A 57671-nucleotide genomic window follows, 5' to 3' on the forward strand; every position below is an offset into this window, starting at 1 on the left:
TTATAATTTATAAGGTTTGTATACGCAGGAAAAAGTTGCTCATGTAATTCCATTTCATAGGATTCATCATGATAACCCCTACCTATAGCAGGAAGATCATTTGGTGCTAGCTGTTTTGATTCAATATATCGAATGTTATGAGTGGGAATAGCTAAATTATCTACTCTGATTTTGGCTAACCCACTTCCAGTTTGAGTTAAAGCCTGCAGAATTTGAGTTTTCCCAACTCCATTCACACCAGTTAAAATAACAAAATCAGGTAGATCTTTTTCAAAAGGTTCTAGTGATTTAAATTCAGATTCTAGTTTGTATTTCATAATTTTATTGATATAAAAAAGCCTCTAAAATAATCAATTATTTTAGAGGCTTATGCAAGTTAATTAAATCTTACATATTCGGATAGTTCGGACCACCACCGCCTTCCGGCGTTACCCAAGTGATGTTCTGGGACGGATCCTTGATGTCACAGGTCTTGCAGTGCACACAGTTGGCTGCATTGATCTGAAAACGCTTGGAACCGTCATTATTTTCCATGATTTCATAGACCCCGGCCGGGCAGTAGCGCTGCGCAGGCTCATCCCATTTCGGCAGGTTCACATTCACCGGAATCGAGGCATCGGTCAGCTTCAAATGTGCCGGCTGGTTTTCTTCATGCACGGTGTTAGACACAAACACCGAAGACAGACGGTCAAAGGTCAGCTTGCCATCCGGTTTTGGATAGGTCGGCTTAAAGCTTTCCGCTGCCTGGGTTTTTAGTACCGCATAGTCCAAAACCAGATCATGCAAAGTGAATGGAACTTTAAACACGTTCTGATCGATAAAGTTAAACGCACCGCCCATCCACTGACCAAACTTGTGCATCGCCGGGCCAAAGTTGCGCGAGTTATACAGCTCTTCTTTCAACCAGCTGTGGTTGAACTTATCGGTATAAGCAGTGAGTTCTTTCACGAAGAAATCTTCGCCTTCCACCACACGCGCAACCGCCAGATCACCGCCTTTTTCCACACCAGCTGCAATCGCTTCAAACACCGCTTCACCGCAGAGCATGCCGGATTTCATCGCGGTATGTGAGCCTTTGATCTTGGCAAAGTTCAGGAAACCGGCATCATCACCAATCAAAGAGCCGCCAGGGAAAGTGAATTTCGGTAGCGAGTTAAAACCGCCTTTGGTCACGGCACGCGCGCCATAAGAAATACGTTTACCGCCTTCCAGATACTGCTTGATTAAAGGATGGGTTTTCCAGCGCTGCATTTCCATAAATGGATACATGTGCGGGTTGGTGTAGGACAGATCGACGATCATGCCCAAGGTCACCTGGTTGTTTTCAGCATGGTACAGCCACCAGCCGCCTGAAGAACTGGTCTCGGCAAGAGGCCAGCCTGCACCGTGCATCACCAGACCCGGTTTGTGTTTTGCCGGATCAATTTCCCAAAGCTCTTTAATCCCGATGCCATAATGCTGTGGATCAGCATCTTTATCCAGATTGTATTGTGCAATCAGGCGTTTACCTAAATGACCCCGGCAGCCTTCAGCAAAAATGGTGTATTTGGCATGCAGTTCATAACCCGGGGTAAAGTTGTGCGTCGGTTCGCCATCCTTGCCAATGCCCATGTCACCAGTCTGGATACCTTTTACCGTACCATCTGCATGATAAAGGATTTCTGAAGCAGCAAAGCCCGGGAAAATGGAAACTTCCAGTTCTTCGGCTTTTGTGCCTAACCAGCGCACCACGTTGCCAAGCGAGATGACATAGTTGCCATCATTGTGCATGGTTTTTGGCACCATCCAGTGCGGTGCTTCCTGTGATTTTTCATCTGAAAGCAGGAAGAATGTTTTGTCTTCTGTTACCGGCACATTAAGCGGCGCGCCTTGTTCTTTCCAGTCCGGGAACAACTCATTCATGGCACGCGGTTCAAGTACTGCACCCGACAGAATATGTGCACCGACTTCAGAGCCCTTTTCCACGACACAAACGGACAGATCGTTTAGATTGTTTTCAATTGCAAGTTGGCGGATTTTGATCGCTGCAGAAAGACCCGCAGGGCCTGCGCCTACGATAACGACGTCAAACTCCATCGATTCACGTTCGATGTGTTCCATGTAGGACTCCTCATATGATTTGAAGGTGGCAACCGTAATGATTTCACTCGGTGCTGCCATGAGTGTTCTTGATGCCCAGACACAATTTCATTATCGTGTCTTTTATATTGTGGGCTAGTATAGTTTTAAACCGTGATCTAGCCAATTGGCTGAATCATATTATTTTTCCGTCAGCAGAGGTATTCCGTATGGTTAATCAAAATAACTCACCAAATCAGACGAAAAATGTCACTATTCCTGATAATAAAAATTTAACGGATATTACACAATACTTAAAAGATGCACAGACCGGTCAAAAAAGGTCAATCCCCCCTTTGGATCAATTTAATCCAAAGCATTGTGGTGCAATGGATTTAAAGGTAAAAGCCAATGGAGAATGGTGGCATGAAGGTCACTTGATCAAGCGTCAAGCCATGATTGACTTGTTCTCAACCGTACTTTGGAAAGAAGACGGCAAGTTCTATCTAAGAACCCCGGTAGAGCAAATTGAAATAGAAGTGGAAGATGAGCCTTTATTCGTCAATCAGGTAGATCAGGTTAAAATTGGGGATAAAACCTATATTCAATTGACGACTACCACACAGAATATTGTGATTGTAGATCAGGAACACCCCGTTTTTATGCGTGAATATTCAGGGGAATTACGTCCTTATGTGCATTTTCGCTTTGGCATCAATGCCTTAATTCAACGTTCTGCTTTTTTTCATTTAATTGAAATGGGGCAGCTACTTGAAAATGCTCAAGGTGATACCATTTTAAGCCTACAAAGTGGCGATTTTTACTTGCAATTAGGCACCTGAGGTTTAAGCTTTGGTCTCTCCAATTTTGAACTGCTGAAAGTGAAGCTATGACAGCCATTCATCCTATTTATCCTTTAACAAATCCAATGCCCAAGGCGCAACCTGATGCTCCTATTGGGATTTTTGACTCTGGAATAGGTGGCTTGTCTATAGCACAGGACATTGCAAATTATTTGCCCAAAGAACGCATTCTCTATTATGCAGATACTGCAAACGTGCCTTATGGACCGCGTGATGATCAAAATATTCGCGATCTGACCGCAAATGCAATTGAATGGTTATATCGTCAAGGCTGTAAAGTGGCAGTGGTAGCATGTAATACCGCATCTGCCTTTAGTCTGGATTATTTACGCGATCATTATGGTGAAGACTTTCCGATTATCGGATTAGTGCCGGCATTAAAACCTGCTGTATTACAAACCAAGTCAAAAACAATTGCGGTTCTTGCAACGCCAGCGACTTTTCGGGGCAAACTGATTCAAGATGTGATGCAACGTTTTGCTTTGCCTGCCCATGTGAATGTCATTCCGGTTACCTGTCTGGAATTAGTGCCCTTTGTCGAAAGTGGGGCGCAGATGAGCACGGAATGTTTAGCCACTTTAAAAGAAATATTACAACCGGTGGTCGACCAGGGAGCAGATTATCTGGTTTTGGGATGCACCCATTATCCCTTCTTGAAACCTGCGATTGAATCGATTTTTGGTCAGAAACTGACATTAATTGACTCTGGTGTACCAGTTGCGCGACAAACAGCCCGAATTTTGATTAAAAATGAGTTATTATTTGAACATGATCAAAAAGACAGCGTAAGAATCGAATGTCATGTCAGTGGCAATAATGCAGAAAATTTAAAAACTGTGTTGCAGTACCTGATTCAAGAGAATTTAACTTGGGATATTCGCAATATTAAGGTTGAATAAGCAAAGAAACGCAGCTAGTCTTTTGAAATATAGTAAAAAATTAAATTTTTAAATTGGGGTTTTCGATTACAGCGCAACTGCTAAGCATAGCTACAGTTGAAGGATGTAATATGCAATTGGAAGAGGATAACCAATGCTCGATAAGCGTTATCAGGTTTTTATTTCTACGTCTGGCAGTGAAATGCAGCCAGAGCGTATCGTTTTATCTCAAACTTTAGTGGGAATGGGGTTCTTTTCCTGGGGATTAGAACAACGGACGCCTCTTAGTACGGCATTTGCACGTCGTCAAATTGATGACTGCGACTATGTGGTGATTCTTTTGGGCAGTCAATATGGCGAGCAATCTGTATCAGGTGTGGGATATATGCACCTCGAATATATTTATGCAGTCACCAAACAAAAACCGATTATGGTCTTTATGCATGAAGATCCTGCTTCTCGGGATTTATCTTTGCATGATCAAAAACCGGAACTTCGCGAAAAATTTCTTGAATTTCGTAAATTATTACAACAAGAAGCTGATCAAATTTTTATTTACCGCAGCCTTCGTGATTTGGAAATGGCGGTACGTTTTAATATGCCGCAAATGATTGAACGCTACCCTGTTTCAGGTTGGGTTCGACCGCAGAACACGCAATCCTTGCATGATGAAATTGATCAACTCAAAGCTAAAATTGAGCAACTTGAAACAGAAGTGGGCAAACGAGAAGTCGATCCCTTCCTGTCTTTACCCAAAGTTTCCATGCATGAATTATTTTCTTTTGAATATCGAATGCATGCCTATCAAGATGGCAATTTCAAAGAACTGAAAATTCAGAAGAAACTGACCTGGGCACAGTTGCTGAATATTTTAGGTACCATGTTTGTCAATCCGACACCCGAAGAATACTTTTCTAAATGTATGAATGAGTATTTAAATGATACTGGCTTAGAAGATGCACGTGTGGAAATGCCACGTACACATGCAGTGGCACGTGCACAAATTAATATTCGTGCCTTGCACAGTATTAAAATGCAAATGCGTCAAAATGACTGGATTGTGCAATCTGGACGTGACGACCGTCAGCGTATGTTGTGGCAAATAACGTCGAAAGGGCAAAAGCTGTTAGAAAGCAATTTGCTGGATAATAATCGTGTTTTTCAATTTAAATCACCATATTAATCCATATAGAGAAAGTGCAGAAAACTGTTAAAGTAAAGCAGATTCTATATGTTGGAAAAAGGTTTGATGTTTTCTGCACCTAAAGCGAAAGTTACTATTATTTTAGCCAATTTGGGTACGCCAGACGAACCTACTGTTCCGGCAGTGCGTCGTTTTCTGAAGCAGTTTTTATCTGATCAGCGGGTCATTGAAATTCCAAAGCCGGTTTGGCAAATCATTTTAAGACTGTTTATTTTACCATTTCGTCCTAAACAGGTGACCCAGGCTTATGCAATGGTATGGGGACAAGATTCACCGATGCGTGAAATTGTCTTTCAACAGGTTAATGCGGTTCAACAACAATTAATTGAGCACTATCCGCAGTTTGAATTAAATATTGTCCCTGCCATGAGTTATGGTAATCCGGGTATTCAAGAATTGCTGCAAAAATTAAGCTTAAATCCACAAGATCACATTATTTTACTTCCGCTATTTCCTCAATATTCGGCAACCTCGACTGCTCCCCTCTATGACGCAGTGGCAAAGTGGATACTCACCCAGCGCAATCTACCTGGCTTGTCGATTATTCGTGATTATTATCAGCATCCTTTATATATTCAGGCTTTGGCACAGAGTGTACGCGACTATCAGGCTGAGCATGGTGTTGCAGAAAAACTGTTGATGTCATTCCACGGTATTCCACAGCCCTATGCCGATAAGGGTGATCCCTATGCAGACCGCTGTCGTATGACCGGTCAACTTGTGGCACAGGCTTTGGATTTGCAGGAGGGGCAATGGGGAGTAAGTTTCCAGTCACGTTTTGGCAAACAGGAATGGATAAAACCGTATACCGATCAGCTGTTGCAAGAGTGGGCAGAGCAAGGGATAAAATCAGTACAGATTATGAGTCCGGCATTTTCTGCAGATTGTCTCGAAACTTTAGAGGAACTGGCGGTAGAAAATGCTGAAACCTTTAAGTCAGCAGGGGGTGAACACTATGCCTATATTCCTGCACTCAATGCCCGTGCAGATCATATCGCATTGCTCGCCACCTTGCTTCAAGCTAATCTTGACGCATTAACGCAAACATTCGCCCACTAATTTTATTGAGGTTTCGCCATCATGTTGCAAGTCAAAATTGTTCCTGTCACGGCATTTCAGCAAAACTGTTCAATTGTTTGGGATTCAGAAAGTAAAGAAGCAGTTTTGATTGATGCGGGTGGCGAACCTGAAAAATTAACCACTGAAATTGAAGCACTGGGTTTGACTGTAAAAGCTTTATGGTTGACCCATGGTCATCTGGATCATGCCGGTGCAGTCGGTGCCTTAACCAAACTATGGAATGTACCGGTGATTGGCCCGCATAAGGAGGATGCTTTCTGGCTGGATATGATTCAGGAAGTATCAGCGCGTTACGGTTTTCCAATTCCAGAAAAGGTCGATGTTAGCCAATGGCTTGAAGGCGGGGAAGTGTTAAAGCTGGGTGATGAAGAATTTGAAGTGCGTTTCGCTCCAGGTCATACCCCGGGGCACGTGATGTTCTATAACAAGAATTATGGTCTGTTGTGGACCGGTGACGTGCTGTTTAAAGGCTCTATCGGGCGTACCGATTTTCCACGCGGAAACCATCAACAGTTGCTAGATTCAATTCAGCGTGAATGTTTTAGTTTGCCCGATGAAACTCAATTTATATCGGGTCATGGTCCAATCAGTAGCATTGGTTTTGAAAAACAGCATAACCCTTTTGTGGCGAGTAAAGCAGGTTAATACCTTTGTGTAAGAGATTGATGAATAAATTTCATCAGTCTCTGCGAAAAGGACCACTATGTAACTGCTTCAATTCTAAAGCAAGAATAATAGCTGAAAAAATAAACAGAATGCCGATCCAAATAATAATGACATCATGGGTATAAATTCCAAAACTTAAACTTACAATACCCAGTAAGAGAAATAAAAAAACAGAATTTTTAAACACCATAGTCCCATGAGAGGAACTCCTTTTTTATAGTTATTAATTTTTATAGTTATTAGGTTTCATTACTAAAAAATATCAATTTTAAGTGTTTATTTATTAGAAAATTTTTTACTGGTATTTTCATAATGTTATTATAATTTAAAAAATACTAACTGGTTATCATTTTTGCTAATTCATAAGAGTAATTTAACAATGGTAAAACATATTGGTCAGTTTCTAATTTTTTTTAATTGTATATTGAAAAAATATAAAGCAATTTGAGACAAAATAATAAAAAAGAGCTTTCAGTCATATTATTTTAAATTTACTTTAAATTGATAGAGAAAGTTCATGAAACTAGGGTTTGCTAAGGCAGCATTATTTATTTTTAGCTTAATGGCATTTTTATGCCTAAGTTTAGGTTTTTCCCGTCATGATCTGAGCATTATGGCGCTTGGTATACTTCTTGTTTTTTGCATTATTGTCTCAGGCTTAGAATACAAAAAGCTGAATTCTAACCCCTTTGCTTAAAATTGCTGAGCCTGATTTACTAGCCTGTAAACTGTTTATAATTCTAAAAAATACGTTTAAAACTCATCTTCTCCACGGCCGCCATCTGCTTGCGGTGCATCTTGAGTAGGCAATTTATAGTCATCATTTGCCCAAGCGCCAAGATCAATCATTTTACAGCGTTCTGAACAAAAAGGACGGAACTCATTGCCTTCCCAAGTTGAAGGTTTGCCACAACGTGGGCAAGGAAAAGTGCGAGGCATTTTATTCTCCGGATAAAAATGATGATTCAGTTAGTCAAACTCAGCCGCTCTTGCTAGACTTGAGCCGATTTTTGTTAGTTTGATCTGATTATGCCAATTCGTCAATTTCAAGCACAGCGTATGCATGCGCCTCGTGATTTTCAAATGATTAGCCTAGAGCCAATTTGTGTGGAAATTGGTGCCGGTAAAGGTAAGCATGCCTTGCTTTTTTCGAGTCAGCATCCTGAGCATAAATTGATTGCAATTGAACGCACCCGTGAAAAATATGTGGCCATGCAAAAACAGCATGCCTTAGAAGGTCAAACTAATTTACAGGCCATTCATGCCGATGCAATGCCATGGATCGTGCATGCTTTACTGCCGGCACAAGTACAGCAATTTTTTATTTTATATCCCAATCCTGAACCGCATAACCCAGCACAGCGCTGGTTGAATATGCCGTTTTTTGAATTTTTACTGTCACGTTTACAGGTCGGTGGAACGGTGACTTTGGCCAGTAATATTGCTGAATATATCGCAGAAGCACAGCAGCAGTTGATAGAGACCTGGAAATTACCGTTTGTTAAAGAAGTGATTCCGGTGAGCTCTGCACGTACCCATTTTGAAATTAAATATTTGCAGCGTGGTGAATTGTGTCAGCAACTGATCATTACCAAGCCGGAAAGCTACAGCACCCGTTTTGATGATTTTATGCCGCTGCAAGGTCAAAATGCGGTGATCGAAACTGCATCAGACACTGCTCCAAAAGATGCTGAATAGGTTTGCTATGAAAAAGCGGGTCGCAATTATTGGCGCAGGTCCTGCGGGATTAATGGCTGCAGAGGTGTTAACTCAGTACGATTATGACGTACATGTTTATGAGCAGAAACCCTCAGCTGCACGTAAATTTTTAATGGCTGGAAAAACTGGTTTAAATATTTCCCATGCCGAGCCTGTGGCACAGTTTATTCAGCGTTATGACCAAGCCGAATGGCTAGCGCCCTGGGTAAAACAGTGGGATGCCCAATGGATTCAGCAATGGATGAAGGGCTTAGGCATTGAATCCTATATTGGTTCATCTGGTCGGGTATTTCCGGTTGAGATGAAAGCGGCGCCTTTACTTCGTGCCTGGCTAAAACACCTAGTTGAACGTGGCGTAATTTTTCATTATCGGCATCAGTGTCTGGATTTAGATGGTTCCACATTACAGTTTAAAAACCTGATTACGGAACAGGTTGCAAGCCAGCAGTTTGATGCCATTGTGCTGGCCTGTGGTGCGGTGTCATGGTCACGGCTTGGCAGTGATGGTGCGTGGCAACAATGGTTATCTCAGGATGAAATCGAAGCCTTTCAAGCCAGTAATGCCGGCGTAGAGCGAGCGTGGTCCAAGTTTATGCAACCGGTATTTGGTCAGCCTTTAAAACGGGTTGAAGCATGGGTGGAGGGTCAAGCCAAAACCATGGGCGATATCGTGATTAGCCATTATGGTTTGGAAAGTGGTTTGATCTATAAACAGGGTCGTGCACTACGTCAGCAGCTTAAAGATGGTCGGGCCATGCAACTGTCTTTGGATTTAATTCCAGATCAGACGGTTGAGCAACTCGCGCAAAAATTGCAACCGAGTAAAAAGCAGTCTTTAAGTAATGTCTGGCGTAAAGCAGGTCTAGACAATGCCAAAGCCAGTCTGGTGCGTGAACTGGTGGCTAAAGATCTATGGAATGATTCATTAGCTTTAGCACAACAGATTAAGCATTTGCTTATTCCTTTAAAAGGCTTTCGTCCGATCGAAGAAGCGATTAGCTGTGCCGGTGGTATTAAACGCGAAGTGTTGTCTGAACAACTCCAGTTAAAGTCAAATCCGCATGTGTTTTGTTGTGGCGAGATGCTGGATTGGGATGCACCGACAGGCGGTTATTTATTGACTGCATGTTTTGCCACAGGTCGTGCTGCAGCTGAGGGAGTACATGGCTATCTTGCTCCTGCCTTGCTGCAAAAATACAGTAAGTAAGATTTGGAATTGTGATTTGAAGCATGCTAGGGTAAAAGTTCAATCATGATAAAAAATGCAGCTATTATGTCTGAACAAAACCTATATCGCGGAAGCTGTTTGTGTGGCGGTTTACGCTATGAAATTCAGGGTGAAATTGGCGACATTGTGCAATGTCATTGTCAAAAATGTCGTAAAGCCAATGGCACAGCTTTTGCCACCAATGCTCCGATTAAAAAAGCAGATTTTAAAATTGTGCAAGGTGAGCATTTGCTGAAAAAGTTCCAATCCAGAGCAACGACTCAGCGTTGTTTTTGTGCGGATTGCGGCTCACCGATTATCAGTATTAAAACTGAAACACCGGATCTGTACCGTTTAAGGATTGGTACACTGGATACACCACTGCAGCAAAAGCCAACGCAACATATCTTTGCTGCCTTCAAGGCAGAATGGGATACGATTTGCGATGGCTTAGTGCAGTATAACCAGCGACCATAAGTTAAATAATAAAGCTGGAGGGATCAAATGATCCCTGTTTTATGCAGCCAAATTTAGTAGTTAGATTGAGGGGTTTCGGATTTAGCTGCTTCCTGTTTTGTTGTTTCAGCTTTGCTCATTTCCGGATATTGCGATTGCCAATGTTCAAGCTGTTCCTGAGCATGTAAAAACTCGCCTAAACCTTTGACCCGATCGCCTGATTTTTGCATTGCATCTGCTTTGGTATCTTTATCTTCATTATACAGTTTGGCTTGGTTTTGCCAGTATTCTGCCATTAAGCCTTGAATATAGCGGCCTTGCTGGGTCTTTAAATCCAGTTCTTTCAACATGTTCAATGCCGACTGAACATTGTCACGTTTACGGTCAAGTGCAAATTCATCGGTGAGTGAACCCTTTTCCTGCATTTTCGTCAGCTCGTCTTCCATGTCATCACTCATTTGAGTAAAGCGCCTGTCAAAGTCGATGAGTAAGGCAATATCATGTTGATCATCCGGAGTTTTTTCAAACACTTTCACTGGTTCGGTAATCAGTTCATGCATGACCTTATCTTCAGGTTGAATTTTATCATTTTGAGAAGCATTATTTTTACTGTTGTCACAGGCAGCAAGGAATACACCTGAACACAATAACATCAGCAGACTCAATTGTTTTAGTTGAAATTTTTTCATGATGATTCCTTTATTGCTAATCAGTTTTTTTTAAAAGCATAAGCATGGGTTATATAAGGAAAACTAATCTCATCGTGTGGATATTTACCAGTGTAGCTGAAGACAATCTGTTCAAATAGGACTTTTAGTCGCTGTTGTTCTTGCTCTGGCAGTGCAGCAATAAAACTGGTGGAAAGCAGGCGTTTAGACACTACGTTTTCTACTGTACCGACATGCTGCAGCTTAAAAGTCTGGACATTTTCCAGCTGAAATAACGCTTGCGGCTTAAACACATCTTTCCACTTTTCACTATGATAACGAGGTGTGTTACCCTCCAAAGGTTCAATCAGATTTGCCAGTGCCTTGACCCAGTCTACGCTGATATTGCGTTGATTCCAGATCAGGGCCAAATGTCCTGATGGTTTCAAGGCTTGATGAATTTGCTGTAAAGTCTCCATATTTGCAAACCAGTGGAAGGATTGCGCACAGATCACCGCATCAATGCTATTTGCAGTGACAGGCAAATGCTCACTGGAGGCTTGCAGGGTTTGAATCTCTGGATATACATTTTGCAGTTGTGCCAGCATTTCCTGAACCGGTTCAATCGCGATAATATGCGAAGTAATCTGCTGCAAGTAGGGCAAGAATTTGCCCGTGCCAGAGCCGAGGTCAATGACCTGTGAATTTGCGCAAAGTTGCAGCTGATCTTGCAGCCAGCTGACGATATCTTGTGGATAATCGGGACGCACCTGTTGATACAGCTCTGCAGCAGAACTGAAACCTTTTTGAGCAGCTGGATGGAGTGATTGTGTCATATTTTGCGCTTTTTAATATTCTTGGCATCTATAAAATAACATAGTCGCTTTTCGTGAATAGGCAAGCTGTCTATTTGTTCTATTGACTGTACAAAACAAGGGCCGATTTGCTTCGGTGTGGAAATGGAAAAACACATTATTTTTGAAGACGAACAAATTCGTGCCATATTTTTAAAAGGTTCATCGGAGGAGCTGATTTTCTCTTTTGGCGATTTAATTACCCGTGCCAAAGGCTTGTCGATTAATGCTGAAAAATCCTTGCATAAACATGGCTTTAATGTCATTGGGGTTATGCCGAAGCAAAAATCGTGGTTTCCGGAAAGCTCAATGCGGCAGATGTTTGCCGAAATTCAGGAACTGATTGCGCCGTTTGAAAAACGCATTGGCTATGGCGGTTCAATGGGCGGTTATGCTGCAATCAAGTATTCAAATTTGCTTGACTTAAAACGCGTGATTGCATTGGTACCCCAGTATTCAATCAATCCTGAAGATGTTGAAGACTCACGCTATAACATGTTTTTCCATGAGGAACTAAATGCCAATATGCAGGTGCAGCCTGAGGATGTTTCAGCAGAGCGTGAATACATTGTGGTTTATGATCCGTACTATCCCGAAGATCGCGCGCACTATTTAAAACTTGAGCAGATTCTGCCTCAAATTCAGACCTTAAATTTACCCTTTACCGGGCACGATGCTATTGCGGTTCTGGCCAGTTCAGAATTGCTGCATGACTTCTTGGTGCATGAGTTTGATGAATCCTATTTTTATAAAAAAATCCGTCAGGTCAAAAAGAACAGCAAGTTCTATTATCGTAAAGTGATTGAAAACTTATTGCCGCGACATCGCAATGCTCTGGGTTCGATTTTAATCAACAATGACTTGCAGTTGGATAACCAGTTTTTTGATGCGAAGTTGAAACAGAATTTACTGCGAGAATTGCTGCGTAACAAGCAAGTCAGTCAGCACGATTTAGTGAAACTTGGTATTCAGGTGGATTTCCCCCAGGAAAACCGCAGTCATTTACTGGACTGTTTCGGTCATGGTCTGGTATTCAATGTGATTAGCCAGAAAATTGAAAGCTATGCCGCTGGTGCAATTGCCTTAAACCATAAATTTCTGATTCCGATTTTTGCCAAGGGCAGTGGTCTGGTACAGATTAATTTAAATGATGAGCGCTATGTGGTGGCAATGAATGATCGTCATGTGATGAAGCTGTTTAAGCAACAAGAGCCATTAACCACCGGCATGCATCCCCTTGTGATCAAGAAATATAGCGATTTTTATTTGCTCAGTTATAAGCATTTAAACTTAAGTAATAATGAATACGGCAGTCATGATTTTATTGAAGACACGCCTGAAACTGCTCAATTCGTCACTCAACCGGAACTGTCCTAAACATTATTGAAGAGTCTGTTATGGTTTAAAACCAACCCGACTTTGGTCTGATTTTTGATCGCTTGCTTTATATTTTAATCGGTCTAAGATAGAAAATATAAGGCAAGTTAAAGTTGCTAAATGTTGAACAATAAACAAATAAACAAGACAGGGTGCTTAAGGATGAAACGTGATTTTATACCGGCTGTGCTTTTAACCATTATCTCTATATTCTTACCTTCCTATGCTTTTGCCCAGAGTCCAGATCCGACTTATATCATTATGGGTGGGGGATTGCTTGTGGTTTTTGTCATGGCAATCTATGTGTTTTATGAATTTCGCAAGTCGATTCAAGTCCATATAAATAAACCCACTAAATAGTGGGTTTTTTCATATCTTCTGCCTGAGTTTAGTTGAAAAAGCATGCGCATCTGGCTTTTAATGTAGGGCAAGGTAATTTCAGCTCCCTCTAAATCAGCCAAGGAATGCATAATGAAAGCCGTATTTTTAGATTATGAATCGCTCGATCAAAATGATTTGGATTTTAGTGCACTCAAAGCGGCTTTTGATGAGTTAAGCCTATTTCCAGGTACCAGCCCAGCGCAAGTTTTAGAACGTGTGCAGCATGCAGATGTCATTATCAGCAATAAAGTGCTGGTGGATGCAGCAACAATTCAGCAATGTCCAAATTTAAAACTGATTTTAATTTCCGCCACAGGCACAAACAATATTGACCTGATTCAAGCGCGTAAGCAGGACGTTGTGGTGTGTAATTGTCAGGGTTATGGTACGTCTGCGGTGGCACAGCATACGCTCGCTTTAATGTTGGCTTTGGCCACTTCATTACTCAAATATGACCGCGCGGTGAAGCAGGGTGAATGGAATAAAGCCTCCCAGTTTTGTTTGCTGGATTTCCCGATTATTGAACTTGAAGGCAAGAGTTTAGGGATTATTGGTTATGGTGAATTGGGACGGGCTGTTGCGAAACGGGCTGAAGCATTTGGCATGAAGGTGTTGATCGGATCACTACCGAATCGTCCAACGGATGCCAGTCGTATTGCTTTTGCGGATCTACTGCCGCAAGTTGATTTCCTGAGTCTGCATTGTCCTTTAACCGAGGATACCCGTGATTTGATAGATGCCCAAGCCTTCGATGCCATGAAAGCTACGGCATTTTTAATTAACTGTGCGCGTGGTGGCATTGTTCATGAACAAGCACTCGCAGATGCTTTACGCCAAGGGAAAATTGCCGGGGCTGCAACTGACGTTCTGACCGTTGAACCACCGAAAGACGGCAATGTGTTATTGGCAGATGATATTCCAAACCTGATTATTACCCCACATAGTGCATGGGGCAGTGTTGATGCCCGACAACGGATTGTGCAGCAGATGCTTGATAATGTAGCAGCGTTTAAAGCGGGTCAGCCGATTCGACAAGTGAATTAATCGACTTACAATCTCGCCTTCTGCCCATAGGAAGAAGGCATATTTCTTATAAGTTTGTGCTTGTATTGTTTTGTACCGGCTGAGTTCGATTCGAAGGTACGGGTTGAACGGGTGCAGACTCAGATCCAGTCGATGACTGACTCAAAGGGTGGGAAACAATAGGTGTAGACTGGTTTTCTGGACTGCCAACAAGACCATCTTTGTTTTCATTGAGTTTATTGTTTACTTTTACCGCAGCATTTTGAGTTTTCTCTATTGCAATCACGGATTTTTCACTGGCAAAATCTTTGGTTCCTTCCCAGGCATTTTCAACTTTAGGTTTTACTTTCGCGATACCTTTTTGCGCTGCATGATCCACTTTTTCAGCCGTGTTTTGCACCGTTGTTTGCGCCTTTTGGGTAAGTACTCGAAAGATATTTGGGTTATCACCATATGGCGCAGCCTGACGCTGTGTTGGAGTCGCAGTTTGGGTTGTCGTTTGAGCAAAAAGGGGAGTTGAAGCCAAAATTGCGCTGGTAATTAATACAGCTTTCATCTTTTTCATTGTGGGTTTTATTCCTGTTTTAATGCTCGTTTCGAGTCATTTCATCTCTATTTAATTTTATTCTATAGGCTAATTTTTCTAGAAATATGAAGTTTGATGAAATGGCTACAGATTCATAACATTAAAAATAAATTCTTGATGCCCAGTAAAAGAAAAAGCCCATAAAAATGAGTTTTTTAAACCGAGCTTAAAGATAGAATTCTAGTCTTCATCAGTAATCAAGATTTCATTGGAGGAGATTGTATGCAGTCTTCCAGCCAGATGATTCAACTCTGCATGAGTTCTGCCGTTAATATCCATGTTGCTGGGATGGGAACCTGACTCATTGTTGGTTTGGCGTTCTTCACTCGCCGAATGATTACTATTTTCTAAAGTACTTTTACCAGCTTGAGTTTTATCGCTATCTTTTTCTGCAGCCTTATCGACTTTTTGGCTATGTAGTTCTGTTTTTGCATCTTTCGCTGCCTGCACGGCATTGTTTGCGAAAATGAAAGAACAGGTGAAAAGAATCGCTGTAGTCAATTTTATTTTCTTGTTTTTCATGGTGCGATTTATCCTAATATGCCAAAACTCGATAGATATCGAGTTTTTAGACTCAAACATCATATTGGATTGAATAGATAAATCATTTACTTGAGATTAAATTCAAACGTTTTAATAACATCGAATGAACAATCTGGATGGATATGTGAACATAATTTTTAGCTGTCATTTGTTAGTTTTTGAATTTTAATTATTTTTTTTAAAATACGAATGAGCTTGGATACAAAGTATTGATATGTAAAATTTTAGGCTGAATTTAGATAAACGGTATTTGACTGGGAATTAAAAATAATGGATGGTTTTATATTAAAGAGGAAAGGGAAGAAGAATCACTGAATCTATGCTGAATCAATGATTCTGCAATATATTAGTCACATTGTGCTAAAGCATCTTCATGAAAATGATGGCGTAGTGCAAGGAAGTTTTTTTGCACTTCTGGTGCATTCAGGTCAAAGTTATTTGCTGTACTGGTACCATCTTTGGCAAAAGTTGCTGAGCCACCTGAAATCAGGGTTAAGCCTTTAAAAGCCCATTGTTCTATCGATTTGCCTGCTTTTAGGTTACCGGTAAATTCAATCACGCATTTCCCGGGAAATTTTGTCAATTTGGCTTTGTTGTTAGTCGTGTCTGGATAGACTTCCAGGTTTTGGACTTCCTGTAATACACCTGTTTCAAGCTGTGGGATTTTTGGTGCAGATGTACACGCTGTAAGAGCAATACCCGCAAGACCAGTCAAAATAATAGCTTTAAATTTCATATGATTCTTTCTTGTTGAGTGTTGTTAAGTTGAGTATATGAAATTGAACGTAAAATGCCTATAGATTTTATTAGCCTAACTTTTATATGTATTCCCACTTAGGTAAGCCAATGGTTGTTCTAAGTTCATTAATATCATTCAAAAAAGCCATATTCTTGTCATTTAAGTGAGTGATTGAACTACTATACGAATTGCTAGATATTGGTAAATGATTAGATATTCTATGTACAAAATCGAAAGGGTTTTCGGACATTTTTAATATAGAAATTAGTTCCTCAATTTGATTGCTACTTAAACTCTTACCATCAAATAAATAACTTACAATGAATAAACTGTGAATCTGTTCAATTAGCTGTGATTTAGAAATTTTTTCATTTTCTTTTTGAATAATATTTTGTGTTTCTAAATTTTTATCAGCATATAACAATACTTCTAAGTAGTTTTTAAGAGTTAAATTAAGAGTTTCTAAATGTCTAATTTGGCTTTGTAACGATTCGAGTTTTTTAATATTCCCTCTTTTAACTAAAAAGTCTTTAAATAAACCTGCCCATTGATCTCTAAGCCAGTCCTCAATTTCATTATATTTTTCAAATGAAAAAATTGGATTGTTATTTGGTTTTTTATGAATATCATCAATGAGTCTAAAGATATTAATATTATCTACATGAGCATATTCGATATCTGTATTTTTTATATTGCGTTTATAAGTCTGAAATTCAGCATAAACACCTTTTTCAATTAGGATATATGTTGGAATATGATTTTCACTAGCTGTTTCATATTCTTTACGTGTGATACTGTTGTAATGAGTATATTGACTTTTATCACTATCAATTTTCTCTGTACTGGTTTCTGAGCCGTAACGCCCACCAATAATTAGAACAAAAATATCTGCGGTTTCAGCTTCTCGATAGCAAGAAATATCAAGAGGATCATCGCTGACAAAGGCGATTTGTCCTTTTTCGAATAGTATGGATTCATAACCAAGAGAGTCAATAAATAGGCTTAATGAAGCACGAATATGTTTTAAATCATAATAAGTAGAACTTACAAAAATACGTGGCTTTGCCATCAGTTATCTCAAATAAAAAACCCCACTCATTTATAGTGGGGTTTTATTTAAATTACAATTATTTAAGACTTAGTGCTGAAGCACCGAAATATCAGCCACTTTTGTAAACAAGTCACGTAACTGAGCAAGCATACGTAAACGGTTCGCTTTCAGGTCAGCATCATCTGCCATGACCATTACGCCATCAAAGAATGCATCGACTGGCGCACGAAGTGCAGCAAGTGCAGACAATGCAGCAGTGTAGTCTTTGGCAGCAAATAACGGTTCAACCACAGGCGTGATTTTAGCAAGTTCAGCGAATAATGCCTTTTCAGCATCTTCTACCAAGTTCGCTTCAACCACATCACCGGTAGGCGCAGCTTCTTTTGCCAAAATGTTAGCCACACGTTTATTCGCAGCAGCAAGTGCAGCAGCTTCAGGCAAGTCACGGAAGTGATTGACCGCAGTTACACGCTTGTCAAAATCAAGTGGAGATTTTGGTGACAAGGCTTGAACGGCTTGAATCACATCAACCGCAACGCCTTGGTCTTCGTATTTGGCGCGGTAACGACCTTCAAGGAATGCAACAGCATCCGCCAGAGTCTTGGCATGATCTGCCACAACATCGCCATAAGCATTGAGTGCAAGCGTAATCAATTCTTCAATTGAAACGTCTAAATTATTTTCAGTCACCAGACGCAAAATACCAATCGCAGAACGACGTAGCGCAAACGGGTCTTTAGAACCTGTCGGTGCCTGACCGATCCCGAAAATACCGGTGAGCGTATCTAAACGATCGGCAAGGGCAATGGTTGTACCTGTTTTGGTTTTCGGTAAAACGTCACCCGCAAATTTAGGTAAATACTGCTCACCTAAAGACTCAGCCACTTCGTCATTTTCGCCTTCAATACGCGCGTAATATGTACCCGCAATCCCTTGAAGTTCTGGGAATTCACCTACCAATTCAGAGGTTAAGTCGCATTTTGCCAGAAGCGCAGCTTTTTCAGCATCGGCAGGGTTTGCACCTGTAATAGGAGCAAGCGCAACAGCCAATTTTGCAATACGTGTCGATTTATCCCAAAGCGTACCCAGTTGTGCCTGAAATACCATGTTCGCCAATTTTTCTTTACGCGATGCAAGCGGTTGTTTTTGATCTTGTAAGAAGAAGAATTCCGCATCAGACAAACGTGGACGAACGACTTTCTCGTTACCTTCAATAATTTGTGTCGGGTCTTTCGACTCAATGTTGGACACAGTAATGAAGTAGGGTTGCAGTTTGTTGTCAGCATTTACCAAGCAGAAGTATTTCTGGTTGTCCTGCATGGTCGTAATAAGTGCTTCTTGCGGAACAGCAAGGAAGCGTTCTTCGAAGCTGGCACGAAGTGCAACAGGCCATTCAACCAATGCTGTTACTTCGTCACGCAGGTCGCTTGGTACAATCGCAATAGCATTGACTTCATCCGCAAGCGCTTTCACTTGTTGGTCGATGATCGCTTGACGCTCTTCAAAGTTCGCAACGACGTGAGCAGCTTTTAACTTCGCAAGATATTCATCTGCATGCGTAAGGGTAATGGCTTCAGGTGCATGGAAACGGTGACCAAACGTCACGTTACCCGCTTTGTGATCTTGAATCGTTGCATCAATGACATCGTTATCTTTAAGCAACACCACCCATTTTACTGGACGCACAAATTCAGTACGGCTAGCCGCAGAACGCATACGTTTTGCAATTGGCAGGTTGTCTAAAGCATTTTGTAAAATTTGCGGTAAAAGCACGTCAAGGCTTTGACCTTTAACATCTTTCAAGTAGCAGACTTTTTCAACTTTACCGGCTTTAAAAGTTGATACTTGATCGGCTGTAATGCCTTGACCACGCATAAAGCCTTCAAGCGCACGAGTTGGTTTACCGTCGCTATCATAAGCCGCTTGAACAGCAGGGCCGTCAAAACGTTTTTGCGTATCGGCTTGAGCGCCTTCAACATTGACAATTTTTAAAGCCAAACGGCGAGGTGCTGCATAAGCTTCGATTGCATTGAAAGCCAGACCAGCATCTTTTAGACCTTTAACCGTTTCAGCCTGTAGCGCGTCACGTAATTTTTTTAAGCTTTTTGGCGGAAGTTCTTCACAGCCCAATTCGAATAATACGGTATGTTTAGACATTATTTCTTCTCCGCTGCTTTTTCTGCTTGCGCCGCTTCTGCTTCAACTTGTGCTTTTAGCTGTGCAAGGACTTCATCACGTAGTTCAGGTTCTGCCATCGGGAAGCCAAGCTTCGCACGTGCAGCCACATAACTGGTTGCGATCGAACGCGCCAGTGTACGAACACGTAAAATATAACGCTGGCGTTCAGTCACCGAAATCGCGCCACGTGCATCAAGCAGGTTAAAGCTGTGTGATGCTTTGATCACTTGTTCATAAGCAGGCAGTGGCAATTCCGCTGCAATTAAACGTGTCGCTTCAGCTTCGTAAAAGTCGAATAGTTCAAACATTTTTTCAACGTTGGCATATTCGAAGTTATAGGTCGATTGTTCCACTTCATTTTGATGGAACACATCGCCATAGGTCACCGTACCGAATTGACCTTTAGTCCAAACCAAATCGTAAACCGAGTCTACACCTTGCAGGTACATCGCCAAACGTTCAAGACCGTAAGTGATTTCGCCAGTTACCGGGTAACATTCAACGCCGCCGACTTGCTGGAAGTACGTAAACTGAGTTACTTCCATACCGTTGAGCCAAACTTCCCAACCTAAGCCCCAAGCGCCTAATGTTGGAGATTCCCAGTTGTCTTCCACGAAACGAATATCGTGAACCAGGGGATCAATACCAATCGCTTTTAATGAATCAAGATATAGCTGCTGGATGTTGTCCGGGTTTGGTTTCAGCACCACTTGGAATTGGTAGTAATGTTGCAAACGGTTTGGGTTTTCGCCATAACGACCATCTTTCGGACGACGTGACGGTTGAACGTATGCCGCGTTCCAGGTTTCAGGCCCAAGCGCACGAAGGAAGGTTGCAGTGTGGAATGTGCCTGCGCCCATTTCCATATCGTAAGGTTGTAAAATCACGCAACCTTGTTCAGCCCAGTAAGTTTGTAAGGCAAGAATTAAGCCTTGGAAGGTATCAATATGCGATATGGCGCGACTCATGGTCATCCACTTAAAATTAGAGAAAAATTGTGCTCAATTATAAGGATTTTGTCGAGGAGTGGCAAAGGGTTAATGCGTGGATACTTTTTTGAGAAAAATCAAAGTCTCCTCAAAAGAGACTGCTCATCTATTTGTATCCTGCAAATTTGTGTTTAACGACCAATTTACACTGGCCTAAAAACCAAGAACAAATCAGATGGATAGCTTTATCTAAATGCAATTATGATAAAGATAAACTGATCTTATACGGTTGCTGGCATGAAATTAGTTTAATCTTCCTAGTATAAAATAATGCTTAAAAATAAGGACGTTCATGACAACTTGTACCATCCAATGCCATTTAAAATACAAGATTGTTCAAACCACAGAATTTGTTTTTCAGATTCAGGTGGCACATCATTCTGATCAAAGCATTATTGAAGAACAACTCACATTTAATCCGCCCATCGCATGGCGTGAATTTCAAGATTCAAGTCAGCAAAACCGTCATATTCGTTTGCATATAGAACCCTGTGATGCTTTTGAAATAAATTATAACGCGACCGTTGAACGCCATCCTGTAATGGATGCGGATCTTCAGCAAAACCTGAATGAAGTGACAGTTTCTGATTTACCCGACGAAGTACTGCCTTATTTATTGGCCAGTCGCTATTGTAATTCGGATTTATTGGTCGAAATGGCGAACCGATCCTTTGGCTGGGTGAAGCCGGGCTATAGTCGGGTTAAAGCCATTGAACAATGGATTTATAACCATATTTTTTATGTTTCGGGCAGCTCTGACCAGTTTACCACAGCAACCGATGTGCTCATCCAGCGGGCAGGGGTATGTCGTGATTTTGCCCATTTGGGCATCGCCTTGTGTCGTGCTTTAGGGATTCCGGCAAGGATGGTGGTCGGCTATGTCGAGATTGAAAAATTCCTGCCAGATTTTCATGCCATTTTTGAAGCCTATTTAGAAGGCGGTTGGGTGTTATTTGATCCGACCCGTTTGGCCCCTGTAGAAAATTTAATTCGAATTGGCACTGGAATGGATGCCGGTGAAGTCGCATTTTCGACATTTTATGGTGAGATTGAGCTGATAACGATTGAACCCATCATTACCCATCAAGGTGATAGTGAGCGGTATTAGCAGAGATTAAATTGTGGCTTAATCCATTAATTTTCTGGCAAGCATTACCTGCTCTGCAGATATTATATTTTTTAATATCAGTATATTATGAGTTAAATTATTTTTAATTTCATTCCGTAAACAATGAAAAGATGCAAAATAAATACATCTTTATGCAGCATCATTCTATAATTTGCGACTTCCACTTAAAAACCACAAAAGGCGTGCCGTGTTTCATCCACAACTTGAATGGCTCAATACCCTAAAACCCAATTTTAAAATCCTGCCGCTAAAAGATCGTTTACTCTGTGGCATAGGTGCCTTGATAGGACTTGCACTTTCATCACTGATCAGTTGGTGGGTGTTGGGCGATATCAATGCCTGGTACATCGCGCCAATGGGTGCATCATCTGTACTGCTGTTTGCCGTACCGGCCAGTCCATTGGCTCAGCCATGGAATATGGTGGTTGGTAACAGTCTTGCAGGCATCATTGGCGTGACCTGTGCAATGTATATTCCTAACTTAACGGAAGCCTTTAGTGTTGCGGTCGGTCTCTCGATTATCTTAATGATGACCACAGATTCCTTGCATCCACCCAGTGGCGCAGTGGCCATTACAGCAGTATTGGGTGGAGAAGCGGTACAGCAGCTTGGATACAACTTTATTTTCTATCCGGTTTTATTGAATTCCCTATTGTTGCTGGTAATTGCGATTGTATTTAACCGCTTGCTCGGCAAACAATATCCGCAAATGGCACAAATCAATCAGCGTTCTAAAGATCCCACACCCACTCAAAAAGTTACCATTCAACCGCAAGATATTCAGGACACGCTGGATCAGCAAACCGAGCTGTTGGATATTAGTGAATATGACTTACAAAAAATTATTTTAGCAGCGCAAGAAAAAGCCAATGCACGAGGCGTGAGTCATTTTAAGTGTCAGGACATTATGACCAGAGATGTCATTAGCTTGAATGAAAACGATGATATCCATTCCGCTTTGGATAAATTTAAGCACATGAATTTAATGAGCTTGCCTGTAATCGATGCTCAGCATAAATTGGTCGGCACCCTGGCTTTATATGAAGTGGTGGAATGGTTTAAACGAGCGACAGACTTGAGAACCACATGGGAACGTCAGGTGAAACATATTATGGTGCGTCAAGTGGTTACTGTAAAACCTGAGCAACCGATCCAGAATCTGGTGCCTTATTTTGTAGAACGTTCTTTTAATTATATTCCTGTGGTTGAACATCAAAAAATGGTCGGCATCATTAGCCGTGCCGATATGATTGCTGCATTAAATCAACAGCTGAATCAGGCGGCTAACCTCTAAAAATAGGCAAAAAAAAGCTACGACCTATTGGGGTACAAGTCGTAGCATAAAACCGTAAAATATCAAAAGTTAAAACATTAACGGTATGGATTTGAGTCCTGATTTACCGTACGAACCGGATTCTGATAGCCTGATCCAGAATCTATTTGAAACTGCTTCTTAGGCATAATGAGCCATAACACCAAATAGACTAAAATCCCTGGAAATGCCGCGCTCATGAGGGAAACAACTACAAATATAATGCGCAGTAAAGTTGCATTCCAACCAAATCGTTCAGCAATACCACCCATTACACCTGCAATCATGTTTTGTCGGTTAGAGCGATATAAACCAACATTGGCCATCTAGATCTCCTTAAAATTAGAAAAAGGTATGATGTTAAAACAACTCACCCATAATTAAGAAATGGTGATGTAAAAAACTTTTTAAAGTCTGGTTGAATAGAAAATAGTTAAGTTATGTAACCGGCTATGCCTTATCTCTGCAATGCGACATAAAATATATTTATTCTGAAAAAGTTGATTTTTTTCAATAAAAATCAATCTACTATCGGAGGTGTTTTACAAGAGAATGAGATTCCAACAGATTACTTATCCAATAAATAATTGAATCTACAACTAAAGAAATCTAACATTTAGGGCTAAGTCAATGTTTCTAAAAGTAGATCAGCGTAAATATATACTGGTGGCAGTTTTATCGGGTCTGGTTGGCTGCAATCAGCCATTCGAAGAGCCTGTGGCTGAACAGATAGAACGAGAAAATCAGACAGCCCACTCGTCTACTTTAGATACTCAAGGCAATAAACTGACCGAGGTTGCCGGAAAGATTCCTGTACCTGTAGCAGATACAACCACCGATCCTCAGAGAAAAATTCCAGACAATGCCAAACCTTATGTAGGGCGCTACCAGATTGCAATTAGCTGTACTGATCCTATTGTAAAATGCGAACAGGGGAGTGCAGATTTAGTTATTAATCTATTGGCAGACGGTACGGCATATCGCAGTATTATTCATTTAGGTAAAATCACCTTTACTTCGAACCGTTATCAACGTCAAAATTACTGGTCTTATGATTCCACCCATCATCAAGTGATCGTGCATCGATTGAGTGGGGTAGACTTTTTTTATAATATCGATCAAGACCAAAACCTGGTCATGGATCTGGATAAAATTGCACATGCATCGCCACTCAACGAGCAGTATTTTGCTGAGGGTAATCCATTTCCACAGCAGGCTTATTGTTTAGTCAAAGAAACTACACCCATGAAAACTCGCGAATCCTAAAATTTAAGCAAAAAAAATACTCCAAATGTGGAGTATTTTTTATTCAATAAAATTGAAATTTATTAAAATAATAAAAATTAAATTTGGTGGGTTGTGAGGGGCTCGAACCCTCGACCAATAGATTAAGAGTCTACTGCTCTACCAACTGAGCTAACAACCCTGAACACATTTAAAAACACTGTTTTAAACGAATTACAAGATGAAGCAAAATTTCGAGAATGGCGAATCTACCGAAGGGGTATGGTTTGTCTTGGTCGGAATATTTGCAGGTTTCATTTCTATTGTAGTACAGAAAGAAGCCTTAAGAAAGATATGGTGGGCCGTCCGCGACTCGAACGCGGGACCAATGGATTAAAAGTCCACTGCTCTACCAACTGAGCTAACGGCCCATATTTTCAGAGAAAATATCTGAGAAGTAAAAAAGCTTCCCTGTAGAGAAGCTCTTTAGAATCTTGGTGGGCCGTCCGCGACTCGAACGCGGGACCAATGGATTAAAAGTCCACTGCTCTACCAACTGAGCTAACGGCCCAAGATAATCAAAAAAATAAGTGGTGGGCCGTCCGCGACTCGAACGCGGGACCAATGGATTAAAAGTCCACTGCTCTACCAACTGAGCTAACGGCCCGAAACCAACATTCAAGCAGTGCTTGGATGTACAGTGCAAGAAAATATAGTATTTTCTAAACACCACTTCGTTTTGATGGGCGTATTGTAGCAAGTTATGAAATGAGCGCAAGTAAAAATTAGCAAACTTGTTGATGTTTGATTATAAATGCAACAAATTTGCTTTATCTACTCAAAAAACAGACGTTTTGAGTTAGAAGCGGTATTGATAAGCTTGGATATTGTTAAATATTTCTACTGTTAAATCACAATATTCCGTGGCATTTGGCAGTAAAACCAACAAGCGTTCATCTGTTTTATTGGGATCAAAAGCTTGCTCTTTTAACTTGTTCTTTTGATATTTAAATGTACCGGTGGTTTCTACCTGCGCTTGAACCCGCAAGAACACAGGAACAGCATATGCAGGCAAGCATTTTTTAAACTCGCTTGCCATTAGCTTTAAATCTTGAGCTGTTAATTTTGCACCATCTGCTAGCGTAATTGCTGCCATACCGGCACGACCATTGGTATGGGGGATTTCTACTCCGTAAACCACCGCTTCAGCAATTTTTTCATATTCACTGACCACATTTTCAACTTCATTGGTCGATACATTTTCACCTTTCCAGCGAAAAGTATCACCTAAGCGGTCTATAAATTGAGCATGACGGAAGCCAATATCGCGTACCAGATCGCCGGTATTAAAGAATGCATCACCCTGTTTAAACACATTTTTCATAATCACGGATTTATTTTTTTCCGGATCGGTATAGCCATCAAAAGGCGAGCGACGGGTAATTTTACCAATCAGTAAACCAACTTCGCCTTTTTTAACCTTCTTGCACTGGCCTTTGTCATCTTTTACCGGTGCATTGGTTTCTTTGTCAAACTCAATAATGGCATAAGGTGTAGGGGAGAAGCCGACCGTGTTGTCAAAGTTAAACACGTTACTGAAACCGACATTCCCTTCACTTGACGCATAGAGTTCAAGAATTTCTTCCACTCCAAAGCGTTGCTTGAATTTATCCCAGATATTCGGGCGCATGCCATTGCCGATCATCTTTTTGACACGATGGCCGTGTTCAAGTTCAGAAACAGGGGCATCCATGAGATAACGGCACAATTCACCGACATAGCCAATCGCCGAGACATCAAATTTTTGTACATCTTTCCAGAAAGCAGAGGTGGAATATTTGCGTCTTAATGCCAGTGTGGCACTGCCGGCAATCACGCCGCACCAGCAGACCACGATACCTGTTGCATGATAGAGCGGCAAAGTGACGTACATAACGTCGTCTTTATTCAGTTTTAACACATGCCCATAGGTGCCATAGGCCAACGTCCAGCGGCTATTGGTGAAAATGACCGCCTTGGGTAAGCCGGTCGTACCAGAGGTATAGATGTAAAACAAGCCATCTTTACCTTGAACACTGTGCGTGGTGGGGGTGTTGAATTTTGGAAAGCTGTCAATTTTATCTGCCAGATTGATCCAGTCTTTCGGGGCTGTACCTGAATCCATTCGAGTAGCTTGATCGGCAAACCAGTGAAAACGCTCTTCTGGAAGCACTAAATCTTGACGAACTTCTTCCACAGCTTGACGGCATTCTTCACCGACAATCACCGCAATCGGTTTGACCAGATTAATGCTATGCATCAGTGCCTTACCGGTTTGCGATGTATTGACCAAAGCTGAAGTCACACCAATTTTCGCTAAAGCGACTACAGTTGCCACCAGTTCAGGGCGGTTTTCCACCATAACGGCAATAACATCACCTTTACGGGCACCAAGGGCGAGATAAAAATGCCCGATTTGGTTGGCCCATTCATTCAGTTGCTGATAACTGAATTTTTGATCTTCAAATAATAGCGCTATACCCTGAGGATTACGCTTGACCGCTTTTTCAAAGGCCATACCTAAGCCCGCTGGGGTGTTGGGTGTGCGTAAATAGGCTTGTTTCAGACCACTCAAGAGATGAGGGACTTTGCTCATAAATTTGGGTAATTTTACTGCGATATCAGCAATACCAATAAGATCGCTCTGTGTGGTGTGGTTCATAGGAATCCTATTTATTTTTCATAATCCAATATGTCTATTTGTTTGTGGTCATCTGTTCAGGTGTCTTTTTAATCGTTTAATCCTAGTGCAATCAACCTAATTTGACAAAAGTATCAAAAAAAACCTAGTCACCGAAATGACTAGGTTTGTTTTATTCGCTGCTTTAAAGCTAATTATGACTCATTTGCAGGCGTTATTTTCTTTGGAGGGCGACCGCGAGGACGACGGGGGCGGATAGGTTTGTCAGCATCATCATCATCCGCATCCGGGTTGTCTGGATCAGCTTTTGGCTCAGCCAGTGCTTGGACGTCTTGAGCGACTTCTACCGGTAATTCAGATTTGACCGGTTTTGGCTGCTTTACTGCCTTTTCCACACGGGTTGCTTGAACTGCCTGCTTGATCGGCTCAGCAACCACTTCTGGAGCTGCTACGACTTCAGGCGTTTCAGTTACGGCTGGAGCTTCTTCGATCACAGCTTCTGGTTCTGTCACCGGAGCAACTTCAGTCGCTGTTGTTTCAACCACTTCTTTTGCAGCTTCAGGTTCATTATGTGCTTGCTTGGCTTGTACTAAAGCCTGTTCAGCAGCAAGTTTTGCCAAACGACGACGTTCACGCGGATCATTGGCAACACGGTTGTCAGAAACAGCAGCAGGCGGTGTTAAAGCCAGCACTGGTGCCGGTTCAGCTTCATGTGCTGCTTTGGTTACCGCAACATCGCGGGTAACCGGCTGTGCTGGCGCTTCGGCTTCAGTTGCCTGATGCACGAGAGTCGCCGCATATTGCTCAGTGAATTTTACCAATGCACGGTTGAAGGTGGGGATTAAGCCAAATTGCTCAATCAGCACTGAACAATCTTCACCATAGACATGGCGAATGAGGCTGCCCACTGTATATTGACCCAACGTTGGAACCTGAGACGGGTTCAGTTTTGGAGCTTGAGCCTGTTTTACCTGCTGTTCACGTTTTTTGCGACGACGCATGCGCGGATCGTTACTGGCACGTATGTCAGCAGAACGCGGCTGCTGTGGCTCACGAGTTTCAGGGGTTGCAGCAGGTTTTTCTTCCTTCGCAACGACTGGTTTCTCAACTACAGGCGCTTGGGTTTCTGCAACAGCAACCGGTGCAGCTTGAGCGATCGGTGCTTCAACAACAGCAGTTGCTGTATTTAACGCAACAATTTCACTTTTCGCCTGATCAACATTTACCACCAAGGCAGTTGGAATCACATCCTGACGAGGTGTATCAATCACTTCGACTTTAGGCTGTTGTTCGTTAACTACAGGCGCAGCAATGGCTTGCTGAGGAGCAGGAGCCTGTTCGTTCAATACGCTTTGATCGCGGTGACGATTTGGGCGGTTTGGACGTTGTGGGCTATTACGGTCACGGCGTGGAACAGCATTTTGCTCTGGTTGAGTTTCAGATGCTTGTTGTTCAACGTGTTGACGTCGTGTCGGGCGCTTATTGTCACGTTGATCTTGACGTTGATCTTGACGTGCTTCTTGGCGCGGTTCGTGACGTTGCTCTTGGCGCTGCTCATGACGAGGAACTTGGACAATTTCTTCATGCACGTGATTTTGTTGATTGTCGTGCTGAACTTGTTCACGTTGCTCTTTCGGTTTTGTCGTACGCTTTTTATTGTGACGTTGCGCTTTTTCTTCACGCTCAGAATACTTATCCGCAACTTCATGCTGTTCCTGTTTTGCTGCTACAGGTGCACTTGGTGTTAAATAAATATTGTTGTTTGCAGTCGCCACCGGTTCGCTTACAACTGGTGCAGATGTAGCAACCTGACCGAATTGACCACGGCTCACAGCACCACCATTCACCATTTGTTCAATAGCAGCAGCAGCATTGTTTGCAGTACGGGCTTGATCAACTGTTTTGGCTTGTTTTTGTACAAACAGGTTTTCTAACCATGCACATGGGCTTGCTGAAGCTTGAGCAACAGCTGCAACTTGAACTGGCTGTTGTTGCTGTACTTCTTGAGCCACTTGTTGTGGATGACGTTGCTGCTTGTTGTTTTGGTTTTTGGCTTGTTGTTGCGCAGGTGCTTGTGCAGCAGCTTGAGCAGCCTGTTGTTCACCTTCCAAATGCCATTCAGAAGATTCATAACCCAGCTCTTTTTCACTTGAACGTGTTGCTTCAGTACGTTCGTAGCTGGTTGGCGCAAAGCCTTCAGCGTTATAAGTGATTTCATAATGTGGTGTTTCTAAGTGCGGATGTGGTAACACCGTTACACGTACATTTGAAGTTTGTTCTAGATAGACCAAAGTGTGACGCTTTTCATTCAACATGAAGGCAGCGATTTCAACCGGAACTTCGACCTGAACTTCACCTTGACGTTCACGCAGCGCAATCTCTTCCACTTTACGCATGATTGAAAGTGATAAAGAGCGTAAGTCACGCACCATGCCGGTACCATGACAGCGTGGGCATACATAACCGGTTGCTTCTTCTAACGATGGACGCAAGCGTTGACGGCTCATTTCCATTAAACCAAAACGTGACAATTGACCGAACTGGATACGGGCACGGTCACTTTGCGTTGCTTCACGAAGTTTTGCTTCAACCATGCGCTGGTTGCGGTCTTTGGTCATGTCGATGAAATCGATCACCACCAAACCACCAATATCACGTAAACGCAGTTGACGGGCAATTTCTTCAGCAGCTTCAAGATTGGTATTTAAAGCTGTGTCTTCAACATCATGACCACGTGTCGATTTCGCCGAGTTAATGTCGATTGACACTAATGCTTCAGTTTGGTCGATCACGATTGAGCCACCAGAAGGAAGTTTTACTTCGCGTTCATAGGCGGTTTGAATTTGGCTTTCAATGCCAAAATGAGCAAATAACGGCTCATTTAAAGTGTAGGTTTTAAGTTTTTCTAACTGACGTGGCATGACTGCTTTCACGAAGTTATAGGCTTCGGTATAGGCTTGTTCAGAGTCAATTAAAATTTCTGCAACATCGTCACGTAAATAGTCACGAATAGCACGAGTAACCACGCCCGCTTCCTGGTGCACCAGCATTGGTGACGGACCAGAACTTGCTGTGGTTTGGATTTGTGCCCAAAGATCCATCAAGTGTTGCAAGTCAAGTTGCAATTCTTCTTGTGAACGACCAATACCGGCAGTACGAACAATCACGCTCATGCCACGCGGAATATTCAGTGACGACAACATTTCTTTCAATTCGTCACGAACTGCACCGGAAATTTGACGACTGATACCGCCACCTTTAGGGTTGTTTGGCATAAGCACCAAATAACGACCGGCAAGCGAAATAAAGGTAGAAAGAGCAGCACCCTTGTTGCCACGTTCTTCTTTTTCCACCTGAACCAGAAGTTCTGTGCCTTCAGTGATCAATTCGCGGATGTTTGAAGTCTGGCGAGGGTCTGCCTTGTAGTATGTGTTTGCGATTTCACGCATAGACAGGAAGCCTTGACGACCTGCACCATACTCAACAAATACGGCTTCTAAAGAAGGTTCAACGCGAGTCACGTGACCTTTATAGATATTGGATTTTTTCTGCTCACGGGTACGATTTTCTAAATCAAAATCGTAAAGACGCTGACCAGTGACAAGTGCAACGCGAATCTCTTCGGCATGTGTTGCATTAATCAACATACGTTTCATGGGTGTAACACCTGATAGTGATACACAGCAAAACATCGCTATTCACGCAGCGAACATCACACATTACGGATCAACACCCAGATCTCAAATAAACGCTTGTGGTCTGAGCTTTTTTACCGGCCTTTTTTTGGGCTGCGGTTTTTGATTCACGTATTGATGATGGCAATACGGCTTCAATCTTTAAACGATTAAAGTCACCTGAGCGCTTCACTGGCGGACAAACGGTGCATTAGATGTGAGTAACTTTCACTGTCACGTAGCTTGAAGATCATCCCTTCATTAAGATAGAGAGCGTCTTGATACGGAATTATCATCGTATCTTTGCTTTATGTGCAGATCCAATGCATCAACGTTGTAGCCTGAATGCGACTTCAGGTTGCGATTAATCTGATGTGTATCAGTTTACGTTTAAAAACCAACTTTAAGTTGGCGACATATTTTTTAGAGCAGACTGATTTATGTACCGAAATACAATTAAACGCAACAGTTTGCTTTTTTGCCGATATAATAAGCCTTCGGCGTCGGCATATTCTTTAGGGACCTTTCCGTGTTTAATGTGAATTGTGAAATTTAATTTTTAGCTTCAAAAATATTGAAGGAATTAAATTTTTTCACACTAACGGTGGTATCCGTGCGCTGACTATATCAAACCTTGCATCATCTGCCTATGGGTTAAGCTTATGTTTCTTGTGTAAAGCATAGCCTAAGTGATCAGTTTTTAATCAATTTTAGTATTTTTTTGGGTCATAGTAACTGTATGAATTCTACGCAAGAATGGCAAAGTGTCACTTGGTTTGAAGTTGACGAGCATCAATCAGGCCAACGCATCGATAATTTTCTATTTTCCAGACTTAAAGGTGTGCCGAAAAGTCGTATTTATCGTTTGATGCGTGAAGGACAAGTTCGGGTTAATAAAAAGCGTATTAAAGCGGAAACCAAACTGGCAATTGGTGATCAAGTTCGTGTTGCGCCAATTCGTTATGAGCCTAAAGATGAAACGCCGGTACCGGTGTCGGATAAAGTGGCTCAAAGCCTGCTCAGCCGTGTGATTTATGAAGATGAAGGTCTGATGGTGGTCAATAAACCTTCTGGCATTGCCGTACATGGCGGCAGCGGCGTGGCCTATGGTCTGATTGAAGGCCTGCGCGCAGCAAGCGGTAAGAAATATCTGGAACTGATTCACCGTATTGACCGTGATACTTCCGGCCTGGTGATGATCAGTAAAAAACGCAGCACTTTAAAAACCTTGCAAGATTTACTGCGTGAACACAAGATTAAAAAAACCTATGCTGCGATTGTGAAAGGCAATGTTGTGCTCGATCGTCAACTGATTGATGCACCTTTACACCGTTATGAGCTTGCCAATGGCGAGCGTCGTGTATGCGTATCTAAAGAAGGTAAAGAGTCTAAAACGCAGTGGAATGTGGCTGAGCGATTTATGCATGCAACGCTTGTCTATGCATCACCGCTTTCAGGCCGTACCCATCAAATTCGTGTGCATGGTTTAAGTATTGGTCATCCTTTAATCGGTGATGATAAATATGGTCATGAAACTGCATATAAAGGTCCGAAAGCCCGTCGTTTATGTTTGCATGCACTGCGCCTGGAAATTCCGGGTTATGAAACCATTGAAGCACCATTGCCGGAAGATATGCAAAGTCTGGTGGCCCAGCTGCGTGCGCAGAAGAAAGATAAAGAACCGGCTCTAACGGATCGTGACGAAGATTATAAATAGTCTTATCTCAAGTAACGGGAGTGTTGGATAAATGGTCCCGTTACTCAAAAGCGATTAAAAAAACTTTGGCTGTGAAAATGATATGCATCAGGCGGCATCTATGTCGTCATTGCGTAGCAGATATTTGTCTTGAATTTTCCTTAAAGAAATTTTTCATCTTCTTTTGTCTTATTTGTTTTGTAGAAAAGTGGACAGGGAGATTTAAGCGGAAATGCTATGTTTTGCATTGAATCAAATATTGGATTAATTCATGAAAAAAACTTTAGAACTTGTGATCTTTGATTGGGATGGCACTTTATTTGATTCAGTGGGACAAATTGTACAAAGTCTACAATTCGCTGCCAAAGCGTATCAACAACCTTTAACCGAAGAAGCTGCAAAAAGCATTATCGGTTTGGGATTGCCTGAAGTCGCGCAAGTCTTGTTTCCAGATGTGCCTGAATTGCACACTGATATTTTGCAATGCTATGCAGATCACTATGTCGAAAATTCGCAAGCTGATGCCTGGTTTGACGGTGTGGCTGAGATGTTGCACATGTTAAAAGCTGAAGGCATCAAACTTGCAGTGGCAACCGGGAAAAGCCGTAAAGGTTTGGATCGGGTATTAACTCAAACCCAGAGTCAGGAGCTTTTTGTTGTGACCCGTGCGGCAAGTGAAACCAGATCTAAACCTGATCCACTGATGCTCGCAGAAATTTTACAGATTACGGGTGTGGCTGCTGAAAATGCGATTATGGTCGGTGATACATCTTATGATCTGGAAATGGCACAAAATATTGCCATGCCGCGTATCGGGGTGAGTTATGGAGTGCATACGCCTGAGACGCTGGCACAGTTTAATCCGCTTGCCATTGCCGAGGATGTCGCAAGTTTGCATCAGCTACTCTTAAATCAGGTAAATTTAAAACAAGCCGTTTAAGATTTATCGGAGGCTCAAAAGGGTGATTTAAAATCGCCCTTTTTTATACGTATTAAATTCTAAATTGACTTATTGGATTCTGAATTTTTGCACATCAGGTTTATGGTTACCCCAACCAGTCCAGTAATTGACCATAGTGACAGTTTTATTTTGAATACTCATAATTTTATAAATATCATTACGCGGCGGTGAAATTTCATTTGGACGAATGACTTCAGTCATCATAAAAATCTCGGGTGTAATCCAGGTTATACGCCAAGCGTCGGTATTGAAGTAGCCGCGGCTACATTGCATTTCATCTTGCCAAGCAACAGCGGTCGCTTGAGCATTAAATTTTAATCCCGCACAACTTGCGCCACTTAAAATTAAATATTTGTTTTTAAGTTGGTTTTGATAATCTTGTGCAAAGGCTGTATGACATAAAGTTGTGAGTAAGGCAGTCAATAACAGTGTTTTGATTCTCATTGCTAATATCTTAAGTGGTTATTTTTAATTATTTAAAAATATCATGTTGATTAGACAGTGAATATGCCGTTTTTATTTAAAATGCAGCGATAGTCTCATCTTTTAGTCGTAGTGTTGATTGATTGTTAAAATGAATGGCCTGCATTGCAGAGCTGCTTACTCGGATATCATGAAATATCTACGCTAACTGCCTTGTTTCACTCAAAAAATAGAATGGCATTTATAGGTAATAGCTATTGTAAAAAATAAAATAAGTATTGGCATAAAAACCGTATTTTTCAGATTCTAAAACTGTTTATACATATACACGTTTGCCAAGATGGGGCAGCACCCATTTGCTGATGGGTTTGATCATTTGCATATATTTTTTCTGATTGTTCATTCCATTTCCATCGATAACGGTATACGTCCAATTTTTTGCAGTTTAAGGAAACATTGATGTCGAATTCTGCTGTTGTTGAATCAGTTGCCCAAGCATTACGTAGCGCTGAATTATCTAAAACTGCGATTGCACCGATTCGCCCACAATTGGGTGGTGAAAGTGCGGATGTAGATATTGCCTACGCAGTTCAAGAATTAAATACCCAACGTGCCTTAAGCGAAGGACGTCGTTTAGTCGGCCGCAAAATCGGTTTGACTTCAAAAGTAGTCCAAGCCCAACTTGGTGTAGATCAGCCTGACTTCGGTATGCTGTTTGCAGACATGTCTTATGGCGATGGCGAAGCCATCCCGGCAGGCCTATTGATTCAGCCTAAAGTTGAAGCAGAAATCGCATTAATTATCAATAAAGACCTTACCAAAGAACATCATACCTACGCAGATATTATTAGTGCGACTGAATATGCCTTGCCAGCGGTAGAAGTGGTAGATAGCCGTATCGAAAACTGGAAAATTTCCTTGATTGATACCGTTGCCGATAACGCATCTTCAGCTGCCTTTGTTTTAGGTTCACGTCCTGTGAAACTTGAAAACCTGGATTTGGTGAACTGCAAAATGACCATGACCCGTGGTGATGAAGTGGTGTCTCAAGGTGTAGGTAAAGCCTGCCTTGCAAATCCACTCAATGCTGCGGTTTGGCTGGCGGATGAAATGGTTCGTCGTGGCCGTCCACTGTTGGCGGGTGACATCATTTTGACCGGTGCATTAGGCCCGATGGTTGTTGCACAGCCAGGTGATGAATTTAAAGTTGAAATTGAAGGCTTTGGTTCAGTGACAGCAGCGTTTGCAGCTGAATAAGCATTGAGCTAAACACGGAATTTTTGAGAGTACAGATTCATGAAAAAGATTAAATGTGCATTGATCGGTCCTGGGAACATTGGGACTGACTTGCTTTACAAACTTCAACGTAGCGAATGGTTAGAGCCAGTGTGGATGGTGGGGATTGACCCGACATCGGAAGGTTTGGCACGTGCTGCGAAAATGGGTTTAAAAACCACTGCTGAAGGCGTGGACGGTTTACTTCCGCACGTTCTTGCTGATGATATTAAAATTGCGTTTGATGCAACGTCTGCTTATGTTCATGCTGAAAACAGCCGCAAGTTGAACGAGCTTGGCGTACAAATGATTGACTTGACGCCTGCAGCGATTGGTCCATTCTGCGTACCACCGGTCAACCTAGAAGCTTTGCTTGAGCAAGGCGAATTGCCAAACGTCAACATGGTGACATGTGGCGGTCAGGCAACCATTCCTATGGTGGCTGCGATTTCACGTGTTCAAGCTGTGAACTACGGTGAAATCATCGCAACGGTATCTACTAAATCTGTAGGTCCGGGTACACGTAAAAATATTGATGAATTTACACGTACTACTGCCGGTGCCATTGAGCAGGTGGGCGGTGCGAAACAAGGTAAAGCCATTATCATTATCAACCCTGCTGAGCCACCACTGATGATGCGTGACACGGTGCACTGTCTGGTTGAAGGTACGCCGGATCAGGCTGCAATTACAGCATCTGTGCATGCCATGATCAAGGAAGTTCAAAAATACGTACCCGGTTACAAACTTGTAAATGGTCCGGTATTTGATGGCAACCGTGTATCCGTGTTTATGGAAGTTGAAGGTTTGGGCGACTACTTGCCTAAATATGCCGGTAACCTCGATATTATGACTGCAGCTGCTGCACGTACTGCAGAAATGTTTGCAGAACGTCTCATCGCTAACCAAGCAGCGTCAGCTGAAGCTTAAGGAGCAGACCATGTCAAAAATTATTATTAATGATATGACGTTACGTGATGGTATGCACCCGATGCGCCATCAAACTACACCAGAGCAAATGGTTGCAATTGCCACTGCACTTGATGATGCGGGTGTGCCTTTAATCGAAGTAACCCATGGTGACGGCTTAGGCGGCAACTCGGTGAACTACGGTTTTGCAGCTGCGACGGATGAAGAATATTTAACTGCGGTAATTCCAAAGCTTAAACAGGCCAAAGTATCTGCGCTTTTAATTCCGGGTATTGGTACGGTTGACCATTTGAAAATGGCGCATGATGTAGGTGTGGCAACGATTCGTGTTGCAACCCACTCTACAGAAGCTGACGTTTCTGAACAGCACATTACGGCTGCGCGCAAACTTGGCATGGACACTGTGGGCTTCTTGATGATGGCACACATGGCATCACCTGAGCATCTTCTTGAAGAAGCGAAAAAGATGGTGTCTTACGGTGCAAACTGTATTTATGTGACCGATTCTGCCGGCTATATGTTGCCGAATGACGTGACTGACCGCGTGGGTATTTTACGTGCCAACTTGGCTTCAGAAATCGAAATCGGTTTCCACGGTCACCATAACTTGGGTATGGGCGTTGCAAACTCTGTTTCAGCAGTTCAGGCCGGTGCAACACGTGTCGATTTAGCGTCTGCAGGTTTAGGCGCAGGCGCAGGTAATACGCCACTTGAATTGTTTGTTGCGGTGGCCAACCGTATGCAAATGGAAACCGGTGTGGACTTGTTTAAAGTTCAGGATATTGCAGAAGAACTGATTGTTCCCATGATGCAGCAACCGATTCGTGCCGACCGTGATGCAGCAACCTTAGGTTATGCAGGGGTGTACTCATCGTTCCTGTTGTTTGCTAAACGTGCTGAAGCGAAATATGGTGTGTCTGCGCGTGAAATCCTGATGGAATTGGGTCGCCGTGGTACGGTGGGCGGTCAGGAAGACATGATTGAAGACCTGGCTTTGACCATGTCTAAAGCAAAAGAGCTTCACGCTTAATTAAAGTATTAGGTTAAAAAAAAAGCACCCGAATCTGGGTGCTTTTTTGATTTTGAATGAGATGACGCAAAATAATTTAATATCCTTAAATGAAGGTTGCATACCCCGACATAATTTTATCAATAATCCTGAATTGTTTTTCTAATTACTTTATTGGGTTGAGTGCCAGATTGATCTTTACTGGATTTTATTCTTGGGATCTATCCTTCAAAACAGCTGAATTATTCAGCTGTTTTTTTATCATGACTTTTAAAAATGACTTTTAAAATTTAAAGCTATACACAATATAGACACGATTCTCGTTATCATCTCGACCATACCTGGATTTATAATCAATCCTTGTAAATTTAAAGTTTATTTTCGTAGTACGGTTCTGAATCCAACATGAGAAGTGGCAAGATCAAATTCTTGCGGGTGTCGGGCAGCGGCCCTGTAACGTGCACAATAATTATCTGCACATAAATAAGAACCGCCTTTTATGGTCATAGTCATGACCTGTTCTGAATGGTGACGGGTCATTTGTGGATTGCCCATATGCATGTCGGAATGAGGACCTTTGTATGCAGAATTTGTCCATTCCCAAACATTGCCAATCATGTCGTGTAGGCCAAAAGGATTGGCTTCAAAACAGCCGACAGGTGCTATACCTTTAAATCCATCTTGATTAGAGTTGGCATAGGGGAATTCACCCTGCCAGTAATTGGCAGTAATTTTCCCATGCGATTTTGGGCCAATATCTTCCTGATCACTAAACCCTTTGGCAAGGTATTCATTTTCCAATTCGGTAGGCAAATCACGACCCAGCCATGTTGCATATGCCAATGCATCATTATAAGTTACATAACGAACTGGCTCATTCAGAGCAGGAAATTTCTCATCAATGTTTTTCCATGAAACATTTTTCAAAAATTTCCACCAGGACATCATGGCAACCTTATCTGTTTCAGGCTGGATGAAAACAGCTGCGCCACCTTGTTTTTCAGCATCGCTAATATAGCCCGTTGCATCTACAAAACTTTTAAACTGGGCCACAGTAACTTCTGTTTGATCCGCCCAGAAAGCGTTTACTTTGAGTTTGTTTTGATAGAAAGGGCGTTCATCTTCATAACCCGTATTTGAGCCAAAAAGAATTTCACCTGCGGGAATTTCAACCATACCTGAGGTTTTGGATTTTCCCCAAAGCGCAGGCAAACCTGAATATTGCTGACATTGACTGACACTGCCCAAAGTGACAATTTCTGTAGATTGCTCAGATTTCGAAGGGTTGCATCCTGCGAGGCCAAGCACCAGCAATAGCAGACAACTCCCTTTCATCAAATTTGACATGGGGTATTACTCCGCGAAATCCTGTACACCTACACGTTGAGTGTATTTCACATATTCTTGCTGGAGCTGTTTTACCATTTCAGGGTATTTTTTACTTAGGTCAGTGGTTTCTGTACGATCATTTTCTAGATCATATAATTTCCAGTCCGGACCACTCAGGTTTTTGGTAATGGTGCGTGTGAGTTTCCATTTTTTGTTGCGCACATAGGCATCGCCATGCAATTCATCTGCATAGATAAAATTTTCGCCATATACGGAACTGGTTTTACCCTTAAGATAACTGATCCACGATTTACCGGAAAGCTGGTTGAACTTGCTAGGATCCTGATAATCCGGTTTTAATGAAGACTGGGTGATTTCAAGAACAGTGGGGAAAACATCTTTGACATTCACAAAGCTGTTACTAATTTTAGACGTGGTGCTGTTTGGAAGTTTAACAATAGCGGGTGCACTGACGCCGCCTTCAGCTGCAGTGCCTTTCCAAAGTGAAAATGGCGCACTGCTCACTTCAGTCCAACGCGGGCCAATAAGTTCATAAGATTTAGTTTTACCTAAATTATTATAACTATTGTCATAACCTGGAAGTGCGCGATAGAACCCTTCTGCGCCATTATCTGACATAAAAATAAACAGTGTATTGTCGTATTGCTTAATCTTTTTCAGATGTTTAATCAGTTTTCCGACATTGTCATCCATATTTTTAATCTGTGCCGCATAAATTTCCATTTTGCGTGCTTCGATTTTTTTCTGTTCAGCCGTTAGATTGTTCCAGATATCTAAATTCATTGGAGCAAGTTGTTTACTCACCACATTGGCTGTTTTTGTAGAATTAATCAGCTTGAGTTTGAGCATTTTTTCTAAACGCTTCTGTTTTATTGCATCGTAACCCTGATCATAGTGGCCCTTATAAATATTCAAATAATTTGTCGGTACCTGAAGCGGCCAATGGGGAGCGGTCAGAGCAACATAGGCAAAGAAAGGTTGGCTTGGCTTGTTATTATCACCAATATATTCAATAACTTTTTGAGTGAAGAAATCTGTTGAATAAAAATTATCTGGTAATTCGACCTTCTGACCATTTTCAGTGTAAATGGTTTTGCGTTCGATACCATCAGGCAGTGTTTTGAAATGTGAGTCTGCACCATTTAATAATGCATAAGAAAAATCAAAACCTCTACTTGCTGGATTGGTCTCGGGGGTATAACCAAGATGCCATTTACCTGCCATAAGGGTTTTATACCCATTATCTTTTAATACTTGAGGCAAGGTCATTGAGCGAGTATTTAAATAACCTTCATAACCAGGTTTACCTAAGAATTGTGGACGAGGAGTTAAATCAAATTTTCCTGCGTCTGCCCGCATAGTCTCCGCCATGGCACCCAAGCCAGCTTGATGGTGATCTGTACCTGACATCAACTCGGAACGTGTGGGAGAACAAGTACTAGGGGTGTGGTAATTGGTAAAGCGGGTGCCTTGATGAGCCAGACTGTCAATATTGGGAGTCTTGATTTCACTGCCAAATGAACCTAGATCAGAATATCCCAAATCATCTGCCAGAATAATGACCACATTCGGTTTTTGCGCGAAGAGCTGCGTAGAAATTAATAGCGATGTAATTAGCGCTATTTTGTTGAGTCTCATTTCATTCATCCTTGATTATGATTTACAACTATGAGCGTAGTGTAAATGCTTTAAGGATAACTTCTATTAGACAAAGCATTATTTTAATAAAAATCAAATATATAGGGTTTAAATAGATAGAATATTGGTGGTAATTAGTACATTTTAGATATTAAGTCATACTTTTTATCTATTTATAAATGGATTTTTTAACTCAGTTCAATGATCGGATATTTATTATAAATACCACTTATAGATTTAAAATCTTATGAGACTGCTTAACTAAAAAAACACTTAATAAATCAATATTAATTCATTATTTTTTAAAATTAATTTAATTAACAATAGTTTAAATTGATAGTGGTAGCAGTAAGCAAAAACTACTTATTGTTAAAACATATTAAAATTTGGAATTAAATGTTAAAAAAAAGAAAAATAAAGTTATATAAATTGCTGCTTAATACTCTGGTCTGATTTTTTTTAGCGGCAGGGTTGAGCATGATGGTGGCATAGCTTAATTTGATTACAGGAATAAGCCATGCGTCGTCAAACACTATGGATAGCAATCTGTGTTGCTGCTGCAACACTAGGTACAACTGCAACGAATGCAGAATTTATCGACGATAGCCAAGTCCAATTAAAATTCAAAAATTTCTATTTAGATCGTCAGTATGCTGATGTACCACAAAATAACTGGGGTAGCTGGTCACAAGGCATTACCCTGGATGCAAAATCCGGTTATCAGGACATCGGCGCTGGCATTCAAGTCGGTGCAGATCTTCTTATTCAGCATGCGTTCCGTTTGAATGGTCGTGACAATAATCCTGACTGGGTTATACCGCATCAAGGACCGGGCAAAGGGCAAAAAGATAATTTTGGTAAAGTGGGTGCGACCTTAAAAGCCAAAGTTTCTCAAACTGAATTGAAAGTAGGTGAATTACTGCCGGTATCTCCAGTATTGGTCTTCGATCCATCGCGTCAGTTGCTGACGACTTATAGCGGTGCATGGTTAGAGTCTAAAGAGATTAAAGATACCAAACTGACTTTGGCTTATATTGATAAGATCAATAACCGCTATGACAACCAGTTCCGTGACTTAACCTTGTTTGCACCTGCTAAAGGTAAAAAGTATTACGATAATGGTGAAGCTTCTGATGGAATGTGGATTGCCGGTGTAGATCATCAATTCAATAAACAGATGGGTGCCAGCTACTGGTATGCAGATGTAACAGATATCTATCAGCAGCATTATGTAGGTGTCAATTACAAAACCACATTCGGTGAAAAAGCAAAATTAGATACTCATATCCGTTACTTCGATAACTCCGATTCAGGCAACAAGCTGTATGGGGCAATTGATAATCAGGCATTATCTGCAGGTGCAAAAGTCAATTACGGCGCGCACACAGTTGGTTTGGGTTATCAGCAAATGTTTGGTGACAGTGCTTTCCCGACATTGGGCGGCTGGGTGCCACAACCGTATTTAGTGAACTGGGGTGTTGCGACCTTCACTGCGATTGATGAAAAATCTGTCGGCTTAAGCTATGGTTATGACTTTTCTGAATTGGGTGTCAAAGGTTTGAATGCCACTGCGTTCTACATGATGGGCTTTGATGCTGAAGTAAATGGCAAGAAAAATCAGGATTCGGATGAGCTTAATTTAATCGTGAACTACACAGTGCCTGAAGGTCAGTTGAAAGGTCTAGGTTTACAGATGATGTATATTGATGCTGACTTCGATTATAAATCTGACCTTAAAGAGTATCGTGTAGCCACAACCTATACTTATAAGTTCTAAATCAAATCATTGAATGAAAAAAGAGCGACTGTTGATCAGCTGCTCTTTTTTTTACGCTCAGAATATTTTGGCTCGAAATACCTTAAGTAAATTAGGCCTATGGTTTTATTTTAATTAAATAAAAACAAAGACATAAATAATCGTTTTTTTATAGGGTTTGATCGTAAATTTGTATCAGTTTGCTCAGGCTGAACGGTTAATATAAAGCTGTAAAAAGTCATTTTAATGAGTCAACTTGACGTCGAATTCTTGTAATAGAGGGACACGCAAGCTAAAGACTGTAAGAGGAATCAATATGAGCACTGTTCAAATCCCTGACTATCAAACAGATCCATTCTTTGGCTTAGAAGACAAATGGATTGAAACCGCTGAAGGCGAGTTGACGCATTACCACGAAATTGGTGAAGGGACACCTATTCTATTTTTACACGGTTCAGGTACAGGCGTATCTGCTGCTGCAAACTGGTGGTTAAACTTGCCACAAATTGGTGAGCAAGCACGTTGTATCGCAATTGACACCATTGGTTATGGCCAAAGTGTGGTTGCACCAGGTACTGCTTACGGTATTCGCGCTTGGGTTGATCATGCAGTACGTACTTTAGATGCTTTGGGTATCGAAAAAACTTGGGTTGTAGGCAACTCTTTGGGTGGCTGGTTAGCTTTCCAGATGGCGCTGGATTATCCTGAACGTGTTTTGGGTATCGTGTCTATGGGTACGGGCGGTGCGAAACAGACTGCTGCACTTAAAGCACATGCAAATCCGGTACTTACCGAAGAAGGGATCAAGAAAACCCTGTCTATGTTTGTCGTGAACAAAGACTTGATTACTGATGAACTGGTTAAAGTACGTTTCGATTCTGCGAAAAATGATTACGCTTCTGACCGTCTCATGGACGTTGTTGGCGCACGTGACCGTGACCGTTTTGAATTTCCACTTGATTTCGAAAAAATGAAAGAAATCAAAGTGCCTGTACTTTTGATTCATGGCGTACAAGATGTGGTGATTCCAGTGTCTCGTTCATGGGATATCTTGAACATTGTTCCGCATGCTGATGCACACATCTTCAGCCAATGTGGTCACTGGTCTCAAGTTGAAAAATCTGACGAATTCAACACGGTAATTAAAAACTATTTAACAGCACGTGGTGTTTAATCACGCAGTTTAAATGAAATAAAAAAAAGGATGACGAGAGTCATCCTTTTTTTATGCCTTTAATTAGCTACTCGTCATTAAGTAGTAATAAAGTTAGCCGCAACATTAATACTGATGGCCAGAATCGTGGTGTTAAATCCATATGCCAACAGCAGGTGCAAGGTATTTAATACCCGCATGGAGCGTGACGTAATGGATACATCTGCGGTTTGCGCCGAGGTTCCAATCACATAGCTAAAATATATAAAATCTGGATAAGTGGGACGTGAGGTCTTGGGGAAATCCAGTCCACCATCTTTATATTTTTCCAATGCCAGATAAAAGTCATGGGTATAATGAATGGCAAAAATGGTATGCATAAAAAACCAGGCAGAAACAAGGGTGAGCACCGATAAGATCAAGTGTCCTATTCGAATGTAGGCATCGGGGGGTAAATGATTAATTTCAATCACGATGGCAATGAAGCACATGATTAAAGTCAGGATCACCAGCAGTAAAATTAACCATTTACTGGTATCTTGTTGCTGTGCGCGCTGTAAAATATTTTCATGTTCTGTCCCCCATAATTTTTTTAAGGTTAAGAGTAAATAGCTATAAATAGAGATATTCCAGCTAATTAAAAGACAGGTAGACCAGCCCCATTGAGTCAGCCAATGTAAAAAATAATAGAAAACAGCGATGGCAGTAAAAGTAAAAAAGAAATAAGGGTGGGATCGAACACCTGTTTTTATGCGATGCAGCGGGTGGATTTGCATAATCTTCCCTATAGGGGGTTATTTTTTAAAATATTTTAAAAAGCTTGTACTGCGCTTATTAGACTTAAGTTGTAATTTTTTGATTATGAAATATTTTTATCACTCAGTGAAAGATAATTTATACGTTATTTCCCATAAAGACCGGCTTTAAAACAGTGAATTTTTATAAGACTTCAGTCTAGTGTGATAGAAAAATAATCAAAATAGTGCAAAAAAAGACACCACTATTTAGCAAAAAAATAATAGTGGGTTCAATTTGGAAGCTAAAGTGGAAAAAATTGATCAATCGCGATTGATATTCAGATAAAACACACGGGTCAGTAATTCAATAAATTTCTGCACAGCCACAGAGCTACTGTTTTTGTGGTAACTGACATACAAGTCGAGGGAAGGGAGCTCAATGTCTAAAGGGCGAATAACGGTATTATTCATGGTCAAGGGTGCGACATAGCCCGGTAAAATCGTACAGCCTAAACCCATGCCAATCGAGTTGATATTAAACAAGATATTGTCAGCTTTTTGCACAATATTGAATTCAATAGCATTGGCTTTGGCAAAATCCAGAATGGCATTGTGTAGGGTCAGAGACTGTTCAGCAGCAGGAATAATAAAATCTATTCCATTTAAAGCTTTCACTGGAATGCGCTCATACTTCGCCAAAGGGTGGTTTTCCGGCAAAATAAAGATTAATGGCTCGCGTAGCACAAATAAGCTTTCAATTTCATCACTATTGGAGTTGTGGCGAGTAAAAGTGACATCCAGCTCACCTTTTTTCAATAGTTTCATTTGCTCAGTGTTGTTTAAACTGAGCAATTCGATTTTTAAATCAGGATTTTGTACACGTAAATTCGGTAGCACATAAGGGAAAATCTTCATTTCCGCAACGGGAACAAAGCCAATCCGCAGCATTTGCTGTTTGGCTTGCGAGACTTGACGTGCCATGGCAATGGCTTTTTCTGCTTGAGCCAGTGTTAAACGTGCCTGCTCAAGAAATACCGCACCTTCTTCCGTGAGTTCAACTTTTCGTTTGGTACGATACAGCAGTTGTACGCCTACATCTTCTTCTAGGTCCTTAATTTGCTGACTTAAAGAGGGTTGGGCCGTATATAGCTTTAACGCAGCTTTACTAAAGTTTAGTTCTTCTGCCACGGTGATAAAATATCGAAGGTGTCGTAATTCCATATAACTAAATCCAATGTGTAATCCAAAAAATGTCTTACTATAATTTCGGTAGAGTATAATCTATAAACAACTAAGCGGTGAAGATGATTCTTTCATTTAGAAAATAAATGGTCGGGGATTATTTATGGGGATTTTAATATGGAAAATAATGCTGCTAATAATCCATAAAATATCTTAATTGAAACAAAAAAAATATTTCACTAACAGCCGCTATAAAACCATTATCCACTAAAAGTTGAGTCTATTTACTTTGTGACAGAGTCCGTCACAGGAGAGCTTCTCATGAGTGGAAAAATTAATGTGCGCGAAATCGACGCTTTGGTCGATGCACAAAATGGTCGTATCTCGCCATATATCTACACCGATCCAGATTTATATGAATTAGAGCTTGAACGCGTTTTTGGTCGTACTTGGTTATTCCTTTGTCATGAAAGCCAAATTCCTAAAGCGGGCGATTTCTTCAATACCTATATGGGTGAAGACCCGATTATTGTGGCCCGTCAAAAAGACGGCTCAATCAAAGCATTTTTAAATCAATGCCGTCACCGCTCGATGCGTGTGAGCTTCGCAGACTGTGGTAATACGCGTGCATTTACTTGCCCATACCACGGCTGGTCTTACGGTATTGATGGCTCACTCAAAGACATTCCATTAGAAGAACGTGCATTCCCGCAAGGCGCATGCAAAGAAAAATGGGGACTGGTTGAAGTCAACCGTGTTGAGTCTTACAAAGGCTTAATCTTTGCGTGTTGGGATGAAACTACTCCAGATTTAATCGAGTACATGGGTGATATCGCTTGGTATCTTGATGGCGTTTTAGACCGTCGTCCAGGTGGTACTGAAATCATCGGTGGTGTGCACAAGTGGGAAATCGAGTGCAACTGGAAATTTGCAGCTGAACAGTTTGCATCGGACCAATATCATGCCTTGTTCTCTCACGCATCTGCAATCCAGGTGTTGGGTGCAAAACCGGATGACGAATCATCGAAAAAACTAGGTGCAGCGCAAACCGCCCGTCCAGTATGGGAAACAGCTAAAGACGCAATCCAGTATGGTTCGCGTGGTCATGGTTCAGGTTTCTTCTTTACAGAAAAACCAGATGCGAATGTGTGGGTAGACGGTGAAGTTGCCAACTACTTCCGTGAAACATATGACGAAGTGAAAGAGCGTTTAGGCGAAACACGCGCTTTACGTCTTGCCGGTCATAACAATATGTTCCCAACCATGTCCTGGTTAAACGGTACGGCTACACTTCGCGTATGGCACCCACGTGGTCCCAACAAAACTGAAGTATGGGCATTCTGTATTGCCGATGCTGAAGCATCGCAAGAAGTGAAAGAAGCCTTTGAACGCTCTGCAACCCGTGCTTTCGGTCCTGCCGGTTTCCTGGAGCAAGATGACTCTGAGAACTGGATTGAGATTCAAAAAGTATTGCGTGGTTATAAAGCGCGTAATAATCCGCTGATTATGGAAATGGGCTTGGGCAACGAGAAAAAACGTGAAGATGGAATCCCGGGGATCACCAATTACATTTTCTCTGAAACTGCAGCACGTGGCTTATACCGCCGTTGGGCAGACCTGTTGATCCATGAAACATGGGAAGAGGTAGAGAAAGCCGCTGAAGAATACGAGAAGGAGCTAATGAAATGAGTCAGATCAGTTTAGAACTTCATCATCAAATTAGTCAGTTTCTCTATCGTGAAGGCAAAGCGCTAGACGACTGGAAATTCCGCGATTGGCTGGACATGTTGGCAGAAGACATTTCTTATACGCTGCGCACTACGCCAAATGCACAAACCCGAGACCGCCGCCGTTCAATTGAACCACCGACGACTTGGGTATTTAACGACACCAAAGATTTGCTTGAACGTCGTGTTGCGCGTCTTGAAACCGGTATGGCTTGGGCTGAAGAGCCTCCATCACGCACCACTCACATGGTGAGCAACGTGATTGTAGAGCCGACTGAAGTTGAAGGCGAATACGATGTGTACGTAACGTATTTGTTATACCGTACACAAAAAGAGAAAGACGTAACGCTTTACTGCGGTAAGCGTCACGACAAGATCCGTAAAGTTGAAACTGATCTGGGCTTCCAGATCTTCAACCGTAAAATTACGTTAGATCAAGTGACCTATAACTCACATAACCTGAGTGTATTCTTCTAATGAATAAGATTTTTGTGTGTCAAGTTGACGAATTAGACGAAGGCGAAGCGCTAAAAGTAGATTGTGGCGTAAACGGTATTGAAGCGCTTGCAGTATTCAACAATGGTGGAGAGTTCTTTGCCATGAATGACCGTTGTTCACATGGTAATGCTTCTATGTCTGAAGGTTATCTTGAAGATGATGGTACGGTTGAATGCCCACTGCATTCAGCACGGTTCTGCTTGAAAACAGGTGAAGCTTTATGTCTACCGGCAACTGATCCAATCAAGACTTTCCCTGTGATTGTTGAAGATGGTCAATTGTTCGTAGAGATGGCAGGAGAGTAATCATGGGTTGGCTACAAGGCGAAGTTGCACTTATTACAGGTGGTGGTTCAGGTTTAGGCTGGGCTTTGGTTGAACGTTTCTTGGAAGAAGGTGCACAAGTTGCAGTTCTGCAACGTTCGAAAGCTAAAGTGGATGCATTGAACGAACACTTCGGTGGTAAAGTTCTTGCGATTGAAGGTGATGTGGCCAACTATGCAGATAACGTCCGTGCCGTGAATGCCACCCTTGAACGTTTTGGCAAGCTCGATTGTTTCGTGGGAAATGCCGGTATCTGGGATCATTATGCAGATATCGTCAATACCTCTGGCGAACAGCTGGAAAAAGCTTTTGATGAAATCATGGGTATTAACACCAAGTCTTTAATTCTTGGTGCCAAGGCAGCACTTGATGCATTGATCGCTTCTGAAGGTTCTATCATATTTACTTTGTCTAATTCGGCACTGTACTCTGCTGGCGGAGGCCCTGTATATACTGCATCTAAGCATGCCGGTGTGGGTATTATGAAAGAGCTTGCGTATGAACTTGCGCCTAAAGTACGAGTGAATGCGGTTGCGCCTTCAGGTATGAATGTGAATATTAAAGGCGCCGCATCGTTGGGTCAGGAAAATCTGGGCTTATTGGATGCGCGCGACCCTGAGAAGATTGCCCGCGGCATGCCGCTGAACTTCTTGCCAGAGCCTGAAGATATGACAGGCTCTTATGTGCTGTTAGCTTCTCGTCAAAATAACCGGACCTTGACCGGTGTTTTAATTAACGCAGACTGCGGCTTAGGCATTCGCGGTTTACGTCAGCCGCGCGCCGGATTCTTTGACGAGTAATCTGCTTTAGCGTAATGGTTATACTCGGCAGCCTTTTGGCTGCCTTGCGTTTAGGAGTTACTCATGGCTGTAAAACTTATTTGTGCATCGCACAGTCCTTTAATGGAATTTGCTTCTCCTCAAGAAAAGCATAAAGAAGAAAAAGTTCGTGAAACTTTCGCCAAGCTTGCAGCTGAAGTGGAAGCATATGATCCGACTTTAATCATTACCTTTGGTCCAGACCATTTTAATGGTTTCTTCTATGACTTAATGCCAAGCTTTTGCGTGGGGATCCGCGCCACCGCTGCCGGCGATTGGGACTATGGTAAAGACAACAACAAAATTAATGTGCCTGAAGAAATTGCAGTGAAGTTGGTTCGCCGTGTGATGGATGAAGGCGTGGATGTTGCGTATTCGTACCGTATGCAGGCCGACCATGGGGTAACACAGCCCTTGCATTTTTTATGCGGCGGCCATTTAGACCGTTATCCAACCATTCCAATCTTTATCAATGGTGCTGCTGCGCCTATGCCAACGACCAAGCGAACGGTCGCTTTGGGTCGTGCTGTAGGTCAATTTATCAAGTCATTAAATCTTGAAAATGAACGTGTACTTGTTTTAGGTACCGGTGGTTTGTCGCATGATCCACCAACACCGCAAATGGGTGCTGTACCGCCTGAAGTGGAAGAATTCCTGATTGCGGGTCGTAATCCCACCCCTGAGGCGCGTCAAGCACGTCAAGCCAAGATCATTGCGGTGGGACAACGTTTAGCAGCAGGTGATACTTCTGTTGCCGTGCCGTTAAATCCTGAATGGGATCGCGCCTTGCTGAAGACTTTTGCGCAGGCAGACTTTGCCGCAATTGAAGCAATGACTGAAGATGAAATTCGTGTTGAAGGCGGCCGCGGCGGTCAAGAAGTCCGTTCTTGGATGGCTGCGTTTGCAGCATTGCATGAAGTGGGTGAGTACGAAATGACGGCTCACTGCTACGAAGATATTAGTGAGTGGATTGCGGGCTTCGGCATCGTATCTGCAGAATTGAAATAAGGATTTATCCATGAGCCAAAATGGTATCGAAACCATCGTTATTGTCGGTGCTGGTCAAGCTGGTGCGAGTGCCATTTTAGAACTTCGTGCCAATAAGTATGAAGGCAAAATCATTTTGGTCGGTGACGAAACGCATTTGCCGTATGAACGTCCGCCGCTGTCTAAAGATGTGATCTTGAAACCGGAAGACACCAAAATTGAAATTCTGTCAGCGCAAAAACTGGCCGATTTGAATGTGGATCATATTGTTGGCAATGGCGCAGTGAAAATCAATGCTGAAGCACACAGCATTGAACTACAAAACGGTGATGTGCTTGCATATGACAAGTTGCTTCTTGCAACCGGTGGTGCAGCGCGCCGTTTACCCAACTTCGATGCTTTGGGTAAACATGTTTATACCTTGCGTAACCTTGAAGATTCGCAAGCACTGGTTCCTGTACTTCAAGCCGGTCGTCGTCTCATCCTGATCGGTGGTGGGGTGATTGGGCTTGAGCTTGCATCATCTGCACGTTTCAAAGACTGCGATGTGACTGTGATTGAAATGGGTTCAATGGTAATGGGCCGTTGTTCGCCGCCTATCCTCAGTGAGTTTTTGCTTGCACAGCACCGTGCCAAAGGTGTCGATGTCCGTCTTTCAACCCAGATTGCGGGTTGCCGACTGGATGGCGAAGAAGTGGTGGTCACTTTGGCGGATGGCGAAGAACTTCGTGCTGATGCGGTGGTTTACGGCATTGGTATCGTGCCTAATGCCCAGCTTGCAGTCGATGCGGGTCTTGAGGTTGACGTTGCGATTAAAGTCAACGAAAACTGCCAGACTTCAAATGCTGACATTTATGCAGCGGGTGACGTAGCCACTCAAATCCGTGACTGTGGTCATCACCGCCGTGTGGAAACTTGGGAAAATGCCAACCTTCAAGCCGGTATTTTTGCGCGTCACGTGATGGGTGTAGAACATCCAAAAGCCAACCCGGCCTGGTTCTGGACAGATCAACTGGACATTAATTTCCAGTTTGTCGGTGATATGGCAGCAGCTCAATGGCTGGTTCGCGGTGAAATGGATATTGCCAAAGGCGCAGACAATTCATTCGTGATGTACGGTGTGACCGATGGTCAAATCGTTGCAGGCATTACCGTCAATGCTGCCAAAGAAATGCGTCATTTGAAAAAAATGATCAGCAAAAACACCGCTTTTGAAGCTGAAAAACATTTAGATTTGGCACAAGACTTACGCAAAATTGCCTAAGTCTTCTTAAGATATTTTTGGACAGATCTATGTTGTGCATAGGTCTGTTTTTTTATGTGTTGTGCTTCTTTGTCATGACCACAATTGGCTTGGTGATTTAGAAATGTGTTGGTTTAGGTATGTGTTACTTTTAAAAGATGAGCCATCTATGGTCTAAGGTAACAAAAATCTTCTGATCGTTTGAAGGTGCTTCCATATCCCCCAAACGATCGGACAACATCCATGCTGCCAGTCACGATAGTATCTCTAGATCTGAATAACAGGTTTCAAGTTTACTATTTAGAACAATCAGATTTGAGAATGATATGAAATCTTCATTGCCGGTCACGGCAAGTATTTACGCCTTGCTGGTCTTAATTTGGGCAACGACGCCACTGGCCATTGTCTGGAGTGTGCAGGAGGTTCACCCGATGTGGGTGTTGCTTATCCGTTACTTCGGCGCATCTGTCATTGCCTTATTTTTACTGAAAGTTTTGCGTGATCCTTTACCGTTTGACACAGTTTCAATGAAAAGTTATCTGGCAGGCAGCTTGAACTTAATCGGCGCGCAGCTGTTTATTTATCTGGCAGCCAATTATCTGACTTCGGGCTTAATGGCGCTGATTTTTGGTTTCTCACCGCTGATTGCCGGTTTGATTGGGCATGTGATTTTAAAAACCCATAAGCTGGTTTGGTTGCAATGGCTGGGGATGGCGATTGCCGTTGCAGGTTTAAGTTTTGTCTTTGCTGATTCTGCCGACAGCAAGATCAATCCATGGGGTGTGGTACTGATGTTGATCAGTATGGTGTCCTATATCAGCTCGATTTTTTGGGTCAAGCAGATTAATGCGCCCTTAAGTCCAATGTCCCAAGCCACCGGTTCACTGATTATTTCAGCGCTCGCCTCGTTGTGCTTATTGCCCTTTATCTGGCAGCACATGCCCACCCACATGCCGGGTATGCAGACTCTCATCGGTTTTATCTTTACCATGATTTTTTCTTCAATTGTAGCGATGCTGTGTTATTTCTGGCTGATTCGCCGTTTGGCCGCCTCTACCGTGTCGCTGAGTAACGTGATGACACCTATTATTGCTTTGGTGCTGGGAGCCACCTTAAATCATGAGCATATCAGCCCGAATGCTTTCATTGGCATTGCTGTGGTGATGTTCGGCATTGTGCTGTATTTCTGCAAAGAATGGCGTGAGCAGTACTTTTCTAAACTTTAAATCTATCGAGCAAAGTATAGAAGGAAGCTTATGCTTCCTTTTTTCGCGCTTTAATTTGAGAGGTAAAATCGAAAAAGGATTGGTTTCAATTTTCGTTTCAGGCGGTTATGTACTTTAAAGTTATTGGCAAATTTCTAAAACCAGCGGGAGTTCTAAAGCATACAACAACAAAAAGTAAATAATTTATCAGCATATTTTGGTTAATATGAAATTGGATAAACAGAAAAATCAAATCAATCTATTTGAGAACAATAAATTTAGGACAAAGTTGCATGTCTGATTCGAATAAAGTCGTGGTCTATGCTGCCTTATTGGGCAATCTGGCAATCGCTTTGGTCAAGTTTGTCGCGGCCTATATTACCAATAGTTCGGCCATGCTGAGTGAAGCCATTCACTCGGTCGTCGATACCCTGAATGAAATTTTATTGCTGTATGGCATGAAAAAATCGCAACAACCCCCCAATGTCAGGCATCCGTTTGGTTATGGACGTGAACTGTATTTCTGGGCCTTTATTGTTGCCTTGATGGTGTTTGCTTTAGGTGCGGTGGTGTCCATCTATCAGGGGATTCAACATGTGCGTCACCCCGAAGAAATTTTGAATCCTACCTTGAATTATATTGTTTTAACGATTGCAATTGTATGTGAAGGCATATCCTGGTTTGTGGCTTTAAAAGCATTTCGGAAAATTAAAGGTCAGCAAGGTTATTTTGAAGCTTTTCGCCGTAGCAAAGATCCGACAACCTTTACCGTTCTGTTTGAAGATACCGCCGCCTTATGTGGTCTGTTTATTGCCTTGATCGGGATTTATCTGGCGCATGCCTTAAATATCCCGGAGTTAGATGGTGTAGCTTCAATCTTAATTGGTGTTGTATTGGCTGTATCTGCTATTTTACTGGCACGGGAAACCAAAGGTCTATTGTTGGGGGAATCCGCAGATCCACAATTGCGCAATAATATCTTGCTGATTGCGCAGGAAGACCAGGCTGTACTTTCTGCTAACGGCGTATTGACTGAACAGATGGGCGCCCATCAAGTTCTGGCATCTTTAAGTCTTGAATTTGAAGACAACTTGAGTTCTGATGACATCGAAGCCTGCGTCAACAGAATTGAAGCGAAAATCAAACAGATTCATCCTGAAATTGTGGCATTGTTTATTAAACCGCAGACTAAAAAGGTGTGGTTGGAACGTATGAAAGGACGTTTGGAATAAAAACGTGATATATATGGCGTAATATTCAAAATATCGGATTTTGAATGTTTAAGTCACACTAAGAAATTGAATGTACATGAAGCAAATGCCTGAACAATTACACTTTCGACTCCCGACTAAAGAATGCTGGTCACATACCTGGCGTCAGCCTTCATTTCAATTTATGCATTCGAATCATCATGATGGTGAACGATTCTTCAATGCATTACCCAGTCCGGAAGGGCGTGGCCGTACAGACATGATCAAATGGCTGCTCACCCGTAAGTCATCGACCTGGAATGTGGATATTGATAAAGAATATGCAGAATTCCATGCCACTAAACGGGCGATTCCGCAAGATCGTCCAGATGCCAGTATTGATGACTGGCAAGTGTGGTTTGTCGGGCATGCCACGGTACTGTTGCAGATTGGGCCGTATAACCTGCTCACCGATCCGGTGTGGTGTGAATATGTCAGTCCGAAGCAGGGCAAAGGTCCGAAACGGGTCATTCCTGCGGGAATTGCCTTAGAAGAGTTACCGACCATTCATGCGGTGCTGCTCAGCCATAATCATTATGACCATATGGATTTGGCCAGCCTGGAATGGCTACATGACAAATTTGCCATGCCGATTTATACCGGACTGGGTAACTCATGGTATTTACCGAAAAATTTTCATGTGCTGGAAATGGAATGGTGGCAATCGTCTTTATTGCATGATTTAAAAATTATCTATACTCCGGCGCAGCATTTTTCTGGCCGAGGCTTACGCGATAAAAATCGGGCATTGTGGGGCGGTTTTTCAGTGCTTGCGGGCAAAGATCATTGTTTCTTTGCTGGCGATACCGGTTATTCACCGCATTTTAAGGAAATTCAAAACCGTTTGGGGGCACCGCGTATTTCATTGTTACCGATAGGTGCCTATGAGCCACGTGAGCTGATGAGCTATATGCATATGAATCCGCAGGAAGCGTTTCAGGCGCATCAGGATTTATATTCAAAATGTTCGCTGGCGATTCATTACCGAACCTTTCAACTGACCGATGAAAGTCGGGAACAGCCTGAACTCGATTTAAAAGTCGCCATGAAAAACAGCTCAAAGCTGATGAATCCTTTTGTCTGTATTCGTGAAGGACGGCGTTTGGTGGTTTGATCCTTTAAGCTTGCTGCGTGCGAAGCTTGAAAAGTTGCATGGCAAGCATTGAAAGGGTGATCATGGCAATATTCATCACCACCGGATTAAATGCCGTGGTGAGTTGTAAGGGATTGGTGAACATAATCAACAGTAATAAGCCACTCAAGCCCAAAATATTAAGCTGATGGATGCAGACTGCTCTTTGCCAAATCAGAAAAGTACAGCCAAACATAATCTCGATCATACCGGATAGGGCAACACAGATTTTTGCCAGATCTCGTTCGAAGCCGATGCTCTGCCAAATGGCGATTTCCGCAGCCGATTGAAACAGTATTTTGGGTATTAATCCCTGATAAATCCAAAGTACAGCCAGCGTGATTTGAATAAGACGAAGCGGTTTATCCAGCAGAAGCTTATGATTCACCAATGGCATGATCCAGAAAATGCTGTCTGTTTTCAGCAGAAGGAATCAGGCAGTGAGTGGTGGTTCCAAAAAGTTGATAGCGATTTAAAGCTATACGTCTGTAGAGAAAATCCCGGATAAAACGCGGCATGAGATAACCTGAATTCATCAGGGAAAATGGCAGGCCAAGATGTTGCATGACTTTAAGCAGTGCCGTGGATTCTGTATACAGTTGCCCATCTTTAATCACCGCCATCGTGGTGTAATGCTCGGTCGACATAGCATAATATTTTAAGATTTCTTCACCTAAAGGGGATTGGGCAGAAACCAGTTTAAATTTTGCATGTTTATCGTATTTGATTAAAAAATTGGCCCAGCCGTTACAAATCACGCAGACGGCATCAAATAATATAATGTCATGTTTTTGAATTATTGCGGCAATGTGATATTTCATGACCTGGTTTATACTTGCTTGTTATGGCAACACTATAGCAAATTATTCTTGATAAGAAATATTGTCAAAAAATCAGATCATGCTTCTTTTTTCATGTAATGAACCTAGGGTCTTTAAATTTTTATTTTATTTTTGTTAGGGTAAATAAATTCTACTTTAAGTTTATCTTGAATAGGCTTTTTCGATTGTTTTCATTCATATAACTTGCTTTATTTTGTCATAAAAAACAGCTATTTTGATTATGTATTAAATTTTTTAACGGTTCCTCACAATAATCATTTGAACGTATTTTTGGGAGTTCAAACATGTCACAAGATCAACAAACTTCAGGTTGCCCATTTCATAAAGTCGACGGTCATACTAGTTCCAGCGGGACTCAGAATTCAGACTGGTGGCCGAATGCACTTAATCTCGATATCCTTTCCCAGCATGATAAAAAAACCAATCCGATGGATCCAGACTTTGATTATGCCAAGGCATTTAATTCACTGGATTTAGAAGCAGTTAAACAAGACCTACGTGAACTCATCAATAGCAGCCAAGACTGGTGGCCATCAGACTACGGCAGCTATATTGGCATGTTCGTACGTACAGCATGGCACTTGGCAGGTTCTTACCGTAAGCAGGACGGTCGTGGTGGTGCCAACACTGGTAACCAGCGTTTTGCGCCATTGAACAGCTGGCCAGATAATGTCAACACGGATAAAGGCCGTCGTCTGCTTTGGCCAATCAAGAGAAAATACGGCAGCAAAATTTCATGGGGTGATTTGATTGTCCTTGCAGGTACAGTTGCCTATGCAGAATCGGGTTTGAAAACTTTCGGTTTTGCTGGTGGTCGTCAGGACATCTGGCATCCTGAAAAAGATATTTATTGGGGTGAGGAGCGTGAATGGCTTGCCCCGACTGAAAACCGTTATGACAATGACCAAGACCGTTCAACATTGGAAAATCCGCTTGCTGCCGTGCAGATGGGCTTGATCTATGTGAATCCTGAAGGTGTAGACGGTAAACCTGATCCCTTACGTACCGCCCAAGACATGCGTGTCACGTTTGACCGTATGGGAATGAATGATGAAGAAACAGTTGCCTTGACGGCAGGTGGTCATACTGTCGGTAAAGCGCACGGTAACGGTAAAGCTGAGTTACTGGGTAAAGATGTGGAAGGCGCGGACGTCGAATTCCAGGGTCTGGGCTGGCATAATCCTGAAGGTACCGGTAATGCCGGTAACACCATGGTCAGTGGTCTGGAAGGTGCCTGGACCACTCATCCAACCAAATGGGACAACGAATTTTTCTATCTCTTGTTCACTTACGACTGGGCGTTAACCAAGAGTCCGGCAGGTGCGAACCAATGGGAACCGACCAACATCAAAGAGGAAGACAAGCCTGTTGATGCGCACAACCCGAATGTACGCCGTAACCCAATGATGACAGATGCCGATATGGCACTGAAAGTCGACCCTGAATACCGCAAAATTGCCGAGCGCTTCTATAAAGATCCTGCGTACTTCTCGGAAGTGTTTGCGCGTGCATGGTACAAGCTGACTCACCGTGACATGGGACCAAAATCACGTTACCTCGGTGCAGATGTGCCCGTTGAGGATTTAATCTGGCAAGACCCGATTCCATCTGTAAACTACGTTTTGTCTGAAGCAGAAATTGATGAACTCAAAGCGAAACTATTAAACAGCGGTTTAACGTCTGCCGAGCTCATTAATACCGCTTGGGACAGCGCACGTACTTTTCGTAGTTCGGACTATCGGGGTGGTGCAAACGGTGCGCGTATCCGTTTGGCACCGCAAAAAGACTGGGTCGGTAACGAACCTGAACGTCTGGCTAAAGTGTTGGCGAAACTTGAAGAAATTCAGGCAGGTCTTGAGAAGAAAGTCAGCATTGCCGACTTGATCGTACTCGGTGGTACGGCTGCGGTGGAAAAAGCGGCTCAAGCTGCGGGCGTAGACATTAAAGCTCCATTCCTTCCAGGACGAGGCGATGCAACGCAAGAGCAAACCGATGCCTATTCATTTGAAGACTTGTTGCCGAAACACGACGGTTTCCGTAACTGGTTGAAAGACGACTATGTGGTACAGCCTGAAGAAATGTTGTTAGACCGTGCTCAGTTATTGGGTTTAACTGCACCTGAAATGACAGTACTTGTTGGCGGTATGCGTGTACTTGGTACCAACTACGCTGGGGCAAAAGAAGGAGTGTTCACAGATCGGGAAGGGGTATTAACGAATGACTTCTTCGTGAATCTGACTGACATGAACTACAACTGGAAACCAGTGGGCAAGAACCGCTACCAGATTGTAGACCGTGCAACCGGTGCAGCGAAATGGACTGCAACACGTGTGGACCTGGTGTTCGGTTCCAACTCGATTCTTCGTTCATATGCAGAAGTGTATGCGCAAGATGACAATAAAGAAAAATTTGTCAAAGACTTTGTAGCTGCATGGACTAAAGTGATGAATGCAGACCGTTTTGATGTGAAGAAATAATTTCACTGATTTAGTTTGGAAAAACCGCCCTTAGGGGCGGTTTTTTATGTGAAATATGCTATCTCATATAAAAGCTGAGTTTTTAAATATTTGGTTTTTATAGATTTCAAAATATTGAAATTATTTGATTTATTTATTGAATCTCGTATAACGTGTAGAAGGTTAATTTTAGAGGCATTAAAAAATACTCATGATAATTGACGAATGTTCAGCTTTTTAGATATTCAAAAAAAAGTGTATGAGTATGGGTGAATCATCTCAGCACCAAAGAATCTGTTAACAAATTTTCCATCTCCTCAGTTTGATGGATATCCATATATTAGGATTAATAATGATTAATATTGTTATATATCAATTACTTAAAATTTCAATCCTCACATAAAAATTCGCTTTGGAAACAACAAGGCTTTTTATGAGCAGCTTTGATATATTTTGCCAATCAAAAAATGGATATTTAACTTCAAAAAAGGAAATTTTTATTAAAAATGAAGTTGACCAAAATTTGAGTAATATCTCCCTCCAACTCCTCCCACTCCTCAAA

General features: G+C 42.1%; 54 protein-coding genes and 4 tRNA genes (2 of these 58 running past the window's edge). 32 read left to right on the top strand and 26 right to left on the bottom strand.

Annotated features, from left to right (window positions below):
• Both AY606_RS16585 and AY606_RS06120 read right to left on the bottom strand, forming a co-directional pair.
• Nucleotides 1–317 carry the 5' end (the start) of a hypothetical protein gene (locus tag AY606_RS16585; protein ID WP_249409224.1) on the bottom strand. It extends 412 nt beyond the left edge of the window, so the window shows 317 of its 729 coding nt (coding positions 1–317); its start codon is at nucleotides 315–317; its stop codon lies beyond the left edge, outside the window.
• A 70-nt stretch (nucleotides 318–387) separates the two neighbouring features.
• Nucleotides 388–2100 (bottom strand): electron transfer flavoprotein-ubiquinone oxidoreductase, encoded by a 1713-nt coding sequence (locus AY606_RS06120; RefSeq protein ID WP_067866617.1) that lies wholly within the window; start codon nucleotides 2098–2100, stop codon nucleotides 388–390.
• A 188-nt stretch (nucleotides 2101–2288) separates the two neighbouring features.
• On the opposite strand from AY606_RS06120, the gene AY606_RS06125 reads away from it, so the two are divergent.
• From AY606_RS06125 to AY606_RS06150, 6 genes are all read left to right on the top strand, one after another.
• Nucleotides 2289–2900 (top strand): DUF1285 domain-containing protein, encoded by a 612-nt coding sequence (locus AY606_RS06125; RefSeq protein WP_067866619.1) that lies wholly within the window; start codon nucleotides 2289–2291, stop codon nucleotides 2898–2900.
• Between the two features lie 47 nt (nucleotides 2901–2947).
• Nucleotides 2948–3820 carry a glutamate racemase gene (gene murI / locus AY606_RS06130; RefSeq protein WP_067866193.1) on the top strand — a complete coding sequence of 291 codons (873 nt, stop codon included), beginning with the start codon at nucleotides 2948–2950 and terminating at the stop codon, nucleotides 3818–3820.
• Between the two features lie 133 nt (nucleotides 3821–3953).
• Complete coding sequence (locus AY606_RS06135; protein WP_067866195.1) at nucleotides 3954–4982, top strand: DUF4062 domain-containing protein; 1029 nt, start codon at nucleotides 3954–3956, stop codon at nucleotides 4980–4982.
• A 66-nt stretch (nucleotides 4983–5048) separates the two neighbouring features.
• Nucleotides 5049–6062 carry a ferrochelatase gene (gene hemH / locus AY606_RS06140; protein ID WP_067866621.1) on the top strand — a complete coding sequence of 338 codons (1014 nt, stop codon included), beginning with the start codon at nucleotides 5049–5051 and terminating at the stop codon, nucleotides 6060–6062.
• A 21-nt stretch (nucleotides 6063–6083) separates the two neighbouring features.
• Nucleotides 6084–6728: an MBL fold metallo-hydrolase gene (locus tag AY606_RS06145; RefSeq protein WP_067866196.1), complete on the top strand. Its 645-nt coding sequence runs from the start codon at nucleotides 6084–6086 to the stop codon at nucleotides 6726–6728.
• A 538-nt stretch (nucleotides 6729–7266) separates the two neighbouring features.
• Nucleotides 7267–7446, top strand: a complete 180-nt coding sequence (locus AY606_RS06150; RefSeq protein WP_067866199.1) for a hypothetical protein — start codon at nucleotides 7267–7269, stop codon at nucleotides 7444–7446.
• A gap of 56 nt (nucleotides 7447–7502) precedes the next feature.
• Here the strand turns inward: AY606_RS06150 and AY606_RS06155 are convergent, their stop codons facing one another.
• The gene (locus tag AY606_RS06155) at nucleotides 7503–7688 is read right to left on the bottom strand and encodes a DNA gyrase inhibitor YacG (RefSeq protein WP_067866201.1); all 186 of its coding nucleotides are present in this window, start codon (nucleotides 7686–7688) and stop codon (nucleotides 7503–7505) included.
• An 84-nt stretch (nucleotides 7689–7772) separates the two neighbouring features.
• Between AY606_RS06155 and AY606_RS06160 the strand changes: the two genes are divergently transcribed.
• The 3 genes from AY606_RS06160 (at nucleotide 7773) to AY606_RS06170 (ending at nucleotide 10152) form a co-directional block, all read left to right on the top strand.
• On the top strand, nucleotides 7773–8447 hold the full coding sequence (locus AY606_RS06160) for a class I SAM-dependent methyltransferase (RefSeq protein WP_171255371.1): 675 nt from the start codon (nucleotides 7773–7775) through the stop codon (nucleotides 8445–8447).
• Between the two features lie 7 nt (nucleotides 8448–8454).
• Nucleotides 8455–9675 (top strand): TIGR03862 family flavoprotein, encoded by a 1221-nt coding sequence (locus AY606_RS06165; RefSeq protein WP_067866205.1) that lies wholly within the window; start codon nucleotides 8455–8457, stop codon nucleotides 9673–9675.
• A 66-nt stretch (nucleotides 9676–9741) separates the two neighbouring features.
• The gene (locus tag AY606_RS06170) at nucleotides 9742–10152 is read left to right on the top strand and encodes a GFA family protein (protein WP_067866623.1); all 411 of its coding nucleotides are present in this window, start codon (nucleotides 9742–9744) and stop codon (nucleotides 10150–10152) included.
• Between the two features lie 53 nt (nucleotides 10153–10205).
• On the opposite strand, the gene AY606_RS06175 is transcribed toward AY606_RS06170, so the two are convergent.
• Both AY606_RS06175 and AY606_RS06180 read right to left on the bottom strand, forming a co-directional pair.
• Nucleotides 10206–10820, bottom strand: coding sequence for a hypothetical protein (locus tag AY606_RS06175; protein ID WP_067866206.1), 615 nt, complete (start codon nucleotides 10818–10820; stop codon nucleotides 10206–10208).
• A 20-nt stretch (nucleotides 10821–10840) separates the two neighbouring features.
• On the bottom strand, nucleotides 10841–11614 hold the full coding sequence (locus AY606_RS06180) for a class I SAM-dependent methyltransferase (protein WP_067866208.1): 774 nt from the start codon (nucleotides 11612–11614) through the stop codon (nucleotides 10841–10843).
• Between the two features lie 123 nt (nucleotides 11615–11737).
• Here AY606_RS06180 and AY606_RS06185 point away from each other — a divergent pair, with 123 nt between their 5' ends.
• From AY606_RS06185 to AY606_RS06195, 3 genes are all read left to right on the top strand, one after another.
• Nucleotides 11738–13009 carry a hypothetical protein gene (locus AY606_RS06185; protein WP_067866210.1) on the top strand — a complete coding sequence of 424 codons (1272 nt, stop codon included), beginning with the start codon at nucleotides 11738–11740 and terminating at the stop codon, nucleotides 13007–13009.
• 162 nt (nucleotides 13010–13171) lie between these two features.
• Nucleotides 13172–13369, top strand: a complete 198-nt coding sequence (locus AY606_RS06190; protein ID WP_067866212.1) for a hypothetical protein — start codon at nucleotides 13172–13174, stop codon at nucleotides 13367–13369.
• Between the two features lie 111 nt (nucleotides 13370–13480).
• Entirely contained in the window at nucleotides 13481–14434 is a 954-nt protein-coding gene (locus tag AY606_RS06195) for a 2-hydroxyacid dehydrogenase (RefSeq protein WP_067866213.1), read from the top strand.
• Between the two features lie 46 nt (nucleotides 14435–14480).
• Here the strand turns inward: AY606_RS06195 and AY606_RS06200 are convergent, their stop codons facing one another.
• The 6 genes from AY606_RS06200 to glyQ form a co-directional block, all read right to left on the bottom strand.
• Nucleotides 14481–14978 (bottom strand): hypothetical protein, encoded by a 498-nt coding sequence (locus AY606_RS06200; RefSeq protein ID WP_067866215.1) that lies wholly within the window; start codon nucleotides 14976–14978, stop codon nucleotides 14481–14483.
• Nucleotides 14979–15179: 201 nt separating this feature from the next.
• Nucleotides 15180–15521: a hypothetical protein gene (locus tag AY606_RS06205; RefSeq protein WP_067866218.1), complete on the bottom strand. Its 342-nt coding sequence runs from the start codon at nucleotides 15519–15521 to the stop codon at nucleotides 15180–15182.
• A gap of 367 nt (nucleotides 15522–15888) precedes the next feature.
• Nucleotides 15889–16278, bottom strand: coding sequence for a hypothetical protein (locus AY606_RS06210; RefSeq protein ID WP_067866220.1), 390 nt, complete (start codon nucleotides 16276–16278; stop codon nucleotides 15889–15891).
• An 82-nt stretch (nucleotides 16279–16360) separates the two neighbouring features.
• Nucleotides 16361–17350, bottom strand: a complete 990-nt coding sequence (locus AY606_RS06215; RefSeq protein ID WP_067866222.1) for a DUF4062 domain-containing protein — start codon at nucleotides 17348–17350, stop codon at nucleotides 16361–16363.
• A 69-nt stretch (nucleotides 17351–17419) separates the two neighbouring features.
• On the bottom strand, nucleotides 17420–19489 hold the full coding sequence (glyS, locus tag AY606_RS06220) for a glycine--tRNA ligase subunit beta (protein WP_067866223.1): 2070 nt from the start codon (nucleotides 19487–19489) through the stop codon (nucleotides 17420–17422).
• On the bottom strand, nucleotides 19489–20478 hold the full coding sequence (gene glyQ, locus AY606_RS06225; RefSeq protein WP_067866626.1) for a glycine--tRNA ligase subunit alpha: 990 nt from the start codon (nucleotides 20476–20478) through the stop codon (nucleotides 19489–19491). Before glyQ ends, glyS begins: the two co-directional genes overlap by 1 nt.
• A gap of 313 nt (nucleotides 20479–20791) precedes the next feature.
• On the opposite strand from glyQ, the gene AY606_RS06230 reads away from it, so the two are divergent.
• Both AY606_RS06230 and AY606_RS06235 read left to right on the top strand, forming a co-directional pair.
• Nucleotides 20792–21607: a transglutaminase-like domain-containing protein gene (locus AY606_RS06230; RefSeq protein ID WP_067866225.1), complete on the top strand. Its 816-nt coding sequence runs from the start codon at nucleotides 20792–20794 to the stop codon at nucleotides 21605–21607.
• A 208-nt stretch (nucleotides 21608–21815) separates the two neighbouring features.
• Nucleotides 21816–22922, top strand: coding sequence for an HPP family protein (locus AY606_RS06235; RefSeq protein ID WP_067866227.1), 1107 nt, complete (start codon nucleotides 21816–21818; stop codon nucleotides 22920–22922).
• Nucleotides 22923–22999: 77 nt separating this feature from the next.
• On the opposite strand, the gene AY606_RS06240 is transcribed toward AY606_RS06235, so the two are convergent.
• Nucleotides 23000–23266, bottom strand: coding sequence for a PspC domain-containing protein (locus tag AY606_RS06240; RefSeq protein ID WP_067866230.1), 267 nt, complete (start codon nucleotides 23264–23266; stop codon nucleotides 23000–23002).
• 304 nt (nucleotides 23267–23570) lie between these two features.
• On the opposite strand from AY606_RS06240, the gene AY606_RS06245 reads away from it, so the two are divergent.
• On the top strand, nucleotides 23571–24206 hold the full coding sequence (locus AY606_RS06245) for a hypothetical protein (protein ID WP_067866233.1): 636 nt from the start codon (nucleotides 23571–23573) through the stop codon (nucleotides 24204–24206).
• An 84-nt stretch (nucleotides 24207–24290) separates the two neighbouring features.
• Here AY606_RS06245 and AY606_RS06250 read toward each other — a convergent pair.
• The 6 genes from AY606_RS06250 to AY606_RS06275 all read right to left on the bottom strand — a co-directional run bounded on the left by AY606_RS06250 (nucleotide 24291) and on the right by AY606_RS06275 (nucleotide 30500).
• Nucleotides 24291–24366, bottom strand: a tRNA-Lys gene (locus AY606_RS06250).
• Nucleotides 24367–24519: 153 nt separating this feature from the next.
• Nucleotides 24520–24595, bottom strand: a tRNA-Lys gene (locus tag AY606_RS06255).
• Between the two features lie 64 nt (nucleotides 24596–24659).
• A tRNA-Lys gene (locus AY606_RS06260) sits at nucleotides 24660–24735 on the bottom strand.
• 20 nt (nucleotides 24736–24755) lie between these two features.
• Nucleotides 24756–24831 (bottom strand) — tRNA-Lys (locus tag AY606_RS06265).
• A gap of 192 nt (nucleotides 24832–25023) precedes the next feature.
• Entirely contained in the window at nucleotides 25024–26865 is a 1842-nt protein-coding gene (locus AY606_RS06270) for a long-chain-acyl-CoA synthetase (RefSeq protein WP_067866235.1), read from the bottom strand.
• Nucleotides 26866–27038: 173 nt separating this feature from the next.
• A complete protein-coding gene (locus AY606_RS06275; RefSeq protein ID WP_067866237.1) occupies nucleotides 27039–30500 on the bottom strand; it encodes an Rne/Rng family ribonuclease in 3462 nt (1153 codons plus the stop codon).
• 757 nt (nucleotides 30501–31257) lie between these two features.
• Here AY606_RS06275 and AY606_RS06280 point away from each other — a divergent pair.
• Nucleotides 31258–32235: an RluA family pseudouridine synthase gene (locus AY606_RS06280; RefSeq protein WP_067866238.1), complete on the top strand. Its 978-nt coding sequence runs from the start codon at nucleotides 31258–31260 to the stop codon at nucleotides 32233–32235.
• 250 nt (nucleotides 32236–32485) lie between these two features.
• Nucleotides 32486–33154 (top strand): HAD-IA family hydrolase, encoded by a 669-nt coding sequence (locus tag AY606_RS06285; protein ID WP_067866240.1) that lies wholly within the window; start codon nucleotides 32486–32488, stop codon nucleotides 33152–33154.
• Between the two features lie 69 nt (nucleotides 33155–33223).
• On the opposite strand, the gene AY606_RS06290 is transcribed toward AY606_RS06285, so the two are convergent.
• Nucleotides 33224–33619 (bottom strand): hypothetical protein, encoded by a 396-nt coding sequence (locus tag AY606_RS06290; protein WP_067866242.1) that lies wholly within the window; start codon nucleotides 33617–33619, stop codon nucleotides 33224–33226.
• Between the two features lie 438 nt (nucleotides 33620–34057).
• Here AY606_RS06290 and mhpD point away from each other — a divergent pair, with 438 nt between their 5' ends.
• From mhpD to dmpG, 3 genes are read left to right on the top strand one after another with little or no spacing between them, the layout of a single operon-like run.
• Entirely contained in the window at nucleotides 34058–34855 is a 798-nt protein-coding gene (gene mhpD / locus AY606_RS06295; protein WP_067866244.1) for a 2-keto-4-pentenoate hydratase, read from the top strand.
• 39 nt (nucleotides 34856–34894) lie between these two features.
• The gene (locus AY606_RS06300; RefSeq protein WP_067866246.1) at nucleotides 34895–35803 is read left to right on the top strand and encodes an acetaldehyde dehydrogenase (acetylating); all 909 of its coding nucleotides are present in this window, start codon (nucleotides 34895–34897) and stop codon (nucleotides 35801–35803) included.
• Between the two features lie 10 nt (nucleotides 35804–35813).
• A complete protein-coding gene (dmpG, locus tag AY606_RS06305) occupies nucleotides 35814–36833 on the top strand; it encodes a 4-hydroxy-2-oxovalerate aldolase (protein ID WP_067866247.1) in 1020 nt (339 codons plus the stop codon).
• A gap of 354 nt (nucleotides 36834–37187) precedes the next feature.
• On the opposite strand, the gene AY606_RS06310 is transcribed toward dmpG, so the two are convergent.
• Nucleotides 37188–38147 (bottom strand): formylglycine-generating enzyme family protein, encoded by a 960-nt coding sequence (locus tag AY606_RS06310; RefSeq protein ID WP_067866627.1) that lies wholly within the window; start codon nucleotides 38145–38147, stop codon nucleotides 37188–37190.
• An 18-nt stretch (nucleotides 38148–38165) separates the two neighbouring features.
• Nucleotides 38166–39800 carry an arylsulfatase gene (locus AY606_RS06315; RefSeq protein ID WP_067866249.1) on the bottom strand — a complete coding sequence of 545 codons (1635 nt, stop codon included), beginning with the start codon at nucleotides 39798–39800 and terminating at the stop codon, nucleotides 38166–38168.
• A 517-nt stretch (nucleotides 39801–40317) separates the two neighbouring features.
• Here AY606_RS06315 and AY606_RS06320 point away from each other — a divergent pair.
• Both AY606_RS06320 and AY606_RS06325 read left to right on the top strand, forming a co-directional pair.
• On the top strand, nucleotides 40318–41577 hold the full coding sequence (locus AY606_RS06320) for an OprD family outer membrane porin (RefSeq protein ID WP_067866251.1): 1260 nt from the start codon (nucleotides 40318–40320) through the stop codon (nucleotides 41575–41577).
• 295 nt (nucleotides 41578–41872) lie between these two features.
• Entirely contained in the window at nucleotides 41873–42730 is an 858-nt protein-coding gene (locus tag AY606_RS06325) for an alpha/beta fold hydrolase (RefSeq protein ID WP_067866253.1), read from the top strand.
• A gap of 77 nt (nucleotides 42731–42807) precedes the next feature.
• Here AY606_RS06325 and AY606_RS06330 read toward each other — a convergent pair whose 3' ends face one another.
• Entirely contained in the window at nucleotides 42808–43485 is a 678-nt protein-coding gene (locus AY606_RS06330; protein ID WP_067866255.1) for a DUF1345 domain-containing protein, read from the bottom strand.
• Nucleotides 43486–43767: 282 nt separating this feature from the next.
• Nucleotides 43768–44667, bottom strand: a complete 900-nt coding sequence (hcaR, locus tag AY606_RS06335) for a DNA-binding transcriptional regulator HcaR (RefSeq protein ID WP_067866257.1) — start codon at nucleotides 44665–44667, stop codon at nucleotides 43768–43770.
• 282 nt (nucleotides 44668–44949) lie between these two features.
• Here hcaR and hcaE point away from each other — a divergent pair, with 282 nt between their 5' ends.
• The 9 genes from hcaE to AY606_RS06380 all read left to right on the top strand — a co-directional run bounded on the left by hcaE (nucleotide 44950) and on the right by AY606_RS06380 (nucleotide 53793).
• Nucleotides 44950–46317: a 3-phenylpropionate/cinnamic acid dioxygenase subunit alpha gene (gene hcaE, locus AY606_RS06340; protein ID WP_067866259.1), complete on the top strand. Its 1368-nt coding sequence runs from the start codon at nucleotides 44950–44952 to the stop codon at nucleotides 46315–46317.
• On the top strand, nucleotides 46314–46832 hold the full coding sequence (gene hcaF / locus AY606_RS06345; RefSeq protein WP_067866260.1) for a 3-phenylpropionate/cinnamic acid dioxygenase subunit beta: 519 nt from the start codon (nucleotides 46314–46316) through the stop codon (nucleotides 46830–46832). The genes hcaE and hcaF overlap by 4 nt, the downstream gene beginning before the upstream one ends.
• Nucleotides 46832–47158 carry a 3-phenylpropionate/cinnamic acid dioxygenase ferredoxin subunit gene (gene hcaC / locus AY606_RS06350; RefSeq protein WP_067722172.1) on the top strand — a complete coding sequence of 109 codons (327 nt, stop codon included), beginning with the start codon at nucleotides 46832–46834 and terminating at the stop codon, nucleotides 47156–47158. Before hcaF ends, hcaC begins: the two co-directional genes overlap by 1 nt.
• Before the next feature lie 2 nt (nucleotides 47159–47160).
• The gene (gene hcaB / locus AY606_RS06355) at nucleotides 47161–47976 is read left to right on the top strand and encodes a 3-phenylpropionate-dihydrodiol/cinnamic acid-dihydrodiol dehydrogenase (RefSeq protein ID WP_067866262.1); all 816 of its coding nucleotides are present in this window, start codon (nucleotides 47161–47163) and stop codon (nucleotides 47974–47976) included.
• Nucleotides 47977–48039: 63 nt separating this feature from the next.
• Nucleotides 48040–49002, top strand: coding sequence for a 3-carboxyethylcatechol 2,3-dioxygenase (locus AY606_RS06360; protein WP_067866264.1), 963 nt, complete (start codon nucleotides 48040–48042; stop codon nucleotides 49000–49002).
• A gap of 10 nt (nucleotides 49003–49012) precedes the next feature.
• On the top strand, nucleotides 49013–50245 hold the full coding sequence (gene hcaD, locus AY606_RS06365; protein ID WP_067866266.1) for a 3-phenylpropionate/cinnamic acid dioxygenase ferredoxin--NAD(+) reductase subunit: 1233 nt from the start codon (nucleotides 49013–49015) through the stop codon (nucleotides 50243–50245).
• Nucleotides 50246–50550: 305 nt separating this feature from the next.
• The gene (locus tag AY606_RS06370) at nucleotides 50551–51450 is read left to right on the top strand and encodes a DMT family transporter (protein ID WP_067866268.1); all 900 of its coding nucleotides are present in this window, start codon (nucleotides 50551–50553) and stop codon (nucleotides 51448–51450) included.
• 272 nt (nucleotides 51451–51722) lie between these two features.
• Nucleotides 51723–52661, top strand: a complete 939-nt coding sequence (locus tag AY606_RS06375) for a cation diffusion facilitator family transporter (RefSeq protein ID WP_067866270.1) — start codon at nucleotides 51723–51725, stop codon at nucleotides 52659–52661.
• Between the two features lie 76 nt (nucleotides 52662–52737).
• Entirely contained in the window at nucleotides 52738–53793 is a 1056-nt protein-coding gene (locus AY606_RS06380; RefSeq protein WP_067866272.1) for an MBL fold metallo-hydrolase, read from the top strand.
• A 4-nt stretch (nucleotides 53794–53797) separates the two neighbouring features.
• On the opposite strand, the gene AY606_RS06385 is transcribed toward AY606_RS06380, so the two are convergent.
• Both AY606_RS06385 and AY606_RS06390 read right to left on the bottom strand, forming a co-directional pair.
• Entirely contained in the window at nucleotides 53798–54208 is a 411-nt protein-coding gene (locus AY606_RS06385; RefSeq protein ID WP_067866274.1) for a DoxX-like family protein, read from the bottom strand.
• Complete coding sequence (locus AY606_RS06390) at nucleotides 54189–54632, bottom strand: thiol-disulfide oxidoreductase DCC family protein (RefSeq protein WP_067866276.1); 444 nt, start codon at nucleotides 54630–54632, stop codon at nucleotides 54189–54191. Before AY606_RS06390 ends, AY606_RS06385 begins: the two co-directional genes overlap by 20 nt.
• Before the next feature lie 305 nt (nucleotides 54633–54937).
• On the opposite strand from AY606_RS06390, the gene katG reads away from it, so the two are divergent.
• The gene (gene katG, locus AY606_RS06395) at nucleotides 54938–57130 is read left to right on the top strand and encodes a catalase/peroxidase HPI (RefSeq protein ID WP_067866278.1); all 2193 of its coding nucleotides are present in this window, start codon (nucleotides 54938–54940) and stop codon (nucleotides 57128–57130) included.
• A gap of 460 nt (nucleotides 57131–57590) precedes the next feature.
• Here the strand turns inward: katG and AY606_RS06400 are convergent, their stop codons facing one another.
• Nucleotides 57591–57671, bottom strand: the end of a protein-coding gene (locus AY606_RS06400; protein WP_067866280.1) for a TetR/AcrR family transcriptional regulator. 555 nt of this gene lie beyond the right edge of the window; the window shows 81 of its 636 coding nt (coding positions 556–636); the start codon falls outside the window, past its right edge; the stop codon is at nucleotides 57591–57593.

Origin of the sequence: Acinetobacter sp. SFB (genome assembly GCF_001647545.1) — a bacterium.
Lineage (GTDB): Bacteria > Pseudomonadota > Gammaproteobacteria > Pseudomonadales > Moraxellaceae > Acinetobacter.

Excerpts from the sequence above, each read along its gene's own strand:
- AY606_RS06190 (WP_067866212.1), top strand. The coding sequence starts at position 13,172 with ATGAAACGTGATTTTATACCGGCTGTGCTTTTAACCATTATCTCTATA.
- AY606_RS06205 (WP_067866218.1), bottom strand. The coding sequence starts at position 15,521 with ATGAAAAACAAGAAAATAAAATTGACTACAGCGATTCTTTTCACCTGT.
- AY606_RS06280 (WP_067866238.1), top strand. The coding sequence starts at position 31,258 with ATGAATTCTACGCAAGAATGGCAAAGTGTCACTTGGTTTGAAGTTGAC.
- AY606_RS06200 (WP_067866215.1), bottom strand. The coding sequence starts at position 14,978 with ATGAAAAAGATGAAAGCTGTATTAATTACCAGCGCAATTTTGGCTTCA.
- glyS (WP_067866223.1), bottom strand. The coding sequence starts at position 19,489 with ATGTCTAAACATACCGTATTATTCGAATTGGGCTGTGAAGAACTTCCG.
- dmpG (WP_067866247.1), top strand. The coding sequence starts at position 35,814 with ATGTCAAAAATTATTATTAATGATATGACGTTACGTGATGGTATGCAC.
- AY606_RS06310 (WP_067866627.1), bottom strand. The coding sequence starts at position 38,147 with ATGAAAGGGAGTTGTCTGCTATTGCTGGTGCTTGGCCTCGCAGGATGC.
- AY606_RS06165 (WP_067866205.1), top strand. The coding sequence starts at position 8,455 with ATGAAAAAGCGGGTCGCAATTATTGGCGCAGGTCCTGCGGGATTAATG.
- AY606_RS06315 (WP_067866249.1), bottom strand. The coding sequence starts at position 39,800 with ATGAGACTCAACAAAATAGCGCTAATTACATCGCTATTAATTTCTACG.
- AY606_RS06290 (WP_067866242.1), bottom strand. The coding sequence starts at position 33,619 with ATGAGAATCAAAACACTGTTATTGACTGCCTTACTCACAACTTTATGT.
- AY606_RS06180 (WP_067866208.1), bottom strand. The coding sequence starts at position 11,614 with ATGACACAATCACTCCATCCAGCTGCTCAAAAAGGTTTCAGTTCTGCT.
- AY606_RS06155 (WP_067866201.1), bottom strand. The coding sequence starts at position 7,688 with ATGCCTCGCACTTTTCCTTGCCCACGTTGTGGCAAACCTTCAACTTGG.
- AY606_RS06270 (WP_067866235.1), bottom strand. The coding sequence starts at position 26,865 with ATGAACCACACCACACAGAGCGATCTTATTGGTATTGCTGATATCGCA.
- AY606_RS06320 (WP_067866251.1), top strand. The coding sequence starts at position 40,318 with ATGCGTCGTCAAACACTATGGATAGCAATCTGTGTTGCTGCTGCAACA.
- AY606_RS06330 (WP_067866255.1), bottom strand. The coding sequence starts at position 43,485 with ATGCAAATCCACCCGCTGCATCGCATAAAAACAGGTGTTCGATCCCAC.
- hcaC (WP_067722172.1), top strand. The coding sequence starts at position 46,832 with ATGAATAAGATTTTTGTGTGTCAAGTTGACGAATTAGACGAAGGCGAA.
- AY606_RS06275 (WP_067866237.1), bottom strand. The coding sequence starts at position 30,500 with ATGAAACGTATGTTGATTAATGCAACACATGCCGAAGAGATTCGCGTT.
- AY606_RS06150 (WP_067866199.1), top strand. The coding sequence starts at position 7,267 with ATGAAACTAGGGTTTGCTAAGGCAGCATTATTTATTTTTAGCTTAATG.
- AY606_RS06385 (WP_067866274.1), bottom strand. The coding sequence starts at position 54,208 with ATGCCATTGGTGAATCATAAGCTTCTGCTGGATAAACCGCTTCGTCTT.
- hcaF (WP_067866260.1), top strand. The coding sequence starts at position 46,314 with ATGAGTCAGATCAGTTTAGAACTTCATCATCAAATTAGTCAGTTTCTC.
- AY606_RS06135 (WP_067866195.1), top strand. The coding sequence starts at position 3,954 with ATGCTCGATAAGCGTTATCAGGTTTTTATTTCTACGTCTGGCAGTGAA.
- AY606_RS06175 (WP_067866206.1), bottom strand. The coding sequence starts at position 10,820 with ATGAAAAAATTTCAACTAAAACAATTGAGTCTGCTGATGTTATTGTGT.
- AY606_RS06120 (WP_067866617.1), bottom strand. The coding sequence starts at position 2,100 with ATGGAACACATCGAACGTGAATCGATGGAGTTTGACGTCGTTATCGTA.
- murI (WP_067866193.1), top strand. The coding sequence starts at position 2,948 with ATGACAGCCATTCATCCTATTTATCCTTTAACAAATCCAATGCCCAAG.
- AY606_RS06185 (WP_067866210.1), top strand. The coding sequence starts at position 11,738 with ATGGAAAAACACATTATTTTTGAAGACGAACAAATTCGTGCCATATTT.
- hemH (WP_067866621.1), top strand. The coding sequence starts at position 5,049 with ATGTTTTCTGCACCTAAAGCGAAAGTTACTATTATTTTAGCCAATTTG.
- hcaB (WP_067866262.1), top strand. The coding sequence starts at position 47,161 with ATGGGTTGGCTACAAGGCGAAGTTGCACTTATTACAGGTGGTGGTTCA.
- mhpD (WP_067866244.1), top strand. The coding sequence starts at position 34,058 with ATGTCGAATTCTGCTGTTGTTGAATCAGTTGCCCAAGCATTACGTAGC.
- AY606_RS06215 (WP_067866222.1), bottom strand. The coding sequence starts at position 17,350 with ATGGCAAAGCCACGTATTTTTGTAAGTTCTACTTATTATGATTTAAAA.
- AY606_RS06375 (WP_067866270.1), top strand. The coding sequence starts at position 51,723 with ATGTCTGATTCGAATAAAGTCGTGGTCTATGCTGCCTTATTGGGCAAT.
- hcaR (WP_067866257.1), bottom strand. The coding sequence starts at position 44,667 with ATGGAATTACGACACCTTCGATATTTTATCACCGTGGCAGAAGAACTA.
- AY606_RS06390 (WP_067866276.1), bottom strand. The coding sequence starts at position 54,632 with ATGAAATATCACATTGCCGCAATAATTCAAAAACATGACATTATATTA.
- AY606_RS06145 (WP_067866196.1), top strand. The coding sequence starts at position 6,084 with ATGTTGCAAGTCAAAATTGTTCCTGTCACGGCATTTCAGCAAAACTGT.
- AY606_RS06285 (WP_067866240.1), top strand. The coding sequence starts at position 32,486 with ATGAAAAAAACTTTAGAACTTGTGATCTTTGATTGGGATGGCACTTTA.
- AY606_RS06170 (WP_067866623.1), top strand. The coding sequence starts at position 9,742 with ATGTCTGAACAAAACCTATATCGCGGAAGCTGTTTGTGTGGCGGTTTA.
- AY606_RS06125 (WP_067866619.1), top strand. The coding sequence starts at position 2,289 with ATGGTTAATCAAAATAACTCACCAAATCAGACGAAAAATGTCACTATT.
- AY606_RS06245 (WP_067866233.1), top strand. The coding sequence starts at position 23,571 with ATGTTTCTAAAAGTAGATCAGCGTAAATATATACTGGTGGCAGTTTTA.
- AY606_RS06210 (WP_067866220.1), bottom strand. The coding sequence starts at position 16,278 with ATGAAATTTAAAGCTATTATTTTGACTGGTCTTGCGGGTATTGCTCTT.
- AY606_RS06370 (WP_067866268.1), top strand. The coding sequence starts at position 50,551 with ATGAAATCTTCATTGCCGGTCACGGCAAGTATTTACGCCTTGCTGGTC.
- AY606_RS06300 (WP_067866246.1), top strand. The coding sequence starts at position 34,895 with ATGAAAAAGATTAAATGTGCATTGATCGGTCCTGGGAACATTGGGACT.
- AY606_RS06230 (WP_067866225.1), top strand. The coding sequence starts at position 20,792 with ATGACAACTTGTACCATCCAATGCCATTTAAAATACAAGATTGTTCAA.
- katG (WP_067866278.1), top strand. The coding sequence starts at position 54,938 with ATGTCACAAGATCAACAAACTTCAGGTTGCCCATTTCATAAAGTCGAC.
- AY606_RS06195 (WP_067866213.1), top strand. The coding sequence starts at position 13,481 with ATGAAAGCCGTATTTTTAGATTATGAATCGCTCGATCAAAATGATTTG.
- AY606_RS06325 (WP_067866253.1), top strand. The coding sequence starts at position 41,873 with ATGAGCACTGTTCAAATCCCTGACTATCAAACAGATCCATTCTTTGGC.
- hcaD (WP_067866266.1), top strand. The coding sequence starts at position 49,013 with ATGAGCCAAAATGGTATCGAAACCATCGTTATTGTCGGTGCTGGTCAA.
- hcaE (WP_067866259.1), top strand. The coding sequence starts at position 44,950 with ATGAGTGGAAAAATTAATGTGCGCGAAATCGACGCTTTGGTCGATGCA.
- AY606_RS06360 (WP_067866264.1), top strand. The coding sequence starts at position 48,040 with ATGGCTGTAAAACTTATTTGTGCATCGCACAGTCCTTTAATGGAATTT.
- AY606_RS06240 (WP_067866230.1), bottom strand. The coding sequence starts at position 23,266 with ATGGCCAATGTTGGTTTATATCGCTCTAACCGACAAAACATGATTGCA.
- glyQ (WP_067866626.1), bottom strand. The coding sequence starts at position 20,478 with ATGAGTCGCGCCATATCGCATATTGATACCTTCCAAGGCTTAATTCTT.
- AY606_RS06380 (WP_067866272.1), top strand. The coding sequence starts at position 52,738 with ATGAAGCAAATGCCTGAACAATTACACTTTCGACTCCCGACTAAAGAA.